The organism is Algoriphagus persicinus (assembly GCF_035156415.1).
Lineage (GTDB): Bacteria > Bacteroidota > Bacteroidia > Cytophagales > Cyclobacteriaceae > Algoriphagus > Algoriphagus persicinus.
On the sequence record NZ_JAYEEY010000009.1, the window covers coordinates 1 to 57,671 of the forward strand.

Genomic DNA, 57,671 nt, shown 5'->3' on the forward strand with positions numbered 1-57,671 from the left:
AGTACAGCTGTTCCAAATTGTTCCTTCTTCCTTCAATTTGTTTACACCTGAAAAAGAGCTCAATCTTCCCGCAACATTTTGGTATTCGGTCAATGGATTTTGTTCTGATGAAGATTCGGTAACAATTTCCACCACAAAATTGAGTTTATGGAGTAATTCCTTGGGCTAGGCAAGATTTTTCTTATTGTCAACTTTAATAATCAGTGTTTCCATAAGATTTAAATTTTATTCAACATGATTAAAATTATTGCACTATAGAAGTGCGTTTATTTAATTTTTTTGCACTATCGTAATGCAATTTTACTCTTCTCTAATTTAGTTAGCATTTAAAAATGTAATTCGTATTTACTATTCCTTCTATTTGATTATCAGCATGTTTACCAGTAGCTTGATTTAACGACCTAATAGTCCGATGGAAATTCAGTTTTGGCAAACTTCGGTCTTCGGTCATCCGTCTTCCAGCCCAAAAACCAAATAAAATTTACCTACTGGTGTAATTGCAGATATATATACTTCTATTATTACTCCGACTGTCTATAAACCTCGTGGCCCTTCTCCACCAAGTGCATATCCTTTTGCATCAATTTGATATCTGAAATCATCATATCATTTACTAATCCTGCGAGGTCATACTCTGGAGTCCAGCCTAGTTGGGTGTTTGATTTGGTTGGGTCGCCTAGAAGGAGGTCAACTTCAGTTGGGCGGAAATAGGTGGGGTCGATGCGGATGATTTCCTTGTTTAAAAGATTAATGATTAAAGGTTTAATGGATTCGCCAGTCGCTTCGCAGTATTTTTGTTCATCCACAGAGTCAAGGATTCCTAATTCGTTGACTCCTTCTCCTTCCCAGCGGATTTTGAAACCTATATGGTCGAAAGCCATAATAACAAAATCTCTTACTTTGGTTGTTTTGCCGGTGGCAATTATAAAATCCTCTGGCTTATCCTGCTGAAGCATCAGCCACATAGCTCTTACATAATCCTTGGCATGTCCCCAGTCTCTTAGTGCTTCCAAGTTCCCCAAGTACAAGCAGTCCTGCATACCTAAAGCAATGGCAGCTGTTGCCCTAGTGATTTTCCGGGTGACAAAGGTTTCCCCTCTTCTCGGAGACTCATGGTTGAAAAGTATTCCATTGCAAGCAAACATGCCATAAGCTTCACGGTAATTTTTGGTAATCCAGAAAGCGTAGATTTTGGCTGCTCCATAAGGAGAACGTGGATAAAACGGAGAGTTCTCATCATAGAAACCCTTTTCGTTTTTGTTATCCGGCATTCCGCCGTATAGTTCTGAAGTAGATGCCTGATAGATTTTGGTCTTTTTCTCTAAACCCAGAATCCGGACCGCTTCCAGAATTCTCAAGGTTCCTATTCCATCCACATTGGCCACATATTCGGGAGATTCAAAAGATACTTTCACATGCGACATAGCCCCCAAGTTGTAAATCTCATCCGGCTGCACTTCCTGTATGATACGGATGATGTTGGTAGAATCCGTGAGATCACCATAGTGCAATTTAAAGTTCACTGATTTCTCATGCTGATCCTGATAGAGATGATCGATTCTTTGGGTATTGAAGGAGGAAGCTCTACGCTTGATCCCGTGTACCTGATATCCCTTTTCCAATAAAAGTTCGGCTAGGTAAGAACCGTCTTGGCCAGTGACTCCGGTGATTAATGCTATTTTCATGTGTGTATTATTTTAACCACAGAGATCGGTGAGAATGCGCAGAGATACACTGAGGATTATGTTGTTGAATGTTAAGGGGTTGAAAGGGTTAAGGGGTTAATAGTTGAAAGGTTAAAGATTAAAAGTTTAAGGGGTTAAAGGTTAATCTGTTAAACTTTAAACTCTTAAACATTAATCCTATTCACAATTTCACTTGTTTAAACGTTTCCTGATTTTCCAAAAACCACTGGTATGTCTTCTTGATCCCTTCTTCCAAGCCCACTTTTGCTTTCCAACCGGCTTGTTCCATTTTGGACACATCCATTAATTTCCTTGGCGTGCCATTGGGTTTGCTGGAATCCCATTTGATCTCTCCGGTATGTCCTACGATTTTTTGGATCAACTCAGCCAGTTCCTTGATGGTCAGATCCACTCCTGTTCCTACATTGTAAAGATTGTCTTGAAACCTATTTTCCAAGGCATAAACCACCGCATCAGCCAGGTCTTCGACAAAGAGAAATTCCCGCATCGGCGTTCCAGATCCCCATAGTTCGACGGGTTCGACAAGCTCACCGCTGAAAGGCTTATTGTTGCTATTTTTGGCTTCGTGAAACTTGCGAATCATGGCTGGAAGCACATGAGAGGTATTCAAATCGAAATTATCGTTAGGCCCATATAAATTGGTAGGCATGAGGGAAATGTAATCTTTCCCAAACTGCTTTCTTATCGCTTCACAGGCTTTGACTCCAGTGATCTTAGCTATGGCATACCACTCATTGGTTGGTTCTAGAGGCCCAGTCAACAGATACTCTTCCTTCAATGGCTGTTGGGCTAGTTTTGGGTAGATACAGGAAGATCCCAGGAATATAAACTTCTGCACATCAGCTTTCAAGGAAAAGTCAATCAGATTATTCTGAATCTGCATATTCTCCATCAAAAACTGGTAGGGATAGTCATTATTCGCCAAAATCCCCCCTACTCTCGCTGCTGCATCAATCACCACATCGGGCTTTTCCTCCTGAAAAAAAGCAGATACGGCTTGTTGATTTCTAAGGTCTAAGTCTTTGGAAGTCTTACCGATTAAATTGCTGTATCCTTTGGCTTCCAGTGCTCTCCAGATGGCAGAACCTACCATGCCACGGTGGCCGGCGATGTAGATTTTGATGTCTTTATTCATTAAGGGGGAAGGGAGGAAAGGGGGTTAAGGGGCTAAAAGGGTTAAAGGGTTAAAGGGTTAAAGGGTTAAGGGGTTAAGGGTTAAACTTTAAACTATTAAGCTTTAAACAATTAAACTAGAAAACGGGTAAAGATTAAAAGTTTAAGGGGTTAAGGGTTAATCTGTTAAACTTTAAACTATTAAGCTTTAAACAATTAAACTAGAAAAATGGGTAAAGATTAAAAGTTTAAGGGGTCAAAGGGTTAAGGGGTTAAAAAGGTGAAAGGTTAAGGGGTTAAAGGTTAAGGGTTAAGTTTAGAATCTTCCCTGAATTTTGACTTTAAATCACTAGTTGACCCGATTTGGTATTTATAAAGTGAATTAAGTTTTTGAATGATCGCATCATCTTTCATTCTAAAAGAAATGTATACTTCTTCATTAATATATTCCATATCGAATGCATAGGTGAGGTGGTCAATTGTCTCCAAAGCACTTGAAAAAGAAATGTTTGTAAAATGTGCCTGATCTTTCAAACTAGCTCTACCTGATCCTTCAGCAAGGTTGGTAGCAATGCTAGATGATGATCTCCTAATTTGGCTGGTAAGCTCAAATTTCTCATGGGAAGGGAATGTTTTTGTAAGCTTTTTTATCTCAACGCGAAACTTTCGCGCTAGCTGATACACCTCAAGCTTTTCAAAAGAGTATGTATAGTATGATTTTGAATTCATTTTTTAAGTGAAAATCCTTTATCCTATAAACCCTTAATCATCTTAAACATTTAATCTTTTTAAACCCTTAATCATCTCAAACAATTAATCATTTAAAACCATTAATCCCCACTAATTAAACGTTTACTAAACTACCCTACCAGCTCCGGTCTCTCTTTCTCCAGTCGCTCAAACACTTTTTTTACATCCTGGGCATTATCCTTTTTCAGTACCAAAATAGCATCTGCCGTTTGGATAAGAAGCGTGTTTTTCAAGCCTAAAAACTCGGTATGAAGGCTTGTTCCAATCACCATATTACCCTTAGTGTCCACAGGGTGTCCTTGCTTTTTGAAATGCTCATAGATAGAGGCGAAAGACCCCATATCCGACCAAGAGAATTTGGACTGAACAACCTTAATTCTTTTAGTCTTCTCCATCACTGCATAATCCACAGAAATAGACGGGATATGCATTGAGAGCTCAAAATCGAGTTTCCCACCTTCAGCTGCTTCGTGGGCTTTCTTTGCTGCTTTATATATTTCTGGCTCAAAAGACCTAAGTTCTTCCAAGTAAACTCCAGCCTGAAAGCAGAACATGCCTGAGTTCCAGAAAAAATTCCCGCTTTTCAGAAAGCCTTCCGCTGTCTCCAAATTGGGCTTTTCCCGAAAACCCTTCACTTCTTCCCCTTCTGCTTCTATGTAGCCAAAACCTGTTTCCGGTCTGCGTGGTTTTAAGCCGAAAGTGACTATAAATCCTTCCTTGGCAAGTTGCACGGCTCTATCCACGGCTGCCTGATACGCTGCCCCAGATTCTATCAGGTGATCCGAAGGAGTAACAAATAAAATATCCTCAGGCTGAGCCGCAAAGGCTGCAAACGCAATTGCCGCAGCGGTATTTCTTGGGCAAGCCTCAATAATCTCCACATAATCGCCTATACCGGCTGATGCAAGATCCTTCCTCGAAAGTTGGTAATTATCACAGTTGCCCACCACCAGCACCTGATCGCAAACCCGTTCGTTTCTTCTAACCGTTTTTTGGAATAAGGTCTCCCCATCAAAAATAGGCAAGTACTGCTTGGGCCTGGATTTACGGGAAAGAGGCCAAAGCCGGGAACCTACTCCTCCGGAAAGAATAACGTTAATAATTGACATTTTCAGTTCAATTTACTTTGGTGTTAATGGCTAGAGACGAATTTCTAATTTGTTAGGGTTGAGAAGTGCTTAAAATTTAATAATCCTCTGTTGCACAGCTTCGCCCTTTCAGTCCCAAAATGGGAGGAAAAGTCAGGTTATTTAAGCCCCAATTTCCAGCCATTCAAGATCTTAGCTGCTTCTATGTTCCGCATAAGTTAATTATAACTCGATTACAGAATTAAAAATAAAAGGCCTAAATAATTGCAGAAATCAAAATTTCAGCCACTTTTTAGAGCCTTTTCGCCTGCAAAGATAGGGAAGCGAGTAGTTTTTGTACTCATTTTTTCGTCCTAATTTTCATGAGGATTTTCATATACAGAATACTGTATTTTGATATCTTTTTCTTCTTTTTGAGCTAACAGATTTTATCAAATTGGTAACCAAACTATAAACTATTGGTTTACTGTCCTTTCAGTTTTACCTGCTGTGGACGGTGTCCACAGTATGTAGCGATCCTCTGTGGAGAATTAGTTGTTGGTTCCAGAGATTGCAGGATTGTGGTCTGTAGGAGAGTTCAAATTAACAGGTGGGTAATTGTGGTCTGTGACACTGACCACGGTGGCAGATCTATAGGTACTTAAAAATAGTACAGGCAACCCGATTAAAGGTTGCCTGTGCTCGTTAGGTAATTTGAATGGTTCTTGCGGGTTTTTTCCTGGCTTCTTCCCGCTTTGGAATTACCAGCCGAAGAATTCCTTCTTGATACGTTGCCTCGATTTTGTCATTCTCCACGGTATTTGGCAAGTAGAAAGAGCGGGTAAAGGCTCGATAGCTGAATTCCTTGCGGGTATATCCCCTATTTTGATTATGCTCCTCAGAATTTTCGGAAACTTCAGCTTCAATGGTTAAGGTGTTATTGTCAAGCTCCACCTTAAAATCTTCTTTTTTCAAACCTGGAACCGCCATTTCTACCCGGAAATCATTCTCTGTTTCAGATATGTTTACTCGGGGAAGCGTGTTACTTTCTCTCGAACGCCCTATACCGGCATCATCCAGCCAATCGAACAAACTTCTGTTCGGGAAATCTTCAAATAAAGCCGTGGCCGGGTTAAATCTGTTTCTTTTCACTAATGTGTTCATTGCTTTACAATTTAATAGTTAAACAAGTAAACTCCCTGTTCCAAACGCCCTGACTTAATTCAAGGATAAGGAATCAGGCTACTAACAAAAGAATCGCGATTCTGACACAGAAAAAACAAGTCTAATGCCAATTTGGATTAACGTAAATTTTGTCAGTTTTTCTCTGAAAAATTGACAGAGTTTTTAGATTTCATCTTATAATAAAGCTAAACAATCCCGGTCTGTGTGACAGAGCTCAGGATAGTAACATTCGTAGTAACTGCCGTAGTGACTGCGACAATGACCAGCGTAAAAGCAAAGGGTTCTCTGGTCTATGGGACACAAACCAGCACGGAAGTAAAAATAGGGAGGCAATTGCAAGTAAAATTTTAACCGATATTTTAGCATTTATTAATGTAGGAAACAAGCCATAAATACTTTGAAAAATGTTCATATTGCAGGCTAATTACCCAGCCACCTAATGTTAGTAAATGCATATTTCAATAAAAGGCGCTAGTTGGCGCTTTTCGTTTTAGCCGACCCAAGTTAGAACCCTGTATTCGGTGAATTGTGTGAAGCACTTCTTCATTAAACCGGGATTATGTAATAGGTTTCGTAATGAGATATGTAATTGCAAGAAAATCAGGTTGTTTGGAGACTGATTCCGCCGCGGCGGATATGGTGAAGTCGAAAACAGTAACTTAGTGGCTTATTTTGAAGCAGTTAAAGACTGTAATATCTTGTGCGCCGTGGCGTAGAATTGCTAAAATAATGCGGGTTAAAGTAAGGGTGAAAAACCAGATTGATTAGAGTTTACTCCTGAATTGAGAGAGGAGGGACTACCTGAAGAGCAGTAAGGCGCAAAGAAGGCTTCTGAATAGGTGAACAATCTGCTGAAAGACAAAAAAATGCAACATGCCTCCGTTATGCAAGGATATCATCGATACGACAGGACGCAGTCTAATGTCAATCTGAAATAAAGAACCTATCCGAATGCTCATTTATAATGAAATAAATTTAAAAGTGAAAAGCTAATGTTTTGATTGTATATAGTAAGGGAAAGACTTCTAAATATATCTTTAGATTAGTAATAAATATAAATTATTATTCACTTCAGGATTAACATCTATTATCCATGCTTTTCAATTCAGTTGACTTCGCAGTTTTTTTACCAGCAGTCTTAGTTTTATATTGGTTTGTCTTTAAAAATAGCCTGAAGTCACAAAATTTTTTGATTGTAATAGCTAGTTATTTTTTTTATGGTTGGTGGGATTGGAGGTTCTTGGCTTTGATAGCTTTCAGTACCTTAGTTGATTATATCGTAGGGATTCAATTGGATAAAGTTGACGATAGATTCAAACGTAAGGGTCTTTTGGTTTTGAGTCTGTTAGTTAATATTTGTTTTCTAGGCTTCTTTAAATACTATAATTTCTTTCTTGATAATTTCATTACTGCATTTACTATTATGGGTATGCCTATCAAAGCAAATTCCCTGAATATTATTTTACCGGTTGGCATTAGTTTTTATACTTTTCAAACTATGAGCTATTCTATAGATGTATATAGAAGGAAATTACAAGCTACAAAGGATTGGGTAGCTTTTTCAGCTTTCGTTAGTTTTTTTCCTCAGTTGGTAGCTGGGCCCATAGAGCGAGCATCCAATTTGCTGCCCCAGTTTTTTGAAAAGAGAAAGTTTGATTATTTACAAGCAACTGATGGATTACGGCAGATTTTATGGGGCTTATTTAAGAAAGTTGTTATTGCAGATAATTGCGCAGTATTTGCAAATACTATATTTAATAACTCTTCTGACTATGAAGGCAGTACTTTACTGCTTGGAGCAGTATTCTTTACTTTTCAGATATATGGGGATTTTTCAGGTTATTCAGATATAGCAATTGGGACATCCAGGTTATTTGGATTCAGTTTAAAGCAGAATTTTGCCTTTCCTTATTTCTCTAGGGATGTGGCAGAATTTTGGCGCCGATGGCATATTTCACTTTCTACCTGGTTTAGAGATTACTTATATATCCCCTTGGGTGGCAGTAAAGGAAGTAAAGGACAACAAATAAGAAATATATTCATCATATTCCTAGTCAGTGGTTTTTGGCATGGTGCCAATTGGACTTTTATAGTTTGGGGTGCACTGAATGCTATATATTTTATCCCATTATTGTTGTTTGGTAAAAATAGGCAACATCTAGAGATCGTAGCATTGGACAGAAAATTCCCGACTGTCAGGGAATTGTTTTCTATTTTAGGCACTTTTACGTTGACAGTATTTTCTTGGATATTTTTTAGGGCGGAGAATATGGGCCATGCATTAAGCTACATTTCTGGGATTTTTTCGGAAAAGCTATTTGATATCCCCGATTTCTCCCTATTCCCGGGAGCGATTACCTTATTGCTATTGCTAATTGGCTTCCTTTTGGTGGAATGGAAAGGTAGAGTTGGTCAATATGGGATCTCAGGAATGCAGGCAATGCCGAGCAAAGCACACAGGTGGTCAATTTATGTATTGATTATCTTGATCATCGATATATTTGGGAACACTTCCGAAGAAATCGAATTTATATATTTTCAATTTTAATCCTATGATGATAAGACTGTTTCTCAAACAAGTTTCTGTTTTCCTTTTATTATTATTAGGGATCAATTTCTTGTTATTCTTTTTGATCAGAGGTTTTTATATTAAAGATTACGACGAGGTAGATTTAGGTTATTCAGAATACTTACTTGCGGATTCGCATGGCACTCCTCTGGGTGATTTCACAGAAATCCATGATGTTCATAATTTCTCTGGTCAAAGTGATTCTTATCTTGATATGGAGCGTAAGTTGAGATTTCTTATAAGAAATACAACTGTGAAAAAAATCTATATTAGCGTAGATGACCACACCCTTTCGCCAACAAGGGAAAATCAAAACAATTTGGATAGATCAGCATATTATACTGATAAAGGAGATTTTCCTAGTTATCAGGAATTCATTTATGATAAATTTCTTAAATACTATTGTGTTTTTTTGAATGATAGGTACAGTTTAGTGATAAAAAATTTCTTACAGTATGAATTGTTTGATTTCTCAAAGTGGGGTGGTGTTAGATCTAAGAGTTCGTGGGAGGATTTGTCCGATATACAGCAAGTAGAAATAAGCCAAGATCGTATCAATAATTATTTTGAATTTTCTTTTCCATCAGTAAAAATGTCAGATTCTTTACAAAGGATTATTTCACTTTGTAAGGCAAAAGACATTGAGTTAGTTGGGCTAAGGTTTCCATTGTCCAAAACCTATGTTGATATTTTGGATGATGAGAGCTATAATGCAGATAGTATTTTTATTAACAATGGTTTACATATTGAGGATTTCGATAGTTTATTTTTGGAACAGGACTCCTTGTTTAGAGATATGGATCATTTAGATAGAGCTGGTGGAGAAAAATTTGTAGAGATTTTATTCGACAGTTTAGAAAACATCGATGTTCTTCCCAAATAGGGTGAACGCGGGTACTTGTAGATCGATTCTTAGAGTAAAGGTCAGGTTAATACTAATTGAAAGCCAACCAGCGCAAAGCATGAAACCGTTGGCTGCAATGTTAAGAGACAATAAACATTCGCTTATATAAAAATTACAACAATGAAAATTGACCCTTACGTGGGATCAATGATTTTCAGGAAATCGAGCATGCCCCAAGCGTCACACAGTGGGATGATTATCAACCGTGCGAGATTCCACCTGCCTGACGGTAGTCAGGTGTGACCCATAAAAATCAAATTATAATCATATGAAATACCCATGATCCCGTACCTACGGGAACACATAGGGGGATGATTATATCCCAGCATACACCGCAACAGCAGATATGCTTGTTCTTAGGGCGCGCAAGGCTGTCGCAGCAGCGTGCCAGGCGGCTGGCCTGCGGGGTGAAGCTTTGCTGGCGTCTTGACTTTCCCACCCGCAATCTGGCCTCTCGCTAAAAATGTCCACCGGACATTTTATTCACGCTCCATCCCCATTGCGTCAAGGCAAAAGAACAAAAGAAATTGAACATGACCCAAGCGATACTTAAGAGAACGATTATTAAATCCTTCAGGTGTTTTTTCGAATTCCACAGGCGTTTAACTAAGAAATATAAATTATAAACATATCAAACCTATTCATAATCCGGGTTAATCAGTACGAATGCCAAAAAATCAAGAATCTGGAAACCCCAAACTCCTAGCACTTTTCTGATACTACCGAATGTCTTTAAAATAAATTTTAAAAGTTGAGCCTTTTCCTACCTCACTTTCTACTTCTATATCTCCTCCGGCATTGGTAATTGTTTTTTTCACCAGATATAGACCTATCCCGCTTCCTTCTACATGGCTGTGCGCCCGCTGGAATACTCCGAATATTTTAAGCTTCTTCTTTTCATCAATCCCCAATCCATTGTCCTGAATGGAAAGAAGAATAAAGTCATTGGATTTCTCTGTCCGAATGGTCACTTCTGGTACTCGATCTAGTGACTTATATTTGATGGCATTGCTCAGCAGATTGAACAGGATTCTTCTTAAATTCTTTTTAGAAAAATGAATTAGCGGCTCTTTTAAGTCAAAGGTAAGTTTTGCCCCTGAATTCAAAATTTTATCCTTTAAACTCAATTCAACTTCATTCAGTAGCGCTTCCAAAGGCACACTTTCCTGAACATCGATTTCACTTTCTATTTTGGCAATATCTGATAGTTCATAAATGATCGTATTGAGGTTGACTGTGGATTCCTCCAACATTTCAACCAGTTCTTTTGTATCGTGACGGGAGGTGTCACCTTCTTTTAAAAGCGAAACGATACTAGTCAAATTACTCATGGGTCCTTTCAAATCATGGGATACAGCATAAATAAACGTATTATGGTCTGCATTTATTCTTGACAGCTTATCCTGAGTCTTCTTTATATCAGTTATATCATTAAAAGTAATAATTACTCCATCGATGATATTATCCTGTTGCTTAATATAGGGAATACAGACCATCTGATACCATCTGCCATCCAAGGTTTGAATTTCTTTTTCGATAGTGACGGAAGAAGAGATCACTTCTTCGATATCGCCAATCAAAGTGGAGAATCGTATTTTCGTGGATATATCACTTAAAATCCTTCCTATATCACTTTCTTTGAGGTTGATCTGCAGAATAGCGGAAGGCGTGAATTTTCTGAGTACAAGATCCTTGTCAACATATAGCTGTGCATTGACAGTGGATCTGAAGTAGTTATTTAACTCATCATTCATTTCGGCCAACTCTTTAATTTTTAGCTGGTACTCATTGTTGACCGTTTGCAATTCCTCATTTAGTGACTGAAGCTCCTCATTTACACTCTGCATTTCCTCATTGCTGGAAATGAGCTCTTCATTGTAAGAGGAGATATCTTCGCTGGATAAGTCCAATGCTACATTGGCATCATTCAATTTTAGCTGGGTTTCCGAAATTTCATCTCTCAGATTTTCAATATACTGATGGGTATGCTCTTCAATGTCGAAGATTTCAGTTTCATTAGAATTTTTTGAGAGATCATCACAAAATAATACTAGAATAAAGGTTTGGGATGAAGCATTTTCGGAGAGAAACGGTTTGGCCAAAACCTTGACTGCATGGAGAGTATCATTGATTTTATAGCGTACTTTCTCAATAGTTGCCTCCTTCTTATTCTTCACTACTTTATGGACCGTGGTCGAGGTAGCAATGGAAAGTTCCGCAGGCAGCATTTCAAGCAGGTTGAAATTAAAAATCTTAGGGAGGAGATATTTCTCAAAATCCCCAAAAGTCTGCAGGATCTTAAAATCCGTGTTGATCCATATTGCTGCCTCATAACCACAGACATTCAAAAGTGAGTAATTAATAAGCTCATTCAGATTACTTCTTTCTGCACCTTTAGGAGAAGAGGTGTTTTTGTTCAATTTGACCAATTGCCTATCCAAGCCTGGAATACTATAGGTGGTATCCCGGAAATTCCGAACCAATTCTATATTCTTGTATATTTTCCATCTCTTGTCCACTTCGATGAAAGAATGTTTTAAATCACACAAACTTTCACTAGGGCCTAAAAATAAATACCCTTCCAAATTAAGGCAGAAATGAAGAGAGGAAAGGATTTTCTTTTGTAAAACAGGATTGATGTAAATGAGAAGATTCCGACAGCTTATCAGATCCATTTTTCCGTAAGGAGGCTGATTTACAATATTATGGTCGGCAAAAATAAGCATCTTCCTGATGTTGTCTCTTACTTTATAACGATCCCCTTTTTTGACAAAAAACTTATCTAATCGATCTTTTGAAACGTCATTTTTGATACTCTCAGGATATACCCCTTTTGATGCGTGACTGAGAGCTGATTTGTCAATGTCACTTGCAAATATTTTAACTTCAAGTGTTCTCTTTACTTCCAAGAGGAACTCAGCGATAAGTATTGCTAACGAATATGCCTCTTCCCCTGTAGCACAGCCTATTGCCCACACTTTCAGTGTATCCCCATGTAATTTGTTCTCAACAATTGCAGGAATTACTTTTTGTTGAATGACCTCAAATGCTTCTTCATCTCTAAAAAACTTAGTCACACTTATCAAAAATTCTTTGGTGAGATTATTAATTTCGACAAGATTAGTCTTTAAAAAATCAGCATAATCCGCCAGTGATGTAAGCTTATTTTTTGCCATCCTGAGAGAAATCCTTCTGATTATAGTTGGCCGTCTATATTCTGAAAAATCCAATGGCGTGTGTTTCTGTATCAATCCGAGTATTTTCAAAAATTCGGCTTCATTTTTTTCCGAAAGTTTACCTGCAAAATTAATCTCCAATAAATCCCGCTTGAGGTGTAAGATGATTTCATCGGGAATTAAATCAGGACTAAGTATGACATCCACATTGCCCGAGTCGATGGCACTGTTTGGCATACCGTCAAACTTTGAACTTGCTGGATCCTGAACGATTACAAAGCCACCGTTTTTTTTGATGGTTGAAATTCCTTTGGTACCATCCGACCCGGTTCCGGATAGGACGATTGCAATGCTTTTATCTCCATGGCTCTCTGCCAGGGACTCAAAAAATATGTCAATAGAATTGTTGGGCCGTGAACTTTTGATATCTGTGAGAAACAAGCTTCGGCCCCTTATAGTCATATTCTTGCCTTTCGGCATCAGATAAACATGGTTAGACTCAACCAACATCTCATTTTCAGCAACTGATATTTGCAGTTTGCTATGTTTTGCGAGGAGTTCTGCCATGAAACTTTTATGATCCGGAGAGAGATGCTGAATAACCACATATGCAACTCCATCCTCTGGCGTATTGTCAAATAGCAAGTGGATAGCTTCCATACCTCCAGCAGATGCCCCTATGGCTATTATATACGGCTCTTCTTTAAAAATCTTCTTATTTTTTTCCATGAGTTCGAAAAGCTGACGCATTGAAACGAATAGCTGTTATAATTTTCACACTAGTCTTTTATTTAGTAACCTGATTTGCTTTACTTAATTCTCCTCTTTACTTCCTATGTCAATTTCCGGATATAAAACATGCTGTTTAATGCATATATCATCTTCACTACGCGTCACGTATCGAGGTATAGTTACCCCACATTGTTGCAGTTTAATCTTTAACTAGATAATCTATAAACAAAGGAGCGTTTCATTAGAAGCGTTTCAGTGGAGGTGATTTTTGCAAAATTCATCCTTACTAATAGTAATATTCGGACAGATGATTAGAGAGAAAATAATTCCGACCCATTTAAAAAGGCGATTCTAGTTTAATTTAAGCTAAACTTTAAAGAGGAAAATAGCATCATAAGTACTTGTCTTACATTTTATTAACCTATTTTTTGGCTGTTAGAAAAAGACTGAGAACGTTTAGCAACTAACCTTTATGCCTTGTTATCTGATATCAGTTTTTTTAATTTATCTCTTAAGCATCTTTAATTTATTAAATTCAAATATCTAATGTTGAAATCCAGTTATTAGATATTGAATGTGTGAAATAGCAAAATGCATTCCTGATTTCTTTTAGTTTTCGCGAACAATTTATACCAGCTGATTACAGATCTTGGCAGACCTCAGACCTGGAGCTAAAAGAAATTACATAACGCTACTGCCCACATAGCTTTACCTCGGTAGTCCTAGGCGCATCGAAGCCAAGGAGCAGCCTTGAAAAAAAGTCATCAGTATCAAACAAGGTCATCTCCTGAATGAATTGTTCTGATTATTCTTGGGCGAACGAAAGTTGTAAGTATTTTTATTTGATAAAATGAGAAAAATCAAACGCCGTGCCTTTGACACTAACCTTTGTTTTATCTTATCCAACTAGCTAAAATCAACCTTTTTTCCATGGCTAGATAAATGATTTCAAAAACCCTCACTTCCACTTAAAAGCAAAATAAGTCGTAGGGTGATCTGCCAGATTGCGAATACCATGAAATAACTGAGATTCTATAAAATAAAAGTCTCCTGCCGAAGCACTGTACTCCTTACCATCTATGGTCATGGCTGTCTCCCCAGAAATCATCAGGATAATCTCCGTCTCTTCATGTGCATGCGGCTCGTGGCTGGGGCCTTTTTTATCTAAAGTAGTCACATGCATCTCCAAACGCTCACACATTACTGTAGGTCTATCGAAATAGGCTCGACTTCCTCCCCTTTCGCTAGGCTTGAAAGCAAGAGAATCAGCATTAATCCTCAGCGAACCTCCCGATGCCACACCTCGTGCTACATCCATTTTCTTTTTGGATCTATACCTAATCACAAAATAGGTAAGAGAACTGTCTCCAACGTTAGAAAGGGAATGCATCTGTAGTGGCATCAAGGAAACCACGCTATTAGCTCCAAGAACCGAGCTTTTACCCTCTATAGTCACCTTCATCAGCCCTTCCTTCACTATAATGATCTCTTCAATATCCTCATTAGCATGTGCCTCACTAGGTTTGGCCCCCACTGCCTGCGTAGTAGCATGCATTTCCAGGTATTCAAAATGTGGAGAAACACCCTCAAGTATTGGCCTTCCCACACGATCTTCATTTGTAATTACTTCATGGTCATTCCATTTGAAAACCCCGGATTTTATAGGTTTGAGTTGGGCAAAAGCGGTAAGTGTCATAAGGCAAAAGAGGAAGATTAAGATAGATTTCATATGTTTATAATTTGTTTTTCAAAGGTCATAACCTGTCCCGTGACGAAGGAAACGGGATAGCCTGTCCCGTCCGCCGCGGCGGATCGGGAGAATCTCGCATGATAAATAATCATCCCAGTGTGTGACGCTTGAGTCATGCTCAATTTCATAACAAAATCCTGATGGGGTCTTACTAAAGATAAACAATAGGAATTGAATCATGATTATCTGAACTGATGTCAAATACCCCTATTCCTATGCTAAAGGGCTGGAAATCCTTGCTTACCTACCGCAAGGAAAGTCTGAGAATTCCGATTTGTGACCATTCAAGCCCCGAAAATACCATTTGAAGAATAGTTTTAATAATGGCTTCAAACTAAGAACTCAGCGCTGTTTTGTTTCGTCTTAACATTAGTCGAATCAATCCTCCATTATACACTTTATTAACCAAACCTTACACGTATGAAAATCTTTACTTTACTAGTTACACTTGCTTTTACAGCTTTCTCCTTTGCTCCGGAAGTTGCCACCGTAGACACTGCTGAGAGCACCATCACTTGGACTGCCAAAAAAGTAACCGGTCAACACCATGGAAAAGTGCCTATCACCTCTGCTACGCTGGATTATCAAAACAACAGAATTCTCGGCGGAACCTTTGAGATGGATATGACCAGCTTAACAGTGGAAGACCTTACCGACCCAGGAATGAATAAAAGGTTAACCGATCACCTGAAATCTGATGATTTTTTCTCGGTAGAAAAGCACAATAAATCAAACTTCAAAATCACCGAAGCAAAAACTAGCAATGGTAAAGACTATGAGCTCACTGGAGATCTCACTATTAAAGGCATTACAAAACCTGTCACCTTCCCTGCATCAGTAAGTGTAAATGGAGGCAAAATCACCGCTACCGGTAAACTGACCTTTGATCGTACGCATTACGACATCAAATTCCGCTCAGGATCTTATTTCGAAAACCTCGCCGATAAGTTAATCTATGACGATGTGGAACTTGACGTGAAACTAGTTGCAAGTGAGTAATTATTGAGCTACCACCACAATGGAAGGCCGGGAAATCCCGGCCTTCTCTGTTTAAAATTCTCGCTAAAAAACATAAACTAGGTATTACTATTTTCTCTCTGTGCAAGACAATAGCAAACTAGGATTGGTTCCAGGACCCCATTGCCTTATCAGAGTCGATACCCAAAATCATGACCACGAAGTGGTCAAACACCCAAGATCTCCCGCTCTTTTGTATTCCAGTGTGCCCAAAATTTTATGACCACGAAGTGGTCAAACCTCTCAATAGCCATGGGTGCAACCCATGGTTTAAAGGAACCAGTTGAAATCCCCCACGACCCCGAAGGGTGTCGAACTATTGAATGTCAAACACACTAATATGGGATTTATGTAAAAATATTTTGATTTTGTGTAACATAAATAATCTTAAATAAAACAGTTTTGTAAGGATGAAAATTATCATTTAGACACTACAATCAGCCTAAAAACTAAAGTAATACTAAGATAAACAAGACAACTTGCTCTCATCCCAAACTTTACAGCTCTTAGAGTCAAGGCATCCAAGCGCTAAAGAACTGACCAGCCTTGCCAGTAAGTAGTTCCGAAAATTAATTATTCCCAATTTTAAACTAGCAGGAAAGCATGAAAGATTCAAATAATAAGGAATTTGACCAGAGAGATTCAGCCTATACTAAAGTTGAGTCCGAGCCAATAGCAAGACGATATTTCTCAAGAATATATTTTGGCACGCTTCGCAAGGGAGATGATCCCATGAAAACAGAAAAAGTAGTCGGCTTTTTAAACAGGAACAATATAAAATAATGACTTAAGAATTAGATTGACGACGATAACAAGTCTGTATGCCTGTGCTGAGATAGAGAATGAAAAATGCTCACTTTAATTAGTTCACCGTAACCAAAGTATTTACTGTTGTTTTTTTTTAAACAGAAGTAAATATGAAATCCCAACTTGTAGGGTTACCACCTTCGGTTAATCTTATTTACAGCATTTTTTCTGAAAAGTCTCTTGAAAGCCCCATGAGTATCATCCTCACGGAAAATGATTTGCATTACATCTGTTAGCGAGAACAGGCCTTCCTCCCAAAGGGACGGCCTGTCTCCTGTAGTTCTACCCTCTTAGAAGTGAGATAGATGTAAACCTTATGGTAAAAGTATTACAAAAGAGACCACTTAGCTAAGATAAAACATAAAATCACGCTGTTATAATGTAGGTTTAAATAAGGATGATAGATATAAAGACATCCTGTGTTCACCTTAGAAATGTGAAAAAAACAGCCTTATTTTTGAGGTTTCGACACATCCAGAATTCGATCAAGGAAATGGGGGAATTTGGTCACCTGAGCATTTATTTGACGCCGCTATCAGTGGCTGTTTGGAGACTACTTTTTTGACCATTGCCAAGAATTCCAAACTTGAACACAAGTTTCCATTGTCATGCAAAAGTTAAGATGGAACTGGTGGTAGGCGAATTACTATAGGGTGACATTTTCTTAAACCTAAAGTTGTCATCAAAAATGAGCTGACGAGGATTAAGGTGATTCGCGTTCTAAAAAAAGCGGAATATGCCTGTTTGATAATCCATTCAACCAAGTCAACTATCAGGATGGAAATAACTATTGAACTAAATCCCATTTGAATACAGAGCGCCTAATGTAGCGAGCACTGGGAAAGCAAAGGATGAATGTCCAAAAGAGAACTAATCTTCTTTCTTTAAAATCCTCCAAAAAACCTCGTGGATAGTAAGTACATCCATTGCATCCAGTCAGGAGAATCCCTAGTTCCGAGCAGCTTAATACTTTTAAAAGAATAAGATTAAAAATGTAAATTATAGCAGGTATTTTATCATGGTAATCACCTTGATTGTCCTAACTTAAATGTTCTGAAAAGTGGCGCGCATAAAAAACGCATTGGAGCATCCCAAAAGCCACAAATGATCTAAAATCCATAAAAGTGAAAACCATCAAACCTACACAGGAGGCAATCCAAAAAGAAACTTCCGAAAAGGAAAAAACCAATGACTCTAGTAATGGACTATTCCCTATTGTTGGTATTGGTGCATCTGCAGGTGGCCTAGAAGCCTTGGAACAATTCCTAAGCAATGTGCCCGAAGATAGTGGATTAGGCTTTGTGGTAATCCAGCACTTGGATCCTACTCAAAAAGGCATGCTTCCAGAGCTTCTTCAGAGAAAAACCAAGATGGAGGTACTTCAAGCAATTGAGGGCATGCCAGTGGAACCCGATAAAGTATATGTGATCCCTCCTAATAAAAGTATGTCCATTTCGACAGGAAACCTCCACCTATTTGAACCAAAGGAAATAAGAGGAATGCGTCTTCCTATTGATTTTTTCTTAAAATCCTTAGCGGAGGACAGAGATGAGCTTGGTGTCGGTATCATACTTTCTGGCATGGGATCCGACGGATCCGCTGGAATCAGCTCTTTAAAAGAAAATAACGGGAGGATCCTGGTGCAAACCCCCGAAACTGCACAATTTGACAGCATGCCACGTAGCGCTATTGAAGCCATCACGGTAGATATTGTTGCCCCGGCTGACGAACTGCCTGTTAAACTGATTGAACTTCTCAAGCATAAACCGATAAAGAAATCCAGCGCTGAGCCCGAAATAGAGGATAAAAATTCACTTGAAAGAATTATTACACTCCTGCGTTCCTACACTGGAAATGATTTTTCACAGTATAAAAAAAATACCCTCTACCGGCGTATTGAGAGACGCTTGGCCGTTCACAAAATTAACAAGATTACCTCATACGTACATTTTTTGCAGGAAAATCCTAAGGAAGGGGATATTCTCTTTAAGGAACTGATGATTGGAGTGACCAGTTTTTTCCGGGATGTCATTGTATGGGACTATTTGAAGACACATGTCATACCTTCTATTATCAACAACATAAAATCTGAGCCCATATTAAGGGCATGGATACCCGCGTGTTCCACAGGAGAAGAAGCATATTCCTTGGCTATATTATTCAAGGAAGTGCTTACAAAAATGAATCGCTCAGATGTATCCATACAAATATTTGCGACAGATCTAGACAATGACGCCATTGAAAAGGCACGAAAAGGTATTTTTCTTGCAAATATTAGTTCTGATGTATCGCCGGCCCGTTTGAAACGCTTCTTTATAAAAACGGGAGAGGGCTATCGAATAAACACAGAAATCAGGGAAATGGTGGTATTTGCTCAACACAACCTTACCATGCACCCACCTTTCACCAAAATTGATTTTATCTCTTGTCGTAATCTGCTGATCTATATGGATAGTGAGTTACAAAAGAAAATAATTGGGTTGTTTTACTACAGCATCAATCCTGAAGGGTTCCTGGTCTTGGGTAGCTCAGAGTCCCTTGGGTCTCAAAGTAATCTTTTCACTTCGCTGGATAACAAATTAAAAATCTACCGAAAAACTACCTTGGAGCAGTCACCAGAATCATTTGAATTTCCTACTTCATTTTCGAAGACCACTCACATCAAAAATGTAGAAAAAACTCCTGTCCGATCACTACCAAATATTCAGGCACTAGCTGATCAACTCTTATTAAATTATTTTTCACCAGTGGGTGTACTGGTCAATGAAGAAGGTGATATTATCTATACAAGTGGTCGTACGGGGAAATACCTAGAGCCTTCTGTGGGAAAGGCCAACCTTAATATTTTTGCTATGCTAAGGGAAGGACTGCGCCAGAAGTTCCCGGTGGCCTTCCGGAAAGTGGTTAAAAAGAAAGAGACCATTGTCCTGCAAAATATCAAAGTGGGAACAAACGGGGATGCTAAAACTTTGGACATCAGTATTCTACCCATTGAACATCCAGAACAGTTAAAGGGAAACGTTATGGTTATTTTTAAAGAAGTAGCTGCCGTTCAATCAGATGACCATCCCACAAAATCGGGAAGTAAAAGCCGTCGCCAAGCTGAACTGGAAGAGGAGCTGCGTCAATTACAGTCGGAAATGCAAAACACGATCGAGGAAATGCAGACATCTCAGGAGGAATTGAAATCTACAAACGAGGAACTGCAGTCCACCAATGAAGAACTACAATCTACCAATGAAGAGCTGACTAGCTCCAAAGAGGAGATGCAGAGCCTAAACGAGGAACTCCAAACGGTAAACGCCGAATTGCTTACAAAAGTAGATGATTATTCCAGGGTCAACAATGACATGAAAAATCTGCTGAACAGCACGGATATTGCCACCCTATTCTTAGATAAAGAATTAAATATCAGACGCTTTACAAATCAGGCAACCGAAATTTTCAAACTTATCAAGAGCGATATCGGAAGACCCTTTACAGATCAGGTCACTGACCTGATCTATCCCGAATTGGAAAATGATGCAATTGAAGTACTCAAAACACTGGTGTTTATTGAAAAACAGATCCCCGCCAAGGACGGACGGTGGTTTACGATTCGGATCATGCCCTATCGTACCAATGATGACAGAATAGATGGACTGGTCATCACCTTTATAAATATTTCTGACTTGAAGCAGCTGGAAGTAGATTTGGAGGAGAATGGTCAAATAAATCGTATGTGGCTGGATTCCACTTCTGATATTTTCATTAGCCTCACCGACAATGGTGAAATAAAAGAATTTAACCCCAAAGCAGAATTGTTCTTTGGGATAAAAAGAGAGGAAGTACTAGGTAAAAGTTTTGTCAACATATTTGTGCCTGAACCAGAAAGGTCTAAGACTCAAAAAGGAATCATCAAACTAGCTAAACAAGGAAAGCCAGGGACATTTGAAATGCCCGTACTGATTGCCGGGAATAAAAAAGCCTTTGTGACATGTACTTTTCAAATTCTGATTAGCAATTTGAAAACTCCTAAAGCAATACTAATAATGCTAACTAAAGAATGATATGATGCCACAAGAAGAATTTGAATTTAATGATCCAGACATGCTGCGCAAAAAAGCTGAGGAAAAACTGATTCAGAAACAGCTAGGTAAGAATGGCCCCACAGCTGAAGTAGATATCAAAAAGCTCCTGCATGAACTTCAAGTCCATCAGATAGAACTGGAAATGCAAAACGAAGAGCTTCAGCTTGCTTATGAAACCACAGAAGCGACCTTGAAAAAACTCACTATGCTATACGACTTGGCACCAGTAGGTTTTTTCATTCTGAATAAGGAAAGCGGGATCGATGAACTCAACTTCACGGGAGCAGAAATGCTTCAAGAATCGCGGTTCTCCTTGATTGGAAGTAACTTTAGACTATTCCTTGCACAGGATTCTTTGATGGTATTTAATAGTTTTTTTGAACAGATGTACATCAGCAATTCTAAAGAATCCTGCCATGTCAAACTAGGCTACGATCAAAAGAAGGTGCGCTCTGTTTATATAGAGGGTGTGGTTACCGAAGATGACAACAACTGCTTATTGTCAGTGATGGATATTTCAAGGTTTGCAGAATAACTCCAATTGAGGGCGCCTTTTTGTCTAAAAGTCCTCTTAAATCCCCATGTGATTATTTCACTTAGGGAGGTAGGTTCGTTGAAATTCGGTTTGTGTTACATCAAACCTTGGCCAGTAATTACTTTCTGTTCTATGTTATCCTGCTTCTCCGGAAGCTGTATTTAATTTGTACTTTCATACTAGTGGTGAAGTCTCAATTCATAAATGATTTTATTGAAGAACTTAACACGCTAGCTGATAGGAGTATTATTTTAAACTATTTACTTGATATGAATCTGTTATGAGGCTCTATATTAAATATATGGTAAGTCAGCGATGTAAAATCCTGGTAAAGCAAGAATTGAAAAACCTCGGCTTTACCCACGTAAAGGTAGAACTTGGTGTGGTAGATATTCTGGATGATGTCTCCGTGGATAAGTGTAATCAGTTGACAGCACGTCTCCAACTATCAGGGCTAGAGTTATTGGAAGACAAAAAAGATATCCTTATAGAAAGAATAAAAAATGTGATCATAGAAATGATCCATTATTCCAACGAATTGCCAAAGGAAAATTATTCAGATTTTTTAAGTGAGAAATTGAGTTATGACTATAAATATTTATCCAACATATTTTCTGAAGAGAAAGGAATCACCATTCAGCAATTCATCATTCTGAATAAAATCGAAAAGGTGAAAGAACTTCTGCTCTATGGCGAACTTAATTTATCAGAGATCTCCCATAGACTAGATTATAGCAGTATAGCTCATCTTTCCAATCAATTTAAAAAAGTGACCGGTATGTCTCCCTCTCATTACAAAAAGTTGAAGCTAGGCAGGAAGTCTTACCTAGAAGAATTGTAACCTTGATATGAAGTAAGGTAGAAAGCAGGATGAAGTAATTACCAGCTAAAAATCAAAGCAATTATCAAGTGGGGTTTAAAACACGCTGAAGTTAGTCCCCAATTCTCTTTTCCAATTGCGTTTCTCCAAAGACCATCGCTGCTGAATGTAGTCTGGCTAACTCTATAATCTCTGCAACTATCTCCGGATGCTGGTCTGCCAGATCAAAACGCTCTGAAGGGTCATGACCAAGATTATAGAGTGTGAGCTTTTCCAGTTTGGCGAGCTTTTCTGGATACCCAGCTGGGTTATTACTGTAGAAATAGAGTTTGAAATCACCTTTGCGGGTCGCAAAAAGTCGATCTCCGTGGTAGTAAAATAGTTCCTCTCTAGGAGTACTATTTTCACCTCTAAATACAGGGCTTAAATCGAATCCATCATAAACGCGGTCTTCGGGCATTTTAGCGCCAGCAAGTGAAGTAATAGTCGGTAATAAATCCAGCGTACATCCCATTTTTGAGATCACTCCAGGAGCTACATTTCCAGGCCCCCAGATTACTGTAGGAACCCGTACTCCTCCTTCATAGCTAGTACCTTTTCCACCGTATAGTGATCCGGAACTTCCCCCCTGCTCATTGTACGTCAACCAGGGGCCATTATCAGAAGTGAAAATCACATAGGTGTTTTCGTCAATACCATTAGCTTTTAATGCCTTCAGAATCTCTCCCACACTCCAGTCAATCTCCTCAATCACATCCCCATACAATCCTCGTTCGCTGTTGCCGTTGAAATCCGCTGACGCAAAAAGCGGAACATGAGGAAGAGAATGTGCCAAATACAGAAAGAAAGGCTGGTTTTTATTGGCAGTAATGAATTTTACAGCCTCCTCAGCATATCTTTTGGTGATCGTATTTTGATCTGCAGGTCGCTCAATGATCTCTGTATTTCTCATCAGCGGCACATTGAAATACTCGATTTTTGAATCAGCAAAAGCCTCCTTTGCCGTGATGTCATTCACACGATCCATGTCATTGCTGTAGGGAATTCCAAAGTATGTATCGAAGCCGTGACTCGTGGGTAAATATTGCGGAAGGTGCCCCAAATGCCATTTTCCAATGGCGGCCGTAGAGTAACCCGATCCTTTGAGAAGGGTGGCAATTGTATTTTCGTAAGCAGGTAAACCACCCCCAGAATCAGGAAATAACACCCGTCTCTTATTACTGTACATTCCCGTCCTCACAGGCAATCTTCCTGTCAAAATCGCAGATCTACTCGGAGTACAGACATTTGCAGCCACATAGAAACTGGTCCATTTCTGTCCTTCCACAGCCATTTGGTCGATGTTGGGAGTCTTGATCGTGGGATGCCCAAAAGCCCCCAAATCCCCATAGCCTTGGTCATCTGTGAATATGATAATGAAGTTGGGTTTATCTTCCTTCATAATTTGGCTAAATGCCTGTGTGGCTGAAAAGAGCAAAATAGCTATTAGACGTAGGTAAAATATGGGCTTATTCATACTATAAAATAGGGTTAGTAGAACTGAATCTATCAAAAATAAACGACTTTGACTGTATTAGTCTTTTTTGGGGAAATCCTTTTCAAAATCCGATTTATTCACCCAGCCGGTTTCAATAGAGTCGCCTTGCATAAAGCGATTATAAAAATCCTTGACTGCTCCAGAATACTTATACTCATCAAAAATGTATCCTTTGCCAAACATCCTAGGATCCTCTTGTTGCTTCAATTGTTGAAACAAACGTTTCTTGAGTTGTTCATTGACTACCTGATATTCGGGATGAATTGCGAGGTTCTGCATCGCAAAAGGATCAGTGACGCGCTTAAATAGCTCCTCTACAGGTCTTTTTCCAAATGCCAAATCCCAGTTTTTGGAACTCCCATTTTGCCTTCGATCATTCAAAATCTGAGTCTTGGTAGGGCTTCCATCAGTATTTAAGTATCCTGTTTCAGGGTTACCAGCTGGCCATCTGTCTATTTCAAAATTATGCAGGTAAATATACTCAGCAGTGACAATACCACGAATAGGATAGCCTTGATCGTTTGGCCTTCCTACATCATGGCGCTCCTTCCCTATTACAACATGATTTCTTTTAGTATCTATTTGACCTGATTGCTCACTTTTGAAAATATCCATAAAACTCCTTCCAGTAATGGTTGCCATTTTCACAGAGTCTTTCGGAACTTGTGCAGCTTCTAAAAAGGTCGGCGCGAAATCTATAAAACTGATAAAATCATCAACTATTCTCCCTGATTTAGCTATTCCATCTTGCCACATGATCGCCAGTGGAAGATGGTTGGAATATTCATATTCCTGACCTTTGATTCTGGGGAAAGGCATACCATTATCTGCGGTGACCACAATAATTGTGTTGGCCAATTCTCCCCGTCTTTCCAGCTCATCGATCATGCGCTGGAGATGCTGATCGAAGTACTCAATCTCATACGCATAATCCAGCATGTCTGTACGAACTGTATCTGTATCCGGCCAAAAAGGTGGAACCTTGTCAATATCAGAGAGCTTCTTATTTCCTTTGGTCAACCCAGACTGAAATTCATAAGCACGGTGCGGCTCGGTAGATCCATACCAAAAGACAAAGGGTTCATCATCATTCTTTTCATTTAAAAAATCCTCAAAGTTTTTAGCATAATCATTTCCATTGATCTCAGCTGTGGGAGCATCCAACTTAAATTTATTGTATGCAGAACCAGTTAATTCCCGACGTTTTCCATTCACTTCGCCGGGATGGCCTGGTGCCCAGCCTTTCGCAGTGTACCCAGTATGATATCCACTGCTGATCAACTGCTCCATAAACGTGGTAAACTTAGCAGGAAAATCAGGCGAGTGGTTTGCCGCTTCTTCCAGTTGCCAAGAGTTACGCCCAGTCAGAATAGCGGCACGAGATGGCGCGCACTTCGCATTTGGAGTGTAGGCATTCATAAACAAAAGACCCTCCTTTGCTACGTAATCGAATGCAGGCGTACTGACCCACTTGGTGCCATAGGCTCCCATATGAGGAAAGGAAGCATCATCCATTATTGCAAAGAGAATATTGGGACGCTTCGGTTTTGGCTTCTCCGAAGAACCACAAGAATAAAAAAAAGTTAAAATCAATAAAGAGGCTATTACTAGCATTCGATTCATTCTCATGGTCAAAATGGTTTTACTATTAAACTGTGGAGCTTTCAAAAGCTTGAAACTTTTGAATTGATTACTTCAACACTACATCCTCAATGTTACTATTCATATCCCCACGAATAGCAGTGTAAGCAGCGATCATTCCTTCGAGTTTTTCAGGATTTGATTCAGCGACATTGTTCACTTGACCTATGTCATTGGTAAGGTTGTATTGCTGATAGTTTTTATCATTTCCAATTTCGATGTTAACTGATGCAATTTTAGCAGCACCATTATATGGAGGAATCATAATCCACTCATCCTTTCTCAGGGCTGTTCTCCCTGTAGCTTCGAGCATCAATTCAGTTCTACCAACTTTGTCCTCACCGAAGAAAGCAGGCAATAGGTTTTGGCTATCTTCAGCGATATCCGTACTTCCTGTAAGAGAAGCCAAGGAACTTAGAAAATCAACTTGGCAAACCAAGGCATCAGATACCTGCGGTTGTATTTTCCCTTTCCAATAAACAATAAAAGGTACTCGGGTTCCGGCTTCAAAAAGACTGTACTTCCCTCCCCTCAAGGAACCAGCTGGCGTGTGATCACCAAGCTTTTCCACTGCATCATCGTAGTAGCCATCATTCAGTACCGGCCCATTATCACTGGTGAAAATTATCAGTGTATTTTCAAGCAATCCTTCTTCCTCCAGAGTTTTCATAAACTCACCTACCATCCAATCGGCCTCCAAAATCACATCTCCTCTTGGGCCCATGCCTGATTTGCCAACAAACCGTGGGTTTGGCGTTCTAGGCACATGCGGCTGCTGGAATGCATAGTATAGGAAAAACGGGCCATCCTTATGTGACTTCACATAGCTTTGTGCTTTTTCAAGAAAGTGATCCGCCATGTCAACATCTGACCACTTTGCAGCTTCTCCACCTTTCATAAATCCGATTCTAGGAATGCCATTCACGATGCTATTGTTATGGCCGTGATGCCATTTCATCGTAGTCAGCTCTGGATTGTCCTTTCCTGTTGGTTCACCATCAAAATTCTTGTCATAATTCACCTCAATAGGATCATTAGGATCTAGCTTCACAACATCACCATTTTCGATATACACGGTAGGCACACGATCTTGTGTTGCTGCCATTATATAGCTGTAATCGAAACCGACTTCATTTGGACTTGGACTGATATGCTGATTCCAATCTACATTCCCATTTCCCAAACCCAAATGCCATTTCCCCACAACTCCTGTAGCATAGCCTTGACCTTTTAGCATTTTGGGAAGAGTCATCTGCGATGTACTGATCAGCAAGGGGGCCGTACCTGGCAGGATTTTCGCATCCTCATTTCTCCATGGATACACACCTGTGAGTAAAGCATAACGGCTTGGTGTACAAGTGGCTGAAGTTGCGTAGCCATTGGTAAAGCGAATGCCACCATCCGCCAACTTATCAATATTTGGAGTAGAAAGCTCAGTAGCTCCATAAGAGCTCAAATCACCATAACCCAAATCATCCATGTAGATAATGACGATATTAGGCTTGTTGGTTTCCTTTTCAGCTGATTTCTCTTGAGGAGAACTGCAGCCCCAAAGCAGGGACATACCTGTCAATCCAAGAAAAATTGTATACTTAACATTCAGTAACATACCTTTATTAATAACTTTTAAAATACAAATAAACAACTTACTGCATCAAATTCGGTTTGAATGGTTTTGACGAATTCCTTGCTATCTCAACAGCCATTAAACCAAAAGAGGAAAAGATTCGTGACGCGAGCGGATTCATTCAACTACCCCAATTCATTAAGTTAATTAAAAAAACCAATGAGCTTTCACCCATTGGTTTTTTACACTTGAATATGAAGCTAATTTAATCAGCCAATTATGTTAGCATCATCATCCCATTGGATGACAGTACCGCGATCCTCCATCTTGAGGTATTGAGGAATGTATTTTTCTTCTAGCTTAACCCCATGCTTATCCATCACTTGCTGTGGAACCCCGTCCCAGGCATTAGGAGTATTTCCTACGTAACCTATGTATTTCCATCCTGCTTCAGTAGAGAAATATCCTGAGCAAGTAAGATTACGGAGCATATTGAACCAGCGAACAGCACCTTCATACTCTGGTTTTGCTTTGTCCGGCCACGCAACTTCCTCCACAATTGTGATTACTTCAGACTCACTCAGGTCGTTGAATGATTTGCCAAATTTCTCATCAGCTTCGAAATCCAGCCACATCAATCCACCTCTCATCCCAGTCTGATTTCCCGGTTGATCTTTCATCATAAACTCCATAAAATCCACCACCTTTAATTCTGTAGCAGCAGGGGATTCGTCATCTTTTGGCATAATGATATCCACCAAAGTGCTAAGTTTTTTACGCTCATCTTCTGTGAAAAACGTCTCCGAAAGCAACTCTTGATCGCGTTGTTTCTCTTCGGCTGTTCTTCCGCCTATAGTACCTCCAGCTAGTAAAGCGTTTTCAGGCAAAGCCTGCTGCTCAGGTGAACAGCCAGTCAATAATAAACCTGTACCAAAAGATCCGGTAAAGAGTAGTTTGAGATTTTCTCTTCTGTTCATGGTTTAGATATTTTTCTTTTTCAATTCGGAAACAATGTAATCGGAAGTTCTCCAAGCCAAGGCCAAAATGGTCCAAGTTGGGTTTTTATCCGCTTGAGACACAAAAGGCCCCGCATCTACTACGAATAGGTTGTCGCAGTCATGCGACTGGCAGTTTGAGTTCAATACTGAAGTAGCGGGATTATCTCCCATTCGGGTTGTTCCTACTTCGTGGATGATTCTTCCCGGAGCCAATAAACCGTATTTGGTCTCTGGGCCTGGCTTAGAGCCAAGCAAAATACCACCAGATTCAGTTAAGATTTCTTCAAAAGTGTCATGCATGTGTTTAGCCTGCTTAACTTCCTGATCCGTCCAGTTGTAGTTAAATCTAAGAACCGGAATACCGTATTTATCTACAGTATTTGGATCAATCTCACAGTAATTATCATACATCGGTACACTTTCCCCTCTGCCCGACATTCCCATGGTAGAACCATAGATTCTTCTGATGTCTTTTTTCAAACCTACACCATAGCCACCATTTGGACTTGGCTCACCAAATTCGTCCTTGATGTATTTTCTCATGGAATCCATACTCCCACCGGTACCATAGGCAGGTTGACCCATACCTCCCCAGTATTCAATGTGATAGCCCCTGGCAAAATCCAGTTTCTTATTATCTCCCCACCAAGGAGTGTACATATGCAATCCGCCCACCCCATCTTCATTGTATCGTTCACGGTCCATCATACTTGGCACAATTGCCATGCGGTCTGTTCCCGTAGAATCATGCAAGTATCTGCCTACCATTCCAGAGCTGTTCCCGATGCCATCAGGATGTGATTTTGACTTGGAATTCATCATGATTCTTGCAGACTCACAAGCTGATGCACCTAGCACAACCACTCTGGACTGCAGCTTGTATTCTTTCATGTCCACTTTGCTCACAAAAGAAACTCCGGTAGCTTTTCCACTTTCGTCAGTGGTTACTTTTCTTACCATCGAGTGTGTGTAAAGATCAACTTTACCCTTTTTCATTGCAGGATGAACAAGGCAAGTTCCGGCAGAGAAATCTGCATAAACCTGACAGGCTCTATTACACTGACTACAGAAAAAACATACTCCTCTTTCTTTGCTGATAGGACGGGTAAGCATGGATAGACGAGAAGGAATCATTGGAATGCCCACCTTGTCTGCACCCTTTTTCATATAAAGCTCATGCAAGCGGGGCTTTGGAGGAGGAAGGAAAAATCCATCGGGTTCATTATATATCCCTTCTTTGGTACCAAATAAACCAATCAACTTATCCACCTTATCATAATATGGCTTCAAATCCTCGTATCCGATTGGCCAGTTATGACCCAATCCATCAATGCTGGCGCGTTTGAAATCATTAGGTCCAAATCGAAGGGAAATACGTCCCCAGTGATTTGTTCTGCCTCCGACCATTCTAGATCGGAACCAATCGAACTCGGTTCCATTTTTTCTGGTGTACGGTTCTCCTTCGATATCCCAGCCTCCTATGGCCGCATCAAAGTCACCAAATGGACGAATTCGTGTACCTGCCCCTCTTCTTGGGGATTCCCAAGGCGGTCTAAGCTGAGTACGATCTTCCTCCTTAGCTGGATCAAAATCCCCACCTGCTTCTACAACAGCAACTGATAGACCCGCTTCTGAAAGAATTTTGGAGGCCATCCCGCCCCCGGCACCTGAGCCCACAATGATGACATCATAGGCTTCACCAGAATTTTTGATTTGAAAACTCATTAGATAGTATTACTTTTTAAAGTGTTGAGGTTTAAAAAAGAAGTTGATTTCTAATATTCCTTTGGTAGTCTCCTTCTAACCATAAAATAACAAAATTATTTCCTCTCAAACTTCCTAGGTTACCTATTCATCCTCAGACCAAAAAACTCCCAACGTTATATTAAACCGCGGTTATTTTAAATTAACACGTTTATTGGCTGAAAATGACGCCCAAAGCGTCAAGAAGCTTTGGAATCATATTGATCCTGAATTGAGAATATTTTTTTTAGTTTTATATAAATGGAATTTAAACGTTATAAGCAAAACAGGATGATACTTCCATTAGATCCCATTTACAACTGAAAGAAGCGGACAATTGATTTGAATTCATCATGGGTAAAAAAAAGCTATCCAACTCATTTTCAGCAGGCTTAAAAACTCAGCTAAAATATTCCTGTTTTTTTTTCAATATCATTTAGAAAAAAGTGTTTGACGGAAATAAATTTTGCTACATTTGCAACCGATTCATGAGCAAGTCAGGAGTCAAAATTGAAAAAAATAGTAACACCTCGGGGTGTAGCGTAGCCCGGTATCGCGCCTCGTTTGGGACGAGGAGGTCGTAGGTTCGAATCCTGCCACCCCGACCAAAGCCCTTCCAAGGGAAATCAAAAGCCTGTAAATCTACTGATTTACAGGCTTTTCTGTTTTTTAGAGTTTAGTTCATATCAATAAATATCAAATATTATGTGCGTTATTCGGTGACCTATTTTAAAGTGATGTAAAAACCTTTAATACAGTTCATTTGTCATGAAACCAACTAACACATTTGGAATCAGGTTTTTTGTAAAAAATAACCTTATCAAGGACGAGTCAACTACCAAAAGGGCCTGGACAGTTCCGGTCCCAAGGAAATGCTTGCCGGATTTAGGGGCATTCTCCGGACCGACGGCTATAAAGTATATGAATCACTTTACGGGAACCATACGGATATCCTGCTGACTTACTGTATGGCCCATGCAAGACGCTTTTGTCGATGAGGCCAAAGATGACGAAAAACAGGCCAACTATGTCCTGGATGAAATGCAGTTGCTGTATGCCCTGGAGCAGCGGATGAGGGAACTGGAACTGGGCTGGGAGAAACGGACAGTGGAAAGAAAGAAACATGCACGTCCTCTTCTGGACAGGCTGGAGAAATGGCTCTAGGAGAACCAGTACCGGTACAGGCCTCAAAGCCCGATGGGAACAGCCATTGACTATACACTGCCCAGATGGGCGGGACTGAGTGCGTACGAGCTCCTTGGCCAGATGGAGATAGACAGCAATTTGATAGAAAATGCGGTACATCCCCTGGCGGTGGGTAGAAAGACATTTTTGTTCGCAGGATCACATCAGGCCGCTGAGATGGCTACCGGAATGTACTCTTTTATGTCCAGCTGCAAAAAGAACAAAATCAATGAATTTGAATGGCTCAAGGATGTGTTTGAAAGAATCCAGAGCCATAAGCAAAAAGACCTATACCAACTTCTTCCTTCAAACTGGAAACAACACAGGCTTTAACCCATTCTCTGAATTTCCTAGCCTGTGAACTATGGGTCCCTCGGATGGATACATTGCGCATTTTGAAGATACACTTAAAAAAATTTACCGCTTTTCACAAGGCACAATATCCATAAGCCTGAACTTCAAATCAGACATATGTCCACCCGCTGGGGAAGCTGTAGGCCTAAAAGGAAAGTGATTTTAAATCCTGAAGTAATCAAAGCACATAAAGAAAGTATTGAATATGTCATAATACATGAGTTGTATCATTTGATTCACCATAATCATACACATGATTTTTATGCTCTACAGGAAACCATCATGCCAGGATGGAAGGAAAGGCTGGAGCATTCACTTGTTTGATTAGTGCGATTTTATACAACCAAAATCCTTTTCCTCCCACTCAGTTTAGTAACCATTTTCGTGGCGCTGGGTATAATTTTGCCTGCCCTGTCCCCCTACAGTTGTCGGGACTGGGGCCAAGGTAAAATGATAAGTGATATATTTCTTGATGCCATGCCCTACCCTACTATCCTTCGCAATTTGAAATTGGTTTCTTGTTTTAGTTTAAGGATTCTTGGCAGGAAAAATGATAAATATTGGCTGACTACGGCAATTCTACGGGGCAACGCGGACTAAAAAATGAGCCTATTTGCTAAAGAAGCGCTAACAATTGGAGGCAATCAGGAGATTGTGGCTAGTAAGTCTATCTATACCGTTCGTGACAACACTAACGGCGACAAAAGTTATTAGTAGTAGCTGAGATCCTTTTGCAAATCATGTAGGCTTGTTTTTATTTTAAGTCATCTAGTCCAAAATCATTAATTTATTGTTGGGCATTTTTGATATAATTGGGAGATTCGCACTCTTTCCAATACTCGACGATTTTCATCATCATCCTTTTAAGATTTTCAAAACCGTTTGGTTTGACAAAAAATCCTTGGATAGACCTTGAATAAGCATCAATAACATGCTTTTGTTCAGCACTTGTGGAAAAAAAAAGGTAAGGAATGGACTTTAACCTCAAGTCCTCATTGTTATGAACTTTTTCACGTAGTTCTAGTCCATTCAGTTTAGGCATATTTATATCGGAAAGAACCAGAAATGGTTCAACATCTGTCTCAATTAAATATTCCAAGGCATCTTCACCATCTTCAAAAAAAATAAGTTTGTTGCTGTAATTCAGTTGCTTAAAAACCTCAACCAAAATCAGCTGATCGTCCATGTCGTCTTCAATTATGATTATTGGGCCCCTCTTGTTCATTTTTTATAGTTATGTGTATGGGTTAATTGTCCATTTTTTTTAAGCAACGGACTCAAATGGAATGAGGCACAAAGTGTATGTGTGTATAAGTTGGAGAGTGATCATTCACGAAACGGCTAATATATAAAACCCCGCATGAAAATCAAATTCTCCCACTTGGTGAAAAAACATTTCCGTTGGGACTGGGGTCATTTGATCAGACCACATCAGGATCCAAAGTTAAAACAGACTACCTTTTTGAATTAGCCTCGCTCTACTCTCTATCCTTTCCAATCCCGTAAAACTTTCGGATTCAATTGGCTCTTCTGCCTCACCTTTCTCCAATCGCTTTGCTCCCGAATTGCAAGCGCTCGGGATTATAATCTCGAGACAGGCTCTGAAAGAGAAGGTGATTGGCTCTGTTAGCATTAGATTGTAGCGATCAAAACATTTGTATTCCAGTGTTTTTATCTAAAATCAGAAAAGCGAGAGGATTTGCGGTTTTTTGGAGGCTATGGGGGCAACATAAAGCTGAAAGACCTGAAAAACTGAGGTGGGAATTGGGAGGCAAGCCCAAGCAGCTCTCAAAATAGGATGTGGAATAATTTTGGCTAGGACGAATGGGTATTTCAGCTTATAATAAATCTAACCTCTGAAATTAAAACAATTTGTAAATTCACATTTTTACAGACATCAGTTAAATACCATGAAACGATTACGGATTCTCTGTTCGGAAAAAAAGAAGAAAGGGACTTTTAACCGGGATATTATCCATATAGGGGGAGTGAATGGAAACGGCGAGAAATGGACTATTTCAGTCCACGATGCCATTGCAGGAATTCGTTCCAGATTGTATGAATTTTATATAGTGGAGCATTTTATAGAAATAGAAGTGCGCATCACTGGTGATATTGAAAAATCCCTGACTGCAACGGGCCAAGGATACCTGCATAATTTGTTGGATGATCTGCCTGATTGTCCTTGACCAATTTGCAACTCCTCCGTGTATTCCTCGCCACAAGTTCCCCATAGGCAGTTTGTTCAAGAAAATTTTACTGGGATAAAGTTTCTCATATGGCCCATTCGCGCCGCTATTTCGTCAATACGTTCAAGGATGATGAAAAGCAGACCAACTATGTGCTGGATGAAATGCAGCAGCTGTATGCGCTGGAACAGGAGATGAGAGAACAGGAACTGGACTGGAAGCAGCGGGCCGGGGAAAGAAACACGCCCGTCCCATTCTAGACAGGCTGGAGAAATGGCTGAAGGAGAACCAATACAAATACAGACCCAAAAGTCCGATGGGAAAAGCCATCGACTATACCCTGCCCAGATAGGTGGGACTGAGTGCGTATGTGCTACATGGCCAGATGGAAATTGACAGTAATTTGATAGAAAATGCGGTGAGACCCCTGACGGTTGGAAGGAAAGCCTTTCTTTTAGCCGGATCTCATCAGGCAGCGGAGATGGCTGCCGGGATGTGCTCCTTTATGGCCAGCTGGAAAAAGAACAACATTAATAAATTTGAATGGCTGAAGGATGTTTTTGAAAGAATCCAGAGCCATAAGCAAAAAGACCTATATCAACTTCTTCACTCAAACTGGACGCATTACAGGCTTAAACCGATAAACTGAAATCCCTAAACCAAACTTTATGGGATGCTCGGATGGATACTTTGGTTTGCAGATGAAGGGGAGCTTTAGGGCTCTTTTTTATTCTAATCCAAGTTCCTATTCAGCACACGGATCACCAATTTTTTCACGATGTTCATTTTTCCTCTATTTGTTAAGACAGCCTATCAAGTTTCCTTGATGGGATGAAGTTCGTTAAGTTAACCTGTCAGATACTCTTTGATCATAGCTTCCCACTCTTCCCAACTCAAAGAACCACCTGTTCTAATCATCTTCCTTTGTCTTTTCATAGAATACGATTTGTGTAAACCTATTCTAGGACGAGTCGGTTCTTATTACGTATTTTTAATACTACCCCTATTATCTGAAATAGTAATACCCCAAAAAATAATGGAAGATATAAATACATGATCAGGGTTTCTTTATTGGCATTTATCCTGTAGAAGATGGAATGCAGTATTACCAGTACAAACATCAGATAGGTGAAGCGTTGAAAGTTTTTCCACTTGACAGCCTTTAATTCCTTCATAGAATAATTATTAGAAATTGCAATTAGAAAGAGGATGATGAGCGCTCCCAGTAAACCTGTATAATTTGCTATTCCAAAAACACCAAATCTTATCGCATAACCCGCTGAAACTTCTTCAACAAAATAAAGCCAAGGTTTTCCGGTAAAATGCATGAACAATCCAATGACGGAATGAACCAAGGACAATACCCCTCCAAAAACACCTAAATCCCTTCTTAAATATGTTGAAAGAGGGTTTTTTCTGTTTAATATTAAATTTACGGGTCCAATAAGCAGGGATAGCGCCAATAAAAAAATACCAATATAGCCTGATGCATAGGTGATAAAGGGAATAGGACCCATGTTGTCCCATAACTCATAAAATATATAGGTGGAAATGATACTGATTACCGTCAGTGGTAAATAATGGACTTGTAACCTGATTTTAAGAGTACTCATTTAAATTTATGTTATAGTTAGTTGATATGGTCTCTTTGATGATAAATCTCACCACACATTTCTAGAAATTTGCTCTGAATTCCCAATAGCACTTTCCGGAATTACGTCCCTATCCCGTGGTTCCTCAACTGAAAGTCTGTAGCTTTAAAAGCAACCAATAACGCCTCACTTAATCTTAAAGCGAAAACTGTTCACTACTAGGCTTACTGAACTCAAACTCATAGCGAGCGCTGCCAGCATCGGGCTTAACAATATTCTTAAAAAAGAAACAGGACACTTGCGGCAATCGGCACGCCCAAAGTATTGTAAATAAAAGCAAAGAACAAGTTTTGTATGATGTTGCGCATCATATCTTTACTAAGCTTTCTTGCTCTCACAATTCCATCCAAATCCCCTTTTACTAATGTTAGGCTGGCACTGTCTATCGCTACGTCCGATCCTGTTCCCATGGCATTGCCCACATCTGCCTGAGCCAGAGAAGGAGCGTTATTGATGCCATCTCCGGCCATCGCAACCTTTCCTTGCTGATGTAATTCTTTGACTTTATTAAATGTCGTTGAAAGAATCCAGGCCCATAAGCAAAAAGACCTGAACCAACTTCTTCTCTTTAACTGACAGCAGCACAGGCTTAAACCGATTATTTGAAATTCCTAAACTAAAATTTATGGGATGCTCGGATGGATACAGTACTTCTTCAAGAATATTTCAAGATGTGGTTACTCAAGTGGATACGACCCACCGGGAACTTGGCATACCACTCCGGGAAAAGGAACCTAGCGTACTGGAAATCAACAATCCCCGCTAAAGTAATAGGAATACCACTGCTGACTTTTTGGGCTTATCGCTTCTACATTTCCTCCTGAAATCCCGATTCAATCCCCATTAGAACCTCGCCGGTATGGGTCCTGGAATTGAGATCAGTGAAGGTTCTGAACTGCTTGGCCAACTGATAGGAAGTCAATTTTTCCGCCCCCGGAAGCATCCCTGAAATTTTCAATAATTTCGCATCACCGGTTTCTTTTTTCAACTCATTATACCTGAGTATTCCCATGAGATTCTTGTCATTATTTATTCGGACAACCATCGCTGTTGAAGTTCTGATAGAATCAGTTTCAGAGACTCAATTTCCAGTTGGATAAGTTGCTGATTATCGATCAGTTTTTTACTTAAAAAAAACTTCTGGATGGGCTGGTTGGCCCGATGAAATTCTTTGGTGAACCGATTCACATTAAACCCGATCCGATGAATCTCGCCATAAATCTGTGACAGCTGATGCATCACCTGATCCAATGCAACATTATGATAGCAGAGTTTCACCTGTCTGTTTTCCAGAATGTCTCTAACAATCTCTCTCATGGTAAGGCCGGTGACTGCTCAAGTAGACTTTTAAGATGCACATATTTCTCCCTCGAAATTCTGCATTGTACCTGTACCATTTTTTGCGGCTTTTACTTTTGCCATAGTAAATCCTTTTGATGATTGAAAATCGGCGACTCCGGAGCAGATCAAGATGGATTGTGTATACAATCCTACATCTTGCTGACTGCACCACCGCGCAGTCCTTTCCCTTGCAAGGCTTAATGTCAGAAGCATTAAGTCTTCTCAAAACATCCCTTTAATTCTAATTCTCAAGATTCCATAACCATTGGAAAGCGGCTGTTTTCCAGTCCTGTAAAGGCAGCCCGTTTTCATTCCTCCATCCCATAGCCAGGTAATAGAACTAAAACACTTCCCCTTCTTCTGAAGCGAAATCCTAAGAGATAAAAAAAATGTTGACCTCTTCAAGTCGCGGACCCACAGATCCGAATTCCGGTGATTAGAGATTTTTGCAGAGCATGGCTTATGTCGTTTGATTGAAATCAAACTTCAAGACTTTAAACTTGCCGTATTCAGAAGGTATACGAAAGGTGGGGAAAGGAAACCGATCAAATAGATATCCCAACTATAATCAATACCAGATAAAAACTAAGTATAAGATTAGGATAGATCTCTACTCTTATTTCCGAATTTGTCCAAAAAAAGGATATGCCCTAAAATTTTATTTTGTACCTGTTGCATGGCCATTCTTCAAAAGGAAATTCTCAGAATCCTCAATCATCTTAAAATAATTGAGAAAATACCCTTTTCGATAATGACAAATAGGATGACCTGCCCCCTAGTAAAGTTTCAACACACAATCCCGAAACTTTTCAGCAGTGATTTATAATATTCTGCTGTCTCCATAGGTAAAGAACGGTCTTCCGTTCCTACTAGAATTAAAGATGGAGGTGTCTTTTCAGTTACATTGTGTAAAGGGGAAATATCCCTATACCTGACACAAGAACTCTAACCTAGTACAACTACACGGAACGCATCCCTACAATCTTTAGTCCTATATGGATGGGAAAACCCAAACTATAGGGATAACCAACTTTTTCACCTTTTATAGGTGCAAAACCCTGTACAGAGTGGTTAAATGTAATTTTATAAATAAACAGAGGCTATCCCATCTTTGGGACAGCCTCCATTTTTATATCCTGGTAAAAAAATGCCATATACCTTACAGAATTTGACCTGCAAGGCTGAGAATTGGTCTTAGGTAAAAGAGTGAAGTATGACAAAAGGAATTTCCAAATATGAAAAATTATTTCTACGAATTACAAATAACCCGAAGGTTCAAAGGCTAAGCTTGGCCAATACCGGCAAATGATCAGATGCATAATGTTCCTGAATCACCTCATGGAGCATGGTCTGAATTTTAAATCCCTTGGAATACAAAATAAAGTCAATCGCCTTTCTAGGGGTGACTACCGGAATTGTATTGGGACATCCCTGCTCGCAAGTCCAGTCAAAAGTCTCATCCAGATGAGCCATAGTCATACTACTTGCCTCCACATTGAAGTCTCCTACAAGAATTATCGGCAATTCTTCTTTTTCAAAATACGTGGTAATTGCTTTGGCCTGGGCTAGTGTGTTAGTATCACTGGTAAAGTCCAAATGTATGTTTCCAAACCTAACCTGAACATCACCTGGCAAAGTCACAGTAAGGACGGACAGGATTCTTCTTTCGGTTCCTGCTTCCTCAGGTAAAGGAATCGTTTCCATTTCTGAGATAGGGTGTTTAGAGAGTATTGCAGTTCCGTATGCCCCACCTCTATAATCAATGCCCTTTGAGAAATAGAACTTCATTCCCGTGAGCTCTGCAAGCTTTGCAGCTTGGTCCAGATGCATACCGGACCGCTCATTATTCACATCAATCTCCTGCAAGCCTACCAATTCCGCATTTGAATCCAAGATCACCTTCGCTATACCATCCACATCTATAAGACCGGGCTTACTTGGGGGATTGCAATGATGCACATTATAACTTAGCACCTTAATTTCCTGTCCTTCTTGAATGTTTAATTGATCAATGGGATCTTTTTCGATCCTAGATTCTTGAGCATTCGCACAGGAATAAATCAAACCAGTCAGGAGTAGTATTGTAAATAAGCGTAGTCTTTGCATAAGGGTTTTAGAAGTAAAACAATAAAAGATTCAATTGAATTTGAGAGTCAAATCTGCCTCCAGTGGTAGGTGATCTGAATACTGAATAGTTGAAGGCACTTTGACATGGGTTACCTTCGTGCTATAGTCTTTACTGATCCAGATATAGTCTATCTTTTTGGAAGGATTTATGACTGGAAAAGTGTTTTCTATTTTATCATCCGCCATTTTCATTTGCTGTGAAAATAATCCGATTTCTTCAGTCCCGGGCTCTGCGTTAAAATCACCCGTGAGGATCAGTGGTAAGTCAGAATCAAGAAATTCCAGCGTTTCACTCGCCTGAATCAATCTCGTAGATTGATCCAGGGCAAGGTGAACTGTGGCAAAGACAAGCTCTTTTCTATTCGGCAAGGAAATTTTGGCAGAGAGCAATGCCAAGGATTTTTTCTTGCCATTTTTTATAGAAGTGATTTGGTTATGTTCTTCACTGATAATCGGATGTTTGGACAGTATTCCCAAACCGTACGCACCGCCGTCGTATTCAAAATGCCTTTGAAAAGCATAATGCATTCCGGTAATTTCTGCCAGAATCTTCATTTGATCCACACTTCCAGAGCGGTTGCACATGCTATCCACTTCTTGTAAACCCACCAGATCTGCATTGGAGACTTTGATATATTCCCCCATTTCCTCTAGCGTATTTACCTCATTCTTATCTGCACCGTGATGGATGTTATAAGAAATAACTTTTAAGGATTGCGCTGAAGAGCAATGCACATGAAGTAAGATTACAAACAGGACAAGAAGATGGCATTTGAAAGTCATAGCGGGAATTTTAACTTAGTCTTGATTCGTAGTTACTATAAATTCAGTCTGTAAACCGGAATCAGGTGTTACCAGTAAATTCTCTACCAACACCTTAATTTTTACTTCCTCTGGATATTTCCAAACAGCTTTTAGGATCACTTGAACTGAATCCTGAGCAGGAATAGTCACCCTTCCCAATGGCGCACCTTCTATATCATATGCCGCTTGCATTTTGGTCTCAAAGGGAATATCACTGGAATTTACAAAGTTTACAATCAAAAGAGGTTCGGCTTTCCGCAGCTTACGTTCAGTGCTCACTTGGATAGCGGATTTGAAAAGGGCTTCAGCTTCTGGCTGCCTGGCAACAACATAGTCGCCAAAATATAAGGCAGTTCTCTTGGCAAATAAGGCTTCCTCCACGCCTTCAGCAGTTTTTTCTTTTGCAAAAACCAAAGTCATAGGTCTATGGGTATCCTTGTACCTTGGATGGTTATCATAATGCTCATCAGTATTGCAGAGCATGGTGAGGTTATGTTCCATAGCAATCCTATGCGCAATCACATTGTATTTACCGGAATTGACGACTTCCACCCCTTTAAGAATATCCAAATCCAATAATTCTCGGTGAAAGGAAGTAAACAGCAGCGTATCTTTCTTATCCCACCACCCCCAGCTCGGATGATTATACACCACAAAAGCATTTTGCTTCTTGGCAGCGAGGAATGGTCCCATCAGCTGATCATGAGTAATGCTGTCTTTCATCACAAACTCCGCCTTACCACTCTTCATATACTCCGTAGGAAGAGCATTGGCATCTTCCAGAAATAGCGCATTGTGATGATACGGGGCTACTCTTGGGGATATTTCCACTCCTTTAATAATAATCAGGCCTTTTCCTTTAGCTGCTATAGTAGCGATTTCATAAGACTTATTGTAATCCTTCTCTACGAGATCCGGAAAGCCTTCGTAGTCGATGTGTTCTGTAAGAGAAATCACATCCAGATCATCCCGGATGGCTTCATTCACCCGAAACGTTGGCCAAACATGTCCATCAGAAAAGACGGTGTGCATATGAAAATCACCTTTTAGGGTATAAAATCCAGGAATATCGGGAAGGATAACCGAACTTTTTTGTGCGAATGAAACACTGCTGATGACCATGGTCATCAGGAGTAATAATCTAACTTTTAGTTGCATAGGTTTTGTTGAAAAATTGATCAATCCCAACCTGGGTTTTGCTCCAGATTTGGATTAAGGACTATATCTGTATTTGAGATCGGGTGCAGGTATTTTTTCTCGGAAAAATCCCTATCCTCATCATCTCTCCAGATCAAATGTCCTTTGATCCCTGCAGAAAGCTGAGATGCGCTGCCATCAATGATAAAGTAGATGACACCGGCAACTTTTGAGTCCGGCACTGTTTGTACAAAAGCTACATCAGGTGTATCATTGCCATCAAGATCCATCGGTATATTCAAGCCTGGAACGTAGATTCCTTTCCACGGCATTTCTATCAATTCTCCTTTCTTCCAGCGGAGCAAATCATCGTAGCGGAATCCCTCATAGCAAAGCTCAATGGATCTTTCCCTTCTGATCTCAAGCAAAAACTTATCACTTATGCCCGGAAAATAGGTGTTTTGAAGGTAGCTATCGGCAGTGGACGGCACCACTGCATTTACACCTGCCCGCTCACGAAGGGGAGCAATGGTTTGCTTCCATACACTTTCATCAAACTGTCCGAGTTCTGCCTTTGCCTCTGCATAATTCAACAGAATTTCTGCATATCGGATCAATGGAATGGAGTTATTAGATTCAGATATCCCATCTAATGCTTTATTGTCCAGACTATGTTTCAAAATATGATATCCAGTGAAGGTATATCCGAAATTTGGAGGTGCTGGACTTCCGTCATTTCTGGTGTACCCAAGTGAACGAACTGTCTGACCAAGTCTATAATCCCGGTTTTTCATTTCATCCACAAATACCAATTCGTCAAACCCTTCCTTTTCCGAAAAACGGGTTCCATCCGTCATCAGATAAGTATTGACAAATTGCTTGTTCAATCCCCAGCGTGCGCCATAGGTAGCGCTGTTGAATTTCCAGGTGATATTATGCCATCTTCTTAATGCGTTGTTATATACCACAGCTAGCATTACTTCCGAATTAACTGGATTTTCACTGGTAAATAATACCCTATAATCACTCGCCGGGTTTCCGGTGCTGTAGATAGAATACATTCCAGTTCCAATTATTTTATTAGCTGCATCCGCTGCTTCTGCCAAGAATTCATTTGCCGAACCACTAAGTCCTGCTTCAGGGTGGTATTTCCTGAAGGTTCCTTCGAAAAGCGCAACTCTTGACTTGAATGCCAATGCTACCTGTCGGGTAACCATAGAAGAAGTATTATTCTTCGTATCCCGGATATGCTCCACTGCGAAATTCAAGTCATCCATCACGTTGGCCATTACCAACTCACGTGGGTCCCTAGGCTTATATAATTCTTCTTCATCTGAAGTATCCAATGTTTTTCCATACCAAGGTACATCACCATAGCGTTTTACCTTTTCGAAATAAAACCATGCACGGAAAAACCTTGCGATGCCTTCATAGTGATCTCTGGCTTCCTGTGGAATGACTTCCTGATCAAAATTTTCGAGAAAATAGTTAATGTTCCTTAGATCTGTCCAGTTCCATGCTCCTTCATCTACCGAGGAGTAGGTTCCCGAGATGAAAGTCGGAGATTGATTTTTTGAGGTAAAATCTCCCATTTCATCATTTTGAACTACTTCAAGACCTCCTGGAAGCATCCTTTGGTAGAATGAAGTGGTATATAATTCCAGATCTTTTTCTGATTGGAAAAAGGTATTTGGCACAAGTCTATCGACAGGCTCAGTATCCAGAAAGTCCTCGCAAGAGCTGAATGACATAATGGAAAGTAGTGCCGTAGAAAGTATTATCAATGATTTTTTCATAATCAAGTAGATTCAATAATTAGAAAGAAAGATTCAAACCCACAGTATAGGTTTTGAGCATAGGATAGGCATCGCCCTGTCCATGGCTATTCGTCATACCTCCTGTGGGAGCTTCGATGATTTCGGGATCAAAATTATCCGTGTGTTTGTAGAGACCGGAGAAGGTTAGGATATTCTGTCCACTCACATAGACCAGTGCCTTCTTCATTCCTATTTTGCTTAAGAGATGAGCAGGAATAGAGTAATCCAACGTCACATTTTTCAAGCGTAAGTAGCTGGCATCCTGTAAATATCTTGTTTGTGGTGCGCCAAGCGATCTGCTGGTTCTCAACGCAGTATATCCTCTGAGTCTTGGGAAATAGGCATCAGGATTCTCTTCTGTCCAAATATCATCCATCATCATTTTTGGCTGGAAACCATACGGCCTGTTGTATGGACCGTAGAATAGATCCGCCTCAGGTGCGAAATACCAATCACGCTTGCCTACTCCCTGTAAGAATGCTGAGATCCCAAAGCCATTCCAGTTACCGGAAAGTGTAAATCCAAACTGATATCTCGGCGCACTGTTGCCGATGATTCTTCTATCGCCAGGATTATCTAAAGTATTTGTCCCTTGATTTATAACCCCATCATTGTTCAGATCTGCATACTTCAAATCACCGGCTAGCCATTGTCTGTTGTTTGAGTTGACCAGGAAGCTTTGATCTGCATGATTGGCGACATCTTCTTCAGATGTGAAAAAACCCAACGTTTCATATCCCCAGATTTCTCCGATTTTTGAGCCCTCATAATAGGTGCTTGAGATCAGTTTGTTGGGATTGTTGAACTTCGTGATTTCTGCCCGACTGTCCCATAGAGAACCTGAAATACTATAGCTGAAAGGTTTTGAACCCAAGGCGAATTCATCTCTCCATGCCATGGTATATTCCCAGCCTTTTGTAGAAAGGTCAGCAAAGTTGCCGTAAGGAACCGTCGCTCCGAATACATTTGGAAGAGGTTCACCATAGGTAAACATGTCCGTGGTCAATCGATTATACCAATCAAAGCTTAGTGTGAATTTGCCAGAAAACAAGGAAGCATCCATACCTATGTCAAAGGTGGTGGCCTTCTCCCAAGTCAAGCCATTTGGAATCGCACCAGGCAGGTAGGTATAACCTTTCTGTATTCCATCTAAAATCACACTGGTCTTGGCTACTGTCATTGTTTCCATATAGCGATAGGGTGCTACATTTCCATTGCCTAACGTTCCATAGGAAGAGCGGATCTTCAGATTGTCCAACCAGTTTTTTGTATTGCTCATGAAGCCTTCCTCAGAAACATTCCATCCTGCCGACACTGAAGGGAAGAATCCAAAGCGCTGGTCACTTGGGAATTTGGATGAGCCATCATAGCGTCCATTGAATTCCAACAAGTATTTCTCTTTAAAACGGTAGTTTAACCGATAAAAGACGCCCATGTATTTCCATTCACTTCCGCCACCCCGTATAGTATAATTGAGCCCATCCAATAGATTAAAATCAGGCTTGGTCTCTACCAGTAATCCATCCCGCTGGGAATCTAGATTTTCTAGTCGGTTGCTCTCCACATTATAACCCATCAGCAAGGTGAAGTCATGCACCTCATTCAAGTTCTTCTTAAACTCGGTGGTGATATTTGATCCCCAATAGGTGGTCTCATCCGTAAGTTGACGGAGTAAGCTTTGCCCGAAGCGGGAGGATTGATCAGGGGCTGTACTAAAGTCCACGAAATTATTGTAGCGAACGTCTTTGTTGAAATTCTTGGAGAAGGTGAAATTGGCTTTGAAAGTCACAAGATCGCCAAAGGGAGTTGCTGTAAGCGAGGGTGTGTTTCTGATAAAGAATTTACTCTGATCTGACTTGCTGCTGCCATCCACATAAGAAGCTCCTATGTAAGACCCTGATCGTGTAAAGCTACCGTCTGGGTTTTGCATCACCGCCATAGGAAAGCCCTGCACGGCCAAGTATCTCCAAATCCCGGCATCGCCATTTGCAAGGAGTGGATACTCGTATTTATAAGTGCTAAGATCAAAATTGTTTTCGAGAGACAACCAATCTGTAATGTTTACTGCTCCTTTTGCACGGAGGTTGTATTTGTTGAAGTTATCCGAAGAATAGTTAAAAATCCCGTCCTGGTGATAGTAAAGTCCTGAAATATAATAGCTTGCCTTATCAGATGCACCTGATGCGCTGATAGATGCCTCCGTAGCCGGCATATTGTCTTTGTGCAGGTATTTGAACCAATCAGTATTCCCGAAATATTCATACCTGTTCAGTTCTTCATTAAAAACCGTCTCTGGGAGATTTGGGTTTTCGTTGTGGTTTTTAAGTTCTTCCAAGTATTCTAGGGAAAAAGGAAAAATACTATTTACAGAGATCGGATGGGTTTTGTAATCGTACCATGCAAAGAATGCCTCATCAAAATTCTTAGCCCATTCATAGCCATTTGTAACGAGATTGGGCACTACTGTCCGTTGATTGACCGAATGGCTGATTTTGACATCCACACCAGAAGATCCCTTTTTAGGGTTTTTGGTAGTAATCAAAACCACTCCAAAAGCTGCTCTAGAACCATAGACTGCTGCCGAAGAAGCATCCTTCAGGATAGTTACACTTTCCACATCATTAGGATTCACCAAGTTGGCATCTCCCTCTACCCCATCGATTAATACCAACGCATCCCCGCCTGCACCTATGGAAGTAGCACCACGGATATTGAAAGCTGCTGAACGAGTGGGGCTTCCATCCACCATTTTGATATTCAAGTTGGGCAGAGCGCCCTGTAGCATTCTGGTCAAGTTTGGCGAAGGCCTATTTTCAATAGCCTCTGACCCAATCTGAGAAACAGCACCCGTCAGATTGATTTTTTTCTGCGTACCATAACCTACCACCACTACTTCTGCCAGCTCTTGAGGAATTAGCAAAAAAGCCATTTCACCTTCTCTGATAGTAATCACCTCTGGATTATACCCCAAAGCTGAAGCTTTGATCTCTTTACCTATAAGGGTTTCATCAATTTCCAGAGACCAATTTCCATCTAGATCTGCCATGGCACCTTGGCTGGTTTCGGATATAAAAACACTTGCTCCCATGATGGGCTCTTGAGTCTCTACGTCCAATATCCTTCCTGAGATTTTGACTTTCACTTCAATCGCTTCTTGGGACTTCTTACCTGTTTGTTTTACTGCAATAGATTCATTGACCTGCTTAAATGCAAGCCTAGTCTGGGCTGCAACTTCATAAAGCAAGGTTTCCAGATCATCATTGCCTGAAAGTTCGATTTTTTTGTTCTCTACCACTTCAGGATTGAAGTGAAACCTAAATTCAGATTGTTTTTCCACCAGGTGAAAAAAATCCAGAACTGAGGTTTTTTTTGACTGTATTGTAATCTGTGTCAGATTAAGATGTTGCGCATATGAGTTATTGGCCAAAGCCAAACCACTCAGGCAATAAGTCATCGTGAAGACTACCATGAGGCACTTGGATGTATCCCACATGAGTTGTAGTAATTTTTTTTTCATAATTTTGATAAATAAAGGTTGAGACTTGGAGGTGCCGCATCGCCAAAATTGTACACCATTAAGTCAGTTAATTCATTCGATCTTTGATCCGGTGGTTTTTGAAATCACCGGATTTTTCATTCGCTGGGGTTTACACGGATTGTCACATTGGCATCATTTATTTTATAGGTTAAGTTTAGCGCGTAGCTGAGTGTTTCCAGAATTTGCTCCAGGCTTGCCTGCTGGAATTCTCCGCTATAATGACAGTTTGTCCCATTTCCCTGTACTTCGATAGATACATCATACCATCTTTTCAAAGTAGATTGGATCACCTCAATACTTGCATTGTCAAAGGTGATTTTGCCAAGTCTCCAATCAGGAAGTTCGGCTACATCAAATAGCTCAGGCTCACTGAGACCTGCCTGAGCTGTCCAGCTGATTTTTTCACCCATCAGCAGAATTGCAGAATCCAGCTTAGACTGCTGATCAGAAAGTTTAACCCTTCCAGAATAAACAGACAGTTCTACTTCCGATTGATTGTAAGATTTAAGGTTGAAGGATGTGCCGAGAACTTCCGTAGCCACAGCCCCCGTCATAATCTTAAAAGGTGATTCAGGATTACGGATGACTTCAAAAAAAGCTTCTCCGGATAAACTGACCTTACGATTAGATGGAAAGTCTTCTGCATACTCCAGTTTCGACCCTGTACTTAGCCAGACTTTACTACCATCAGGAAGTAGAAAAGCAGAAACCTTCCCGATGTCATTGATATATGCTCCTGCCACCAGTTTTGCTTTTTCTGTAGGCTCCGGCAGATTAGTAAAGAGCTTGTAGCCAGCTCCACAAATTATGAGAAGAATCGCCGCTTTCCATATCCAACTACCGAAAACTATCTTCTTCTCATTCCTATCTAGTACTTTGACAGAATGAATTTCATTGGAGATACTTTCCCATGCTTGTAATTTAAGCTGTGTGCTATCCATTGGTTTGGTCACTTCCTCATTTAGGGAGTTGTACCATTGATTCAGTTCTTCTAGCTGAAATCTACTTTGCTCTTTTTTACTAAAAAGCATCCTTAACCGTACTTTGATTTTGTGTGAATTCATATACTGTCTCTTCCTACTTAAGAGACCTGATCCACTGCTTTCATCTAGTCACAATTCATTATTGAATCATGAATAAAAAATTCTGTTTAGTAACAAAACAATAATCGAGTCAAGCTATCATTAGTGAGATTAATGCAACAGCCATCAAGTTGTTTTCCAGCTGTGCCTGAAGTTTGGAATTGGCCTGGCTTAGGTGATTTCTTACGGTGGATTCCGCGATGCAGTAGGTTTCGGCCAGTTCTTTTACAGTCTTGTTTTCAAACCTGTTCTGGATAAAAATCTGTTGGCTTCTCATTGGCAACTCCTCTATTTTATCCATCAAAAAAGTATAGAGTTCATTAAACTCCATAATCTTAAAACCGTCAATTGAGTCGGTATGGGAACCGTTAAGCTGGGAAGAATCCAACTCATCAAATACTATTTTCTCTTGATCTATCCATTTAAAAAACTGATACTTAAGCATGGTGACCAGGTAGCTTTGTAGATTCTGTATTTCGCCAATACGCTTTCTATATTTCCAGAAATTGATAAAAGTCTCCTGGGCCAAGTCCATAGCCAAATCTTGGGATTTGGTTTTTTTGAGGGCATGAAGAAACAGCATATCCCAGTACAATTCGAAGAGCAACTTGAAGGAGGCCTCATCATCATCCTCTTGGATTTTGCGAAGCAGGAGCTGTTCATTTAGTATCACTTTCATGTACGTTTATTTAAAGTAAAGTTACCTGAAGCAGCTATGCCCAAAGAAATATTGATGTTAAGAATAGATTATGATTGGATACAGATACCTATCTAATTAGGATAAGTTTAATCTGATTCAACAATGGAGAACACGAGACTGCCGGTTTTTCTCATCTTTCTCTAAGTCCTCAAAAGTAAAAGACTGGCACATGGTACTAATAAGAACAATGACAAGACAAATCACAATGCTAATTAATAATATGGTAAAGAGTATATTCTCTATATGAAAAGTGAAATGAGGTATTTTTGGACAGCCTAAAGGCGTACTTACTTTTCACTTTACCTATCTCTCTGCCCATGGATTCCTCACCACATAATAAGCAAACTCAGTTGTTCATCAGTTCTGAAAAAATAGACAGAAGGACATTTCTTCAAAAGACAGCACTTACCTTATCCGGTGCAAGTCTTATTGGGGCAATCCCCTTTTATACAAAAGCGGGAGAACTCAGTGACTATCCTTTTACACTTGGGGTAGCTTCAGGAGAACCCTTGCCTGATGGCATTGTACTCTGGACCAGACTTGCCCCCAAGCCGTTGGAAGGTGGAGGACTCACAGATCAGGAAATAGAGGTGAGTTGGGAAATAGCTTCAGATCCCGGATTCAGCGATATAGTACAACATGGAAAAGAATTGGCCACTAAAGACTTTGCGCATTCTATCCATGTGGAGGTGTCAGATTTATCACCTTCCAGCTATTACTACTACCGTTTCAAGACTGGAGACTATGTGTCACAGACAGGTAAAACAAAAACGGCTCCCGCCTTCGGTACTGATCTGGCTGAACTACGGTTTGCCATAGCTTCTTGCCAAAACTATGCATCTGGATTATATACGGCCTATGACCATATGGTAAAGGAAGACCTGGATGTAGTTTTCTTTTTGGGTGACTATATCTATGAAAAGGGAAGTGGTGCAAATGCACTTCGAAAGCATCTCCCGGAAAAGGAGATTATGACATTGGAGGATTACAGGATCAGATACGGTCAATATAAGAGCGATCCGTCCTTGATGGCAGCGCATGCGGCTTTTCCCTGGATAGTAGTACCAGATGATCATGAGGTCAAAAACAACTGGGGCGGAGATGGCCCTCCCTATGATGACAATGCTTCATTTCTGCACCGAAGGGCCGTGGCATTTCAGGCATATTATGAGCATATGCCTTTGAGAAAAGCTTCGATCCCCAAAGGCATAGCAATGAACATTTATAGAAAGTTTAGGTTTGGAAATCTTGCCGAATTTTCCATGCTGGATACCCGTCAATTCAGGACAGATTTTGCCTGCAACGGAAGCTGGGAAGCAAATTGTGCTGCACGCTATGATCCCAGTAGAACGATGCTTGGTGAAGTTCAGGAAAATTGGTTGACAGATAACCTTTCACAATCATCATGCACTTGGAATATCTTGGGACAACAGGTTAGGATGGCCCAAGTTGGTAGAAAAATGGACGGTGCTATAAAGTATGCTGCTGATTCCTGGGATGGGTATGCTGCTACCAGAAATAGGCTGATGAATAGTATCAAAGAAAATCAGGTAAAGAACCTGGTTGTGCTTACGGGTGATTCCCATAAGAACTGGGTCAATGAACTTAGGCTGAATCCTGATGATCCTCAATCTGAAGTAATGGGTACGGAGTTCATGGGTACCAGTATCAGCAGTGCTGGAGATGGAAATGAATTTTCCGAAGTTGGGTTGGAACTGATGGAGGTCAATCCGGACATCAAGTTTTATAATGAGCAGCGAGGATATGTAGTATTGGTAGCCAAACCTGATGAGCTTAAAGCTGACTTCAAAGTAATGCCTTTTGTCACACGACCCGATGCGCCTATTTATACCATTGCTTCATTTACGATTGAAAATGGAATAGCTGGGCTAAATAAAGCAAGCCATTACGAAGAACTAGCTAGATGAGGACTGCCTATAAGGATTGTCTTCATAATTCGAGACAATTCCGCGTTGAGCATTTCAAATTCCACCTAATACCCCACCTGCTCTTCAAGTGGATTTCGTTGGAAATTAAAAGAATACATTCTAATGATAGGAAGGATCATTTTCTTTCATATACCACCTTAAAACCACCTCTATCACCTAATGAAGTGGTTTGAAAAAAAGATCGGTCAACAAAATAGTCTAATTAATCTCAATACCTTAAGGCAATTTGCTATTGTGCTATAGATAGGTTAATAACCTCTCCAAAAGCTAAAAATATTACTCAAATTTGTTCGTCTTCTGTATTGCCAGCTGCACTCATTAAAAAGGAAAACTGTGGGAAGAACATGTCTTAATCCTGCTGAGTTGAAGAGAATAGAAGAAAAGAATTTCGATATCCAGCGATTGAAATACATCAGAGATCTGTTCATTTTCAGTTGCTACACAGGACTTAGTTTCATTGATACCATGAACCTGATGCATAATGACATTGTAGTGGGTCTGGATGGGGAATATTGGATTTCAATCAGCCGGCAGAAAACCCACCAAAAATCCAAAGCACCCCTATTGCCTAAAGCAACGGAAATTATCGATTCCTACCAAGGCAACCTTAGGGCCAATTGCAGAGGAAGGGTCTTTCCACTAATATCAAATCAAAAAGTAAATGCCTATCTCAAAGAAATAGCGATCCTTTGCAAAATCGATAAGAATCTGACTTTCCACCTTGCACGGCACACTTTCGCCACTACTGTTACTTTATTAAATGGAGTACCGATGGAAACAGTGAGTAAAATGTTAGGTCATGCCAGTATTTGAACCACCCAGATATATGCCAAAGTAGTTGAAAAGAAAGTTAGTGACGACATGAAGAAACTTAGAAGAAAAATGAATAAAAAGAAATAGCAGACTTTCCATGAGTGTCAGTCACCTTGTGAAGTATTATGTTAGAATAAAATGATTTTCGGAAATGTTAAACAAAACTAAAATCACATGGCAACAGAAATCATCACATTAAATGACCTGGAAAATTTCGGAAATGAACTGAAAGCAGAACTAAAAAAGATAGTTGCGGGAATGCAGGGGCAGCCTGGTAAGAAATGGCTAAAATCCCATGAGGTAAGAAAATTATTGGCTATCTCTCCCGGTACTCTTTAAAACTTACGTGTCAATGGAACAATTCCATACACTAAGATTGGAGGCGTGATCTTCTACGATTACGAGGAAATTGCAGGTTATTTGAAAAGAAATTCCTCAATCAAAAAAAGGGGAGTATCCATACCAAGGCTATTCTGCTTTGATCCAAACGAAGTAAAAAATGCCGAAAAAAAATATCCAACCAATTAAAGTGACTAGATACCAAATAGATGTTAAAGGAAGATTTGATCCTCCTATTATCAGAAAACGGTTATCCTATTGTTGAGGTGCTGACATCAATAGGCTCTTTTACCAAGAAACTCATTGAGGCTGTCCCTACTTATGAGACAGCCCCATAAATTATTTAAAACCCAATTTGACCATTTCTTTATGATCGGCATATTCCTCCACCGGAATACCACCAAAATCTACTGCCCATATCACTTTTTCCACTCTTTCTACCCTATGTCAGTGTCTTCGGTTGACATTTCTACAAAAGCCGTATCCAACTTCAATTATTCCTAGATCAGAATTAGGTTCCGAACAAAAAAGAAAAAAAACATCAAAAAATACCCTATATAGGGTATTGTGGTGGTCATTTTTTCACTTTAATTTCGAGTATTCTTCAACTTAATCTTAAACTTTTCTGAAAACTTATGAATTCAAACAATCAAAACAGTGGCGGAATTTCTTTGTGGGAATTTTGGTGATTTTAGCTTTTGGCTGTGAATCTGAAACAAATTTTTCAGAACCTCCTGTGGAGGTTAATTCAAAAAAATTAGATTCATTTTTAGTATCTGAAGATTTGGCAAAACAAATCGCACTTGGATTTTTTAAATTTGATTCTAGTTTCATTGCTGCAAGGAAAGGTGGTGGAACACCTAAGATCAGACAAGTTTCTAGAGTAGCTCTTACTGATAGCGTGGATTTTGAAGCATATGTTATAAATGAATCTGAGGGATTTGTAATGATTGCAGGCGACACACGAATTATGCCCATACTGGCATATTCCTCCGAGGGAGAGTTAAACCCTGAGGATTTTCAAGAAGTAAATGGGCTTAAGGTATGGTACGAACAAACCATGAGTCAAATTAATACTGAGTTAAAGACAGTCGAGTCTGTTCATCCTATAGTTTATGAGGAGTGGAAAAAATATAGCAAAGAATTTGATCCGAATGGAAGGATTTGGGATGATGCCATTGCTTATAATTACAATTCTAATTGTCAAAATTGGTATTTATATGGTCAGTTTATGTGTAATCCCTACATGAGTGTTTATGAAAGAAAACCTCTTTATAGTTACCATAAGAATGAAAATGATGAGTATGTGGGAATTAAATGGGGTCAAACAGGGATTTCAAATTTTTTTGCACCAACAAATACTTGGACATCTTGCGCATGCAATGATAAAAGTCCAATTGGATGTGGAGCGGTAGCAATTGCTCAGACATTATGGTATTTTAGACCTGGAAATTATGCTTACGATTTAATGCCTCAAAATTCAAACGCTTGTATCAACCCCACCACATCAGGAGAGATTAGTCTTGCTCTCTTAATGTATAATTCTGCCTTAGCAGCAAATACCGTATTTAATTTTTCAGGTACCTGCAATGGATTAACTTATCCTTGGGATATTAGTCCTGCCTTAGTAAATATGGGAATGCAAAACGGTGGAAACACCTCTAACTTTAATCCTTGGCTATTGGCAAATGAGTTATATCAAGGCTATCCCGTCATATTTTACGGACGAGATAACTTGCTTCAATGGCATATTTGGACATCCGATGGATTTAAACAACATAATTATAAAGCTTATGATTGCGACATAGACGGATGCGTTGAATGGTCCTATACTTGGTATTTTATGAACTGGGGGTGGAATGATATGACTAATCCTGGAGAAACTAGAAGTACTAATGGATATTATAGTTCAGGGGTTTTTACTCCTTACGGATCTACTAGTTCTTACAACAATAATTTGAAAATGATAACTGGATTGAGATGAAAAATTTAATAAAATATCTTTTTTTGTTTAGCTTATGGAGTTGTGATGAAACCTTCCCTCATGAGACTGGAAGATTTCCTGATGAGCAGGCTATAAATCTGGTGGATCTGAATTCGGAGTATGATGAAATGAACTCTAATTTCGTACCTACTACAGCCGATTTAATCCTTACGATTATTTACTCTACAAATTCGATTTCAAATGGGCAACAATTCGATTTAGATTATTCCAGAATTTTTCTTCAGTGGAATAAAGAGACGGGTAATCTTGCTTTTTACGCCAATAGGGTATTTGATGGAAGTCAAGCTGTAAGGAATCTCTTATTTCAAATAAATTCTAATAGAGATGAAAAAGGACCCTATTCTTTCGTAGATGAGAGCAAAGGTGTTATACTCTTTAGTCGTGACAATTCAGAAGGTTTTTTTTCAATTTGTTTTGATTCCAGGAATAATTCTGGACAAGGCGTTGATGAAGCAGATGCATCATTTAGGCTTTTGGATGAAGATTCGAATGAGATGTACCCTAGTTTCTTTGGGACAAATTTTTTAAAGGGAGCGATTGATAATAACCAAGGCAAACCCGAAAAAATGCTCTTTAGCTCAGATCGGGATGGAACATTCGATATCTACGAATTGGATCTATCTACCGAAGGATCGGTAATAGCCTTTCTTCAGAGTTCACAAGAAAAGGACATCAAAAAAATCAAGACTAATACAACTTTCAATGATCATATGCCTTTCGTCTATGGCGATTTGTTGGTTTTCTCTTCTGATCGAGCAGGAGGATTTGGAGGTTATGATCTGTATTATTCTCATAAAACAGGTGATGGTTGGTCTGAGCCTGTCAATTTTGGCCCAAAGATCAATTCCGAGTTTGATGAATTTCGACCTATAGTTTCTGATTCTTGGGAATTTTCAAATCAAGTAATGATCTTTTCCTCAAATCGTCCTGGAGGGTTAGGAGGGTTTGATTTGTATTTTGTGGGAATTCCAAAATTTTAAGAATATCAAATTGATCTTTAACATCACGTGAGTAGTAAAACTCACGTGATTATTTTTTTCAGCGGAAATTTCATTACTCCTTATATTCCCAAATTATTTTCCCCAACAGGAACTATTGGATTTTCAATGATGCACCTAACTTTCAACTTATTTAATGTTGGCATGGAATTCAAGTAAAAACTAATTTCCTTAATCAGCACAGCCTTTTTTTTTCGCCTAATGTGTCCAAAATCGGAAAAATCAAACGTGCCTTTTTTAGTCGTTGAGAATCCCATTCACCTCGATTAGCTTTCTTCCCATAGCATCTTAGGATAGCATTGTTCTCATCAAAAGAAGTGATGGATAGAAAATAAAACCTTCGAAATACAGTGACTGGAATATGTGAAGGATATATTCATCTTCAGTTGTTACACCGGTATTTGTTATATCGATGCGATGAACCTTACTCCCGACGATATAGTACTGGGGCTTGACGGAGACTATTGGATTTCAATCAGCCGGCAGAAAACCCACCAAAAATCCAAAGTACCCCTATTGCCTAAAGCAATGGAAATTATCGATTCCTACCAAGGCAACCTTAGGGCCAATTGCAGAGGAAGGGTCTTTCCACTAATATCAAATCAAAAAGTAAATGCCTATCTCAAAAAAATAGCGATCCTTTGCAAAATCGATAAGAATCTGACTTTCCACCTTGCAAGACACACCTTTACAACAACTGTTACTTTATTAAATGGAGTACCGATGGAAACAGTGAGTAAAATGTTAGGTCATGCCAGTATTAGAACCACACAGATATATGCCAAAGTAGTTGAAAAGAAAGTTAGGGACGACATGAAGAAACTTAGAGCCGTTTTTCCCATTTCTATTTATTCAAGACTGGGATGATTTTTTGATTCAACCTTTTTACCGGCCTTCTCCAAGTCGTTCTTTCTCATAAATCCCAGCACACCACGAGCTTCCTGCGCAGAGATATTTTGGTTTGGCATTCGGGTAATACATTCTTCCAAAAGCGCCTGCGCTTGTGGATCTTTATCCAGCATCACATCTACATTAGTGATCATATTCATGATCCATTCCGGTTCTCTTCTGGAAGTGACACCTTGAAAACATGTGCGTATTAACCTCTTGTCTTTTAATTGATGGCATGCGGTACATTTCATGTCCACGATTGCTTTGCCGGAGGCAGCCAATGTCTCATCGATACCTTCGCCGATTTGACGGATCTAAATTCTCCGATTCCTTTTGGATCGGCTTTTACTTCTTCTTTGGAAGAAGTTTCGGAGGTAGCAGAGCTTTCGCCCTCAGTACTTCCTCCACCACATTAAGTCAGGAGAATCCCCAGGATACCCATTGACCAAATCAGGGATTTTTTCATAGTCTCAGGATTGATTCGTTTTTGTAATTGAATTTTAGGATTTGATATAGATGGTTTGGAAAATTCAGTGGATCGTAAGCTTGCCAATAACAGAGCAAGACTGAGCGGAAAGAGGCAGGAAGCGAGAAAAAGCCAAAAGTTGTATTCAGGCAAAAAGCCCATTTCCAGCCAAACCAACGTGCCTTGTAGAAAGAGTAGAACCTCGGTGATCACAAAGCCGGTGATCAGAAGAATCCACCCAATTTTGCTCATCGGAAGTTCATTAATCCAGCCTCGGGCTATTGCCACTGCCGAAACTCCCATTGTCATTGCTCCAAGCAAAACCAGGTGAAGAAACCCGATCACATACCCCCGGATCGAATAGGAAACCTCCGCGATAGATGGAAAAACCAAAAGTCCCTGGAGAATCGCTTTTGCGACCAAACTTGCCAATGCTAAAATCAAAAGTGTTTGAGCAATGCCCAAGAATTGATTTGTTTTAACCAATTTGAAAGTTGATTTTAAAATCCAGAAATAGGCAATCAGCTGAATAATCACAGCCAAACTATTGATCTGAAAGAAAATCGGTTGCGGCTCAGCCCAGGTTACGGCGAGCATGAAGGTCATAACTACCGAGATCGATAAGATCCATTCTTGATAGACTGGCCAAGTAATTTTGAATCCTTTTTCTTCAAAGTAAAGTAGGATCAATCCGAGTGCTCCCAACACAAACCAGCCATTCAGCTGGAAGTGAATAAACCACTGAACCGTCATAAAGTAGAGTTCATGCATCCTGCCCAGTGTCGCGGATACAGGTCCAAGTGCCCAAAGCCCCAATGTGGAAATCACCATAAACCATATCGCAAGACGTAGCAGGCGAGTGGCAGGGGTTTTTTCCAATGACTGAATCACTTTGAGAAGTTTGTATGCAAACACATAGGAAAGCAAGACATGAAGTGTGGAGAAACTGATGCTAAACACTCCATATCCCTGAAATGGGAAAGAAAACAGCATTCCCAAAAGTGCGATGACAGTCCCAAGGAAAAGCCACTTGTAATTTTTGATTTGGTCTTTTTCCTTCACCAGTCCAAAAACCATCCCTCCAACGAGCATTAAATATCCCCAACCCAGCAAGGCAAGGTGTGAGTGAGTATGAAGGATATTTCGGTATTCGAAATAAGGAATCTCAATCACATGAAAGGAACGCATCATCAATCCCAAGCAAACAGCCAGAAAGAAAAATCCAAACGTCCATCTCATCCAATTCTGACGGAATTGAACCCCGGAAGAAAACGAGAGGATGGACGATATTGGATTTTGAATGATCATGGATCAGTCATTCAAACTTTTAAACACTTTTTTGGCTTCAGGAAAAAGAATATTGTTCTCCAAGTGGATATGCGTATGCAGGTCGGATTCAAATTCCTCAAGCATTGCGAAAGCGACCTTGTACGTCTGACAAGCATCTGCAGGAGGCGTATAATTATTGCTCAATTCGGAGATTTTCCTGAATCGATCACCTTCGGTTTCATGCTCCTCTTCCATCATGGAGATTGGATTTTCGATATCTCCAAAGTGGGCCGGAGAAAGCGGGAAATGGTTCTTCTCTGCTGACTCCATGGCTTTGATATATGGAAAAAGAACGAACTCTTCTTTTTTCATATGGGCTGTCAGGGCATCGGCAGTATTGAAAAACTCATCTCTAATCTCCAAAAGCTCCGGGTGATTGTCACCGTGAACCTTTGCGATTTTTTCCACATAGAATTTCAGAGAAGGAATGCTAGCTTCCACGTATTTATGATGGACATTGACTATATGCTCAACTAGATCAGTCATCCCAAAGTCCTGGTAATGCTTCTCATCCTGGATCTTTACTGCTTGTTCCAGGTCGGCTGAGATTTTATCCAAATCCACCCCCTTCTTTTCACAGGCATCACTGAGTTTAATTCCGCCTTTACAGCAGAAATCAATTCCGTAATCAGTGAAGATTTTTGCAGTACGGAAATTTCCCGCCACGATGCTTCCTACTTTTTTTTGTGCGATCTCATTCATGATATTTAAGATAGTTTTATCCTTTATAGGTTGAAATTTTTTTTAAATCTTTAGAAAACTGGTTCCATTCTGGATTCCCTCTGCCATATCCTCAAGCGAAGTAGTCATCATCATTCCAGCGAGATGTTCACGAATCGCCTTGAATTTATTGTGAACTGCGCAGGGATGATCTTCTGAGCATCTTTCAAGGCCTAAAGCGCACCCAGTGAAAATCTGATCCCCATCAATCACCCGTACGATTTGATACAATTGTGTTTTTCTACCCTCCTCATGTATCTCAAAGCCACCGTTTGGACCTTTTACAGATGAAAGGAAGTTTTCCCTAACTAAAACCTGTAAAATCTTCGCCGTAAATGCTTCCGGAGAATTGATCGCTTTTGAAATTTCCTTCAAACCTACTCTCTCGCTTCCTTCCGGCAACGTTGAAATGTAAATCATCGCATTGATGGCATATTTACAAGCTTTAGAAAACATCTCTTTGGGTTAGAAGATATTCAAATGTAGATGAAAATATTAAAAGATAAAAATATCCGATATTAATTTTTTATATAAAATTCCAACCCTAC

The 57,671-nt window shown here is 39.9% G+C and carries 49 protein-coding genes, 1 tRNA gene and 2 pseudogenes; 23 read left to right on the top strand and 29 right to left on the bottom strand.

Features of this window, described 5'->3' with window-relative positions; all coding sequences use genetic code 11:
• Positions 1–521: 521 nt before the first annotated feature.
• The 5 genes from gmd to U3A58_RS08495 all read right to left on the bottom strand — a co-directional run bounded on the left by gmd (position 522) and on the right by U3A58_RS08495 (position 5,800).
• Positions 522–1,685: a GDP-mannose 4,6-dehydratase gene (gmd, locus tag U3A58_RS08475; protein ID WP_323822984.1), complete on the bottom strand. Its 1,164-nt coding sequence runs from the start codon at positions 1,683–1,685 to the stop codon at positions 522–524.
• A gap of 181 nt (positions 1,686–1,866) precedes the next feature.
• Positions 1,867–2,841 carry a GDP-L-fucose synthase family protein gene (locus U3A58_RS08480; protein WP_323822985.1) on the bottom strand — a complete coding sequence of 325 codons (975 nt, stop codon included), beginning with the start codon at positions 2,839–2,841 and terminating at the stop codon, positions 1,867–1,869.
• A gap of 281 nt (positions 2,842–3,122) precedes the next feature.
• The gene (locus U3A58_RS08485) at positions 3,123–3,548 is read right to left on the bottom strand and encodes a four helix bundle protein (RefSeq protein WP_323822986.1); all 426 of its coding nucleotides are present in this window, start codon (positions 3,546–3,548) and stop codon (positions 3,123–3,125) included.
• 131 nt (positions 3,549–3,679) lie between these two features.
• On the bottom strand, positions 3,680–4,678 hold the full coding sequence (locus U3A58_RS08490) for a mannose-1-phosphate guanylyltransferase (RefSeq protein ID WP_323822987.1): 999 nt from the start codon (positions 4,676–4,678) through the stop codon (positions 3,680–3,682).
• Between the two features lie 663 nt (positions 4,679–5,341).
• Positions 5,342–5,800, bottom strand: a complete 459-nt coding sequence (locus U3A58_RS08495; RefSeq protein WP_323822988.1) for an Hsp20/alpha crystallin family protein — start codon at positions 5,798–5,800, stop codon at positions 5,342–5,344.
• A gap of 1,114 nt (positions 5,801–6,914) precedes the next feature.
• Here U3A58_RS08495 and U3A58_RS08500 point away from each other — a divergent pair.
• The 3 genes from U3A58_RS08500 (at position 6,915) to U3A58_RS08510 (ending at position 9,537) form a co-directional block, all read left to right on the top strand.
• Positions 6,915–8,369 (top strand): MBOAT family O-acyltransferase, encoded by a 1,455-nt coding sequence (locus U3A58_RS08500; RefSeq protein ID WP_323822989.1) that lies wholly within the window; start codon positions 6,915–6,917, stop codon positions 8,367–8,369.
• A gap of 82 nt (positions 8,370–8,451) precedes the next feature.
• Complete coding sequence (locus U3A58_RS08505; protein WP_323822990.1) at positions 8,452–9,273, top strand: hypothetical protein; 822 nt, start codon at positions 8,452–8,454, stop codon at positions 9,271–9,273.
• A 141-nt stretch (positions 9,274–9,414) separates the two neighbouring features.
• Complete coding sequence (locus tag U3A58_RS08510; protein WP_323822991.1) at positions 9,415–9,537, top strand: hypothetical protein; 123 nt, start codon at positions 9,415–9,417, stop codon at positions 9,535–9,537.
• A gap of 476 nt (positions 9,538–10,013) precedes the next feature.
• On the opposite strand, the gene U3A58_RS08515 is transcribed toward U3A58_RS08510, so the two are convergent.
• From U3A58_RS08515 to U3A58_RS08525, 3 genes are all read right to left on the bottom strand, one after another.
• Positions 10,014–13,199: a chemotaxis protein CheB gene (locus U3A58_RS08515; RefSeq protein ID WP_323822992.1), complete on the bottom strand. Its 3,186-nt coding sequence runs from the start codon at positions 13,197–13,199 to the stop codon at positions 10,014–10,016.
• A gap of 961 nt (positions 13,200–14,160) precedes the next feature.
• Entirely contained in the window at positions 14,161–14,931 is a 771-nt protein-coding gene (locus U3A58_RS08520; protein WP_323822993.1) for a cupin domain-containing protein, read from the bottom strand.
• Positions 14,928–15,080, bottom strand: a complete 153-nt coding sequence (locus tag U3A58_RS08525; protein ID WP_323822994.1) for a hypothetical protein — start codon at positions 15,078–15,080, stop codon at positions 14,928–14,930. The genes U3A58_RS08520 and U3A58_RS08525 overlap by 4 nt, the downstream gene beginning before the upstream one ends.
• Before the next feature lie 292 nt (positions 15,081–15,372).
• Here U3A58_RS08525 and U3A58_RS08530 point away from each other — a divergent pair, with 292 nt between their 5' ends.
• The 5 genes from U3A58_RS08530 to U3A58_RS08550 all read left to right on the top strand — a co-directional run bounded on the left by U3A58_RS08530 (position 15,373) and on the right by U3A58_RS08550 (position 22,222).
• Positions 15,373–15,951 (top strand): YceI family protein, encoded by a 579-nt coding sequence (locus U3A58_RS08530; protein ID WP_323822995.1) that lies wholly within the window; start codon positions 15,373–15,375, stop codon positions 15,949–15,951.
• A 621-nt stretch (positions 15,952–16,572) separates the two neighbouring features.
• Positions 16,573–16,752 carry a hypothetical protein gene (locus U3A58_RS08535; RefSeq protein WP_323822996.1) on the top strand — a complete coding sequence of 60 codons (180 nt, stop codon included), beginning with the start codon at positions 16,573–16,575 and terminating at the stop codon, positions 16,750–16,752.
• 1,148 nt (positions 16,753–17,900) lie between these two features.
• Positions 17,901–20,825 carry a chemotaxis protein CheB gene (locus U3A58_RS08540; protein ID WP_323822997.1) on the top strand — a complete coding sequence of 975 codons (2,925 nt, stop codon included), beginning with the start codon at positions 17,901–17,903 and terminating at the stop codon, positions 20,823–20,825.
• A 1-nt stretch (position 20,826) separates the two neighbouring features.
• Entirely contained in the window at positions 20,827–21,381 is a 555-nt protein-coding gene (locus U3A58_RS08545; RefSeq protein ID WP_323822998.1) for a hypothetical protein, read from the top strand.
• 280 nt (positions 21,382–21,661) lie between these two features.
• On the top strand, positions 21,662–22,222 hold the full coding sequence (locus tag U3A58_RS08550; RefSeq protein ID WP_323822999.1) for a helix-turn-helix domain-containing protein: 561 nt from the start codon (positions 21,662–21,664) through the stop codon (positions 22,220–22,222).
• A 91-nt stretch (positions 22,223–22,313) separates the two neighbouring features.
• Here U3A58_RS08550 and U3A58_RS08555 read toward each other — a convergent pair whose 3' ends face one another.
• From U3A58_RS08555 to U3A58_RS08575, 5 genes are all read right to left on the bottom strand, one after another.
• Positions 22,314–23,717 (bottom strand): sulfatase family protein, encoded by a 1,404-nt coding sequence (locus U3A58_RS08555; RefSeq protein WP_323823000.1) that lies wholly within the window; start codon positions 23,715–23,717, stop codon positions 22,314–22,316.
• Positions 23,718–23,774: 57 nt separating this feature from the next.
• Complete coding sequence (locus U3A58_RS08560) at positions 23,775–25,367, bottom strand: sulfatase family protein (protein ID WP_323823001.1); 1,593 nt, start codon at positions 25,365–25,367, stop codon at positions 23,775–23,777.
• Between the two features lie 61 nt (positions 25,368–25,428).
• A complete protein-coding gene (locus U3A58_RS08565) occupies positions 25,429–26,988 on the bottom strand; it encodes a sulfatase family protein (protein WP_416377292.1) in 1,560 nt (519 codons plus the stop codon).
• Positions 26,989–27,215: 227 nt separating this feature from the next.
• Positions 27,216–27,923, bottom strand: coding sequence for a gluconate 2-dehydrogenase subunit 3 family protein (locus U3A58_RS08570; RefSeq protein ID WP_323823002.1), 708 nt, complete (start codon positions 27,921–27,923; stop codon positions 27,216–27,218).
• Between the two features lie 3 nt (positions 27,924–27,926).
• Complete coding sequence (locus U3A58_RS08575) at positions 27,927–29,669, bottom strand: GMC family oxidoreductase (RefSeq protein WP_323823003.1); 1,743 nt, start codon at positions 29,667–29,669, stop codon at positions 27,927–27,929.
• 549 nt (positions 29,670–30,218) lie between these two features.
• On the opposite strand from U3A58_RS08575, the gene U3A58_RS08580 reads away from it, so the two are divergent.
• From U3A58_RS08580 to U3A58_RS08600, 5 genes and pseudogenes are all read left to right on the top strand, one after another.
• Positions 30,219–30,295: transfer RNA gene (locus tag U3A58_RS08580), tRNA-Pro, on the top strand.
• A 264-nt stretch (positions 30,296–30,559) separates the two neighbouring features.
• The gene (locus U3A58_RS08585) at positions 30,560–30,685 is read left to right on the top strand and encodes an IS66 family transposase (RefSeq protein WP_323823004.1); all 126 of its coding nucleotides are present in this window, start codon (positions 30,560–30,562) and stop codon (positions 30,683–30,685) included.
• 43 nt (positions 30,686–30,728) lie between these two features.
• Positions 30,729–30,989, top strand: a pseudogene (locus U3A58_RS08590) (IS66 family transposase); the annotation flags it as partial.
• A gap of 84 nt (positions 30,990–31,073) precedes the next feature.
• Entirely contained in the window at positions 31,074–31,205 is a 132-nt protein-coding gene (locus U3A58_RS08595; protein ID WP_323823126.1) for a transposase domain-containing protein, read from the top strand.
• A 108-nt stretch (positions 31,206–31,313) separates the two neighbouring features.
• On the top strand, positions 31,314–31,550 hold the full coding sequence (locus U3A58_RS08600) for a M48 metallopeptidase family protein (RefSeq protein ID WP_416377295.1): 237 nt from the start codon (positions 31,314–31,316) through the stop codon (positions 31,548–31,550).
• A 463-nt stretch (positions 31,551–32,013) separates the two neighbouring features.
• Here the strand turns inward: U3A58_RS08600 and U3A58_RS08605 are convergent, their stop codons facing one another.
• Complete coding sequence (locus tag U3A58_RS08605; RefSeq protein WP_323823006.1) at positions 32,014–32,451, bottom strand: response regulator; 438 nt, start codon at positions 32,449–32,451, stop codon at positions 32,014–32,016.
• A 685-nt stretch (positions 32,452–33,136) separates the two neighbouring features.
• Between U3A58_RS08605 and U3A58_RS08610 the strand changes: the two genes are divergently transcribed.
• The 3 genes and pseudogenes from U3A58_RS08610 (at position 33,137) to U3A58_RS08620 (ending at position 34,064) form a co-directional block, all read left to right on the top strand.
• A complete protein-coding gene (locus tag U3A58_RS08610) occupies positions 33,137–33,415 on the top strand; it encodes a hypothetical protein (protein WP_323823007.1) in 279 nt (92 codons plus the stop codon).
• Between the two features lie 89 nt (positions 33,416–33,504).
• A pseudogene (locus U3A58_RS08615) lies at positions 33,505–33,836 on the top strand (IS66 family transposase); the annotation flags it as partial.
• Between the two features lie 84 nt (positions 33,837–33,920).
• On the top strand, positions 33,921–34,064 hold the full coding sequence (locus U3A58_RS08620) for a transposase domain-containing protein (protein ID WP_323823127.1): 144 nt from the start codon (positions 33,921–33,923) through the stop codon (positions 34,062–34,064).
• A gap of 307 nt (positions 34,065–34,371) precedes the next feature.
• Here the strand turns inward: U3A58_RS08620 and U3A58_RS08625 are convergent, their stop codons facing one another.
• Both U3A58_RS08625 and U3A58_RS08630 read right to left on the bottom strand, forming a co-directional pair.
• Entirely contained in the window at positions 34,372–35,028 is a 657-nt protein-coding gene (locus U3A58_RS08625; RefSeq protein ID WP_323823008.1) for a hypothetical protein, read from the bottom strand.
• Between the two features lie 257 nt (positions 35,029–35,285).
• Positions 35,286–35,537 carry a hypothetical protein gene (locus U3A58_RS08630; RefSeq protein WP_323823009.1) on the bottom strand — a complete coding sequence of 84 codons (252 nt, stop codon included), beginning with the start codon at positions 35,535–35,537 and terminating at the stop codon, positions 35,286–35,288.
• 155 nt (positions 35,538–35,692) lie between these two features.
• On the opposite strand from U3A58_RS08630, the gene U3A58_RS08635 reads away from it, so the two are divergent.
• Positions 35,693–35,833, top strand: a complete 141-nt coding sequence (locus U3A58_RS08635; RefSeq protein ID WP_323823010.1) for a hypothetical protein — start codon at positions 35,693–35,695, stop codon at positions 35,831–35,833.
• 42 nt (positions 35,834–35,875) lie between these two features.
• Here U3A58_RS08635 and U3A58_RS08640 read toward each other — a convergent pair whose 3' ends face one another.
• The 9 genes from U3A58_RS08640 to U3A58_RS08680 form a co-directional block, all read right to left on the bottom strand.
• Positions 35,876–36,112 (bottom strand): hypothetical protein, encoded by a 237-nt coding sequence (locus tag U3A58_RS08640; protein ID WP_323823011.1) that lies wholly within the window; start codon positions 36,110–36,112, stop codon positions 35,876–35,878.
• A complete protein-coding gene (locus U3A58_RS08645; RefSeq protein WP_323823012.1) occupies positions 36,097–36,384 on the bottom strand; it encodes a hypothetical protein in 288 nt (95 codons plus the stop codon). The genes U3A58_RS08640 and U3A58_RS08645 overlap by 16 nt, the downstream gene beginning before the upstream one ends.
• 1,299 nt (positions 36,385–37,683) lie before the next feature.
• On the bottom strand, positions 37,684–38,514 hold the full coding sequence (locus U3A58_RS08650) for an endonuclease/exonuclease/phosphatase family protein (RefSeq protein WP_323823013.1): 831 nt from the start codon (positions 38,512–38,514) through the stop codon (positions 37,684–37,686).
• Between the two features lie 30 nt (positions 38,515–38,544).
• Positions 38,545–39,318 carry an endonuclease/exonuclease/phosphatase family protein gene (locus U3A58_RS08655; RefSeq protein WP_323823014.1) on the bottom strand — a complete coding sequence of 258 codons (774 nt, stop codon included), beginning with the start codon at positions 39,316–39,318 and terminating at the stop codon, positions 38,545–38,547.
• A 15-nt stretch (positions 39,319–39,333) separates the two neighbouring features.
• On the bottom strand, positions 39,334–40,497 hold the full coding sequence (locus U3A58_RS08660) for an Sb-PDE family phosphodiesterase (RefSeq protein WP_323823015.1): 1,164 nt from the start codon (positions 40,495–40,497) through the stop codon (positions 39,334–39,336).
• 20 nt (positions 40,498–40,517) lie between these two features.
• Positions 40,518–42,272, bottom strand: a complete 1,755-nt coding sequence (locus U3A58_RS08665) for a RagB/SusD family nutrient uptake outer membrane protein (protein WP_323823016.1) — start codon at positions 42,270–42,272, stop codon at positions 40,518–40,520.
• 19 nt (positions 42,273–42,291) lie between these two features.
• Entirely contained in the window at positions 42,292–45,810 is a 3,519-nt protein-coding gene (locus U3A58_RS08670) for a SusC/RagA family TonB-linked outer membrane protein (RefSeq protein ID WP_323823017.1), read from the bottom strand.
• Positions 45,811–45,926: 116 nt separating this feature from the next.
• A complete protein-coding gene (locus U3A58_RS08675) occupies positions 45,927–46,862 on the bottom strand; it encodes a FecR family protein (protein WP_323823018.1) in 936 nt (311 codons plus the stop codon).
• Positions 46,863–47,004: 142 nt separating this feature from the next.
• A complete protein-coding gene (locus U3A58_RS08680; protein WP_323823019.1) occupies positions 47,005–47,592 on the bottom strand; it encodes an RNA polymerase sigma factor in 588 nt (195 codons plus the stop codon).
• A 338-nt stretch (positions 47,593–47,930) separates the two neighbouring features.
• On the opposite strand from U3A58_RS08680, the gene U3A58_RS08685 reads away from it, so the two are divergent.
• From U3A58_RS08685 to U3A58_RS08710, 6 genes are all read left to right on the top strand, one after another.
• Complete coding sequence (locus U3A58_RS08685) at positions 47,931–49,541, top strand: alkaline phosphatase D family protein (protein WP_323823020.1); 1,611 nt, start codon at positions 47,931–47,933, stop codon at positions 49,539–49,541.
• Between the two features lie 354 nt (positions 49,542–49,895).
• Positions 49,896–50,375, top strand: coding sequence for a site-specific integrase (locus tag U3A58_RS08690; RefSeq protein WP_323823021.1), 480 nt, complete (start codon positions 49,896–49,898; stop codon positions 50,373–50,375).
• Between the two features lie 174 nt (positions 50,376–50,549).
• Positions 50,550–50,714 carry a hypothetical protein gene (locus U3A58_RS08695; RefSeq protein ID WP_323823022.1) on the top strand — a complete coding sequence of 55 codons (165 nt, stop codon included), beginning with the start codon at positions 50,550–50,552 and terminating at the stop codon, positions 50,712–50,714.
• A gap of 673 nt (positions 50,715–51,387) precedes the next feature.
• Entirely contained in the window at positions 51,388–52,698 is a 1,311-nt protein-coding gene (locus U3A58_RS08700; protein ID WP_323823023.1) for a Spi family protease inhibitor, read from the top strand.
• On the top strand, positions 52,695–53,699 hold the full coding sequence (locus U3A58_RS08705) for a TolB-like translocation protein (RefSeq protein WP_323823024.1): 1,005 nt from the start codon (positions 52,695–52,697) through the stop codon (positions 53,697–53,699). The genes U3A58_RS08700 and U3A58_RS08705 overlap by 4 nt, the downstream gene beginning before the upstream one ends.
• Before the next feature lie 381 nt (positions 53,700–54,080).
• Positions 54,081–54,584: a site-specific integrase gene (locus tag U3A58_RS08710; protein WP_323823025.1), complete on the top strand. Its 504-nt coding sequence runs from the start codon at positions 54,081–54,083 to the stop codon at positions 54,582–54,584.
• Here U3A58_RS08710 and U3A58_RS08715 read toward each other — a convergent pair.
• The 4 genes from U3A58_RS08715 to U3A58_RS08730 all read right to left on the bottom strand — a co-directional run bounded on the left by U3A58_RS08715 (position 54,566) and on the right by U3A58_RS08730 (position 57,579).
• A complete protein-coding gene (locus tag U3A58_RS08715; protein WP_323823026.1) occupies positions 54,566–54,859 on the bottom strand; it encodes a hypothetical protein in 294 nt (97 codons plus the stop codon). The two genes, U3A58_RS08710 and U3A58_RS08715, sit on opposite strands and share 19 nt — an antisense overlap.
• Before the next feature lie 161 nt (positions 54,860–55,020).
• Positions 55,021–56,313 carry a cytochrome c gene (locus U3A58_RS08720; protein ID WP_323823027.1) on the bottom strand — a complete coding sequence of 431 codons (1,293 nt, stop codon included), beginning with the start codon at positions 56,311–56,313 and terminating at the stop codon, positions 55,021–55,023.
• Positions 56,314–56,385: 72 nt separating this feature from the next.
• Complete coding sequence (ric, locus tag U3A58_RS08725; RefSeq protein ID WP_323823028.1) at positions 56,386–57,105, bottom strand: iron-sulfur cluster repair di-iron protein; 720 nt, start codon at positions 57,103–57,105, stop codon at positions 56,386–56,388.
• A 42-nt stretch (positions 57,106–57,147) separates the two neighbouring features.
• The gene (locus U3A58_RS08730) at positions 57,148–57,579 is read right to left on the bottom strand and encodes an RrF2 family transcriptional regulator (protein ID WP_323823029.1); all 432 of its coding nucleotides are present in this window, start codon (positions 57,577–57,579) and stop codon (positions 57,148–57,150) included.
• Positions 57,580–57,671 lie beyond the last annotated feature (92 nt).

Bases quoted from the DNA above. Each gene is read 5' to 3' on its own strand.
- gmd (WP_323822984.1), bottom strand. From the start codon at position 1,685: ATGAAAATAGCATTAATCACCGGAGTCACTGGCCAAGACGGTTCTTAC.
- U3A58_RS08480 (WP_323822985.1), bottom strand. From the start codon at position 2,841: ATGAATAAAGACATCAAAATCTACATCGCCGGCCACCGTGGCATGGTA.
- U3A58_RS08485 (WP_323822986.1), bottom strand. From the start codon at position 3,548: ATGAATTCAAAATCATACTATACATACTCTTTTGAAAAGCTTGAGGTG.
- U3A58_RS08490 (WP_323822987.1), bottom strand. From the start codon at position 4,678: ATGTCAATTATTAACGTTATTCTTTCCGGAGGAGTAGGTTCCCGGCTT.
- U3A58_RS08495 (WP_323822988.1), bottom strand. From the start codon at position 5,800: ATGAACACATTAGTGAAAAGAAACAGATTTAACCCGGCCACGGCTTTA.
- U3A58_RS08500 (WP_323822989.1), top strand. From the start codon at position 6,915: ATGCTTTTCAATTCAGTTGACTTCGCAGTTTTTTTACCAGCAGTCTTA.
- U3A58_RS08510 (WP_323822991.1), top strand. From the start codon at position 9,415: ATGAAAATTGACCCTTACGTGGGATCAATGATTTTCAGGAAATCGAGC.
- U3A58_RS08515 (WP_323822992.1), bottom strand. From the start codon at position 13,199: ATGGAAAAAAATAAGAAGATTTTTAAAGAAGAGCCGTATATAATAGCC.
- U3A58_RS08520 (WP_323822993.1), bottom strand. From the start codon at position 14,931: ATGAAATCTATCTTAATCTTCCTCTTTTGCCTTATGACACTTACCGCT.
- U3A58_RS08525 (WP_323822994.1), bottom strand. From the start codon at position 15,080: ATGAAATTGAGCATGACTCAAGCGTCACACACTGGGATGATTATTTAT.
- U3A58_RS08530 (WP_323822995.1), top strand. From the start codon at position 15,373: ATGAAAATCTTTACTTTACTAGTTACACTTGCTTTTACAGCTTTCTCC.
- U3A58_RS08535 (WP_323822996.1), top strand. From the start codon at position 16,573: ATGAAAGATTCAAATAATAAGGAATTTGACCAGAGAGATTCAGCCTAT.
- U3A58_RS08545 (WP_323822998.1), top strand. From the start codon at position 20,827: ATGATGCCACAAGAAGAATTTGAATTTAATGATCCAGACATGCTGCGC.
- U3A58_RS08550 (WP_323822999.1), top strand. From the start codon at position 21,662: ATGAGGCTCTATATTAAATATATGGTAAGTCAGCGATGTAAAATCCTG.
- U3A58_RS08555 (WP_323823000.1), bottom strand. From the start codon at position 23,717: ATGAATAAGCCCATATTTTACCTACGTCTAATAGCTATTTTGCTCTTT.
- U3A58_RS08560 (WP_323823001.1), bottom strand. From the start codon at position 25,367: ATGAGAATGAATCGAATGCTAGTAATAGCCTCTTTATTGATTTTAACT.
- U3A58_RS08565 (WP_416377292.1), bottom strand. From the start codon at position 26,988: ATGTTACTGAATGTTAAGTATACAATTTTTCTTGGATTGACAGGTATG.
- U3A58_RS08570 (WP_323823002.1), bottom strand. From the start codon at position 27,923: ATGAACAGAAGAGAAAATCTCAAACTACTCTTTACCGGATCTTTTGGT.
- U3A58_RS08575 (WP_323823003.1), bottom strand. From the start codon at position 29,669: ATGAGTTTTCAAATCAAAAATTCTGGTGAAGCCTATGATGTCATCATT.
- U3A58_RS08585 (WP_323823004.1), top strand. From the start codon at position 30,560: ATGCTTGCCGGATTTAGGGGCATTCTCCGGACCGACGGCTATAAAGTA.
- U3A58_RS08595 (WP_323823126.1), top strand. From the start codon at position 31,074: ATGTCCAGCTGCAAAAAGAACAAAATCAATGAATTTGAATGGCTCAAG.
- U3A58_RS08605 (WP_323823006.1), bottom strand. From the start codon at position 32,451: ATGAACAAGAGGGGCCCAATAATCATAATTGAAGACGACATGGACGAT.
- U3A58_RS08610 (WP_323823007.1), top strand. From the start codon at position 33,137: ATGAAACGATTACGGATTCTCTGTTCGGAAAAAAAGAAGAAAGGGACT.
- U3A58_RS08620 (WP_323823127.1), top strand. From the start codon at position 33,921: ATGGCCAGCTGGAAAAAGAACAACATTAATAAATTTGAATGGCTGAAG.
- U3A58_RS08625 (WP_323823008.1), bottom strand. From the start codon at position 35,028: ATGAGTACTCTTAAAATCAGGTTACAAGTCCATTATTTACCACTGACG.
- U3A58_RS08630 (WP_323823009.1), bottom strand. From the start codon at position 35,537: ATGGCCGGAGATGGCATCAATAACGCTCCTTCTCTGGCTCAGGCAGAT.
- U3A58_RS08635 (WP_323823010.1), top strand. From the start codon at position 35,693: ATGGGATGCTCGGATGGATACAGTACTTCTTCAAGAATATTTCAAGAT.
- U3A58_RS08640 (WP_323823011.1), bottom strand. From the start codon at position 36,112: ATGGTTGTCCGAATAAATAATGACAAGAATCTCATGGGAATACTCAGG.
- U3A58_RS08645 (WP_323823012.1), bottom strand. From the start codon at position 36,384: ATGAGAGAGATTGTTAGAGACATTCTGGAAAACAGACAGGTGAAACTC.
- U3A58_RS08650 (WP_323823013.1), bottom strand. From the start codon at position 38,514: ATGCAAAGACTACGCTTATTTACAATACTACTCCTGACTGGTTTGATT.
- U3A58_RS08655 (WP_323823014.1), bottom strand. From the start codon at position 39,318: ATGACTTTCAAATGCCATCTTCTTGTCCTGTTTGTAATCTTACTTCAT.
- U3A58_RS08660 (WP_323823015.1), bottom strand. From the start codon at position 40,497: ATGCAACTAAAAGTTAGATTATTACTCCTGATGACCATGGTCATCAGC.
- U3A58_RS08665 (WP_323823016.1), bottom strand. From the start codon at position 42,272: ATGAAAAAATCATTGATAATACTTTCTACGGCACTACTTTCCATTATG.
- U3A58_RS08670 (WP_323823017.1), bottom strand. From the start codon at position 45,810: ATGAAAAAAAAATTACTACAACTCATGTGGGATACATCCAAGTGCCTC.
- U3A58_RS08675 (WP_323823018.1), bottom strand. From the start codon at position 46,862: ATGCTTTTTAGTAAAAAAGAGCAAAGTAGATTTCAGCTAGAAGAACTG.
- U3A58_RS08680 (WP_323823019.1), bottom strand. From the start codon at position 47,592: ATGAAAGTGATACTAAATGAACAGCTCCTGCTTCGCAAAATCCAAGAG.
- U3A58_RS08685 (WP_323823020.1), top strand. From the start codon at position 47,931: ATGGATTCCTCACCACATAATAAGCAAACTCAGTTGTTCATCAGTTCT.
- U3A58_RS08695 (WP_323823022.1), top strand. From the start codon at position 50,550: ATGGCAACAGAAATCATCACATTAAATGACCTGGAAAATTTCGGAAAT.
- U3A58_RS08705 (WP_323823024.1), top strand. From the start codon at position 52,695: ATGAAAAATTTAATAAAATATCTTTTTTTGTTTAGCTTATGGAGTTGT.
- U3A58_RS08715 (WP_323823026.1), bottom strand. From the start codon at position 54,859: ATGAAATGTACCGCATGCCATCAATTAAAAGACAAGAGGTTAATACGC.
- U3A58_RS08720 (WP_323823027.1), bottom strand. From the start codon at position 56,313: ATGAGATGGACGTTTGGATTTTTCTTTCTGGCTGTTTGCTTGGGATTG.
- ric (WP_323823028.1), bottom strand. From the start codon at position 57,105: ATGAATGAGATCGCACAAAAAAAAGTAGGAAGCATCGTGGCGGGAAAT.
- U3A58_RS08730 (WP_323823029.1), bottom strand. From the start codon at position 57,579: ATGTTTTCTAAAGCTTGTAAATATGCCATCAATGCGATGATTTACATT.